Annotated in this window: 43 protein-coding genes (1 of these 43 only partly in view); 26 read left to right on the top strand and 17 right to left on the bottom strand. The window is 55.7% G+C overall.

All coding sequences use genetic code 11. From position 1 onward, the window contains the following. Positions 1–315: alpha/beta fold hydrolase (locus VNX88_18065; GenBank protein HWY70578.1), on the bottom strand; the 315-nt coding region annotated here is incomplete at its 3' end. Positions 316–454: 139 nt separating this feature from the next. Between VNX88_18065 and VNX88_18060 the strand changes: the two genes are divergently transcribed. From VNX88_18060 to VNX88_18040, 5 genes are all read left to right on the top strand, one after another. Further along, a complete protein-coding gene (locus VNX88_18060; protein ID HWY70577.1) occupies positions 455–1,393 on the top strand; it encodes a LysR substrate-binding domain-containing protein in 939 nt (312 codons plus the stop codon). Positions 1,394–1,514: 121 nt separating this feature from the next. After that, positions 1,515–2,444, top strand: coding sequence for an NADP-dependent oxidoreductase (locus VNX88_18055; GenBank protein HWY70576.1), 930 nt, complete (start codon positions 1,515–1,517; stop codon positions 2,442–2,444). Positions 2,445–2,552: 108 nt separating this feature from the next. Next, complete coding sequence (locus VNX88_18050; GenBank protein HWY70575.1) at positions 2,553–4,130, top strand: tannase/feruloyl esterase family alpha/beta hydrolase; 1,578 nt, start codon at positions 2,553–2,555, stop codon at positions 4,128–4,130. Between the two features lie 115 nt (positions 4,131–4,245). Then, positions 4,246–4,623 (top strand): transposase, encoded by a 378-nt coding sequence (locus VNX88_18045; GenBank protein HWY70574.1) that lies wholly within the window; start codon positions 4,246–4,248, stop codon positions 4,621–4,623. Positions 4,624–6,051: 1,428 nt separating this feature from the next. Next, complete coding sequence (locus VNX88_18040; protein ID HWY70573.1) at positions 6,052–6,771, top strand: SDR family NAD(P)-dependent oxidoreductase; 720 nt, start codon at positions 6,052–6,054, stop codon at positions 6,769–6,771. 44 nt (positions 6,772–6,815) lie between these two features. Here the strand turns inward: VNX88_18040 and VNX88_18035 are convergent, their stop codons facing one another. Both VNX88_18035 and VNX88_18030 read right to left on the bottom strand, forming a co-directional pair. Continuing rightward, a complete protein-coding gene (locus tag VNX88_18035; GenBank protein ID HWY70572.1) occupies positions 6,816–8,831 on the bottom strand; it encodes a glycosyltransferase family 39 protein in 2,016 nt (671 codons plus the stop codon). A gap of 244 nt (positions 8,832–9,075) precedes the next feature. Then, entirely contained in the window at positions 9,076–10,113 is a 1,038-nt protein-coding gene (locus VNX88_18030; GenBank protein ID HWY70571.1) for an alcohol dehydrogenase, read from the bottom strand. Positions 10,114–10,367: 254 nt separating this feature from the next. On the opposite strand from VNX88_18030, the gene VNX88_18025 reads away from it, so the two are divergent. From VNX88_18025 to VNX88_18015, 3 genes are all read left to right on the top strand, one after another. Continuing rightward, on the top strand, positions 10,368–11,180 hold the full coding sequence (locus tag VNX88_18025; protein HWY70570.1) for a hypothetical protein: 813 nt from the start codon (positions 10,368–10,370) through the stop codon (positions 11,178–11,180). Positions 11,181–11,345: 165 nt separating this feature from the next. Then, the gene (locus VNX88_18020; GenBank protein HWY70569.1) at positions 11,346–11,615 is read left to right on the top strand and encodes a hypothetical protein; all 270 of its coding nucleotides are present in this window, start codon (positions 11,346–11,348) and stop codon (positions 11,613–11,615) included. Positions 11,616–11,902: 287 nt separating this feature from the next. Next, complete coding sequence (locus VNX88_18015) at positions 11,903–12,307, top strand: VOC family protein (protein HWY70568.1); 405 nt, start codon at positions 11,903–11,905, stop codon at positions 12,305–12,307. Positions 12,308–12,557: 250 nt separating this feature from the next. Here the strand turns inward: VNX88_18015 and VNX88_18010 are convergent, their stop codons facing one another. Further along, positions 12,558–13,079, bottom strand: coding sequence for a hypothetical protein (locus tag VNX88_18010; protein ID HWY70567.1), 522 nt, complete (start codon positions 13,077–13,079; stop codon positions 12,558–12,560). A gap of 207 nt (positions 13,080–13,286) precedes the next feature. Between VNX88_18010 and VNX88_18005 the strand changes: the two genes are divergently transcribed. From VNX88_18005 to VNX88_17990, 4 genes are all read left to right on the top strand, one after another. Beyond that, entirely contained in the window at positions 13,287–13,928 is a 642-nt protein-coding gene (locus VNX88_18005) for a sigma-70 family RNA polymerase sigma factor (GenBank protein ID HWY70566.1), read from the top strand. Next, on the top strand, positions 13,925–14,566 hold the full coding sequence (locus tag VNX88_18000; GenBank protein HWY70565.1) for a hypothetical protein: 642 nt from the start codon (positions 13,925–13,927) through the stop codon (positions 14,564–14,566). The genes VNX88_18005 and VNX88_18000 overlap by 4 nt, the downstream gene beginning before the upstream one ends. A gap of 45 nt (positions 14,567–14,611) precedes the next feature. Next, the gene (locus VNX88_17995; protein HWY70564.1) at positions 14,612–15,559 is read left to right on the top strand and encodes a hypothetical protein; all 948 of its coding nucleotides are present in this window, start codon (positions 14,612–14,614) and stop codon (positions 15,557–15,559) included. A 349-nt stretch (positions 15,560–15,908) separates the two neighbouring features. Next, positions 15,909–16,172 carry a hypothetical protein gene (locus tag VNX88_17990; protein HWY70563.1) on the top strand — a complete coding sequence of 88 codons (264 nt, stop codon included), beginning with the start codon at positions 15,909–15,911 and terminating at the stop codon, positions 16,170–16,172. Positions 16,173–16,324: 152 nt separating this feature from the next. Here the strand turns inward: VNX88_17990 and VNX88_17985 are convergent, their stop codons facing one another. The 3 genes from VNX88_17985 to VNX88_17975 form a co-directional block, all read right to left on the bottom strand. Next, on the bottom strand, positions 16,325–17,083 hold the full coding sequence (locus VNX88_17985) for a hypothetical protein (GenBank protein HWY70562.1): 759 nt from the start codon (positions 17,081–17,083) through the stop codon (positions 16,325–16,327). A gap of 780 nt (positions 17,084–17,863) precedes the next feature. Next, positions 17,864–19,192 carry an ankyrin repeat domain-containing protein gene (locus tag VNX88_17980; protein HWY70561.1) on the bottom strand — a complete coding sequence of 443 codons (1,329 nt, stop codon included), beginning with the start codon at positions 19,190–19,192 and terminating at the stop codon, positions 17,864–17,866. 656 nt (positions 19,193–19,848) lie between these two features. Further along, the gene (locus VNX88_17975; GenBank protein HWY70560.1) at positions 19,849–21,096 is read right to left on the bottom strand and encodes a GGDEF domain-containing protein; all 1,248 of its coding nucleotides are present in this window, start codon (positions 21,094–21,096) and stop codon (positions 19,849–19,851) included. 262 nt (positions 21,097–21,358) lie between these two features. On the opposite strand from VNX88_17975, the gene VNX88_17970 reads away from it, so the two are divergent. From VNX88_17970 to VNX88_17960, 3 genes are all read left to right on the top strand, one after another. After that, positions 21,359–21,742 (top strand): DoxX family protein, encoded by a 384-nt coding sequence (locus tag VNX88_17970; GenBank protein ID HWY70559.1) that lies wholly within the window; start codon positions 21,359–21,361, stop codon positions 21,740–21,742. A 104-nt stretch (positions 21,743–21,846) separates the two neighbouring features. Continuing rightward, positions 21,847–23,355, top strand: a complete 1,509-nt coding sequence (locus tag VNX88_17965; protein HWY70558.1) for a sodium:solute symporter — start codon at positions 21,847–21,849, stop codon at positions 23,353–23,355. A gap of 4 nt (positions 23,356–23,359) precedes the next feature. After that, complete coding sequence (locus tag VNX88_17960) at positions 23,360–24,760, top strand: amino acid permease (GenBank protein ID HWY70557.1); 1,401 nt, start codon at positions 23,360–23,362, stop codon at positions 24,758–24,760. Here the strand turns inward: VNX88_17960 and VNX88_17955 are convergent. Genes VNX88_17955 through VNX88_17945 form a run of 3 tightly spaced genes read right to left on the bottom strand, consistent with a single transcriptional unit; the run spans position 24,729 to position 27,173 of the window. Beyond that, a complete protein-coding gene (locus VNX88_17955) occupies positions 24,729–25,088 on the bottom strand; it encodes a sulfite exporter TauE/SafE family protein (protein HWY70556.1) in 360 nt (119 codons plus the stop codon). The genes VNX88_17960 and VNX88_17955 overlap by 32 nt on opposite strands. 31 nt (positions 25,089–25,119) lie before the next feature. Continuing rightward, entirely contained in the window at positions 25,120–25,455 is a 336-nt protein-coding gene (locus VNX88_17950) for a PilZ domain-containing protein (protein HWY70555.1), read from the bottom strand. A gap of 8 nt (positions 25,456–25,463) precedes the next feature. Beyond that, on the bottom strand, positions 25,464–27,173 hold the full coding sequence (locus tag VNX88_17945; protein ID HWY70554.1) for a hypothetical protein: 1,710 nt from the start codon (positions 27,171–27,173) through the stop codon (positions 25,464–25,466). A gap of 670 nt (positions 27,174–27,843) precedes the next feature. Here VNX88_17945 and smc point away from each other — a divergent pair. Beyond that, positions 27,844–31,773, top strand: coding sequence for a chromosome segregation protein SMC (gene smc / locus VNX88_17940; protein ID HWY70553.1), 3,930 nt, complete (start codon positions 27,844–27,846; stop codon positions 31,771–31,773). A gap of 210 nt (positions 31,774–31,983) precedes the next feature. Here smc and VNX88_17935 read toward each other — a convergent pair whose 3' ends face one another. Further along, positions 31,984–32,658 (bottom strand): hypothetical protein, encoded by a 675-nt coding sequence (locus VNX88_17935; protein ID HWY70552.1) that lies wholly within the window; start codon positions 32,656–32,658, stop codon positions 31,984–31,986. Positions 32,659–33,229: 571 nt separating this feature from the next. Between VNX88_17935 and VNX88_17930 the strand changes: the two genes are divergently transcribed. Together VNX88_17930 and VNX88_17925 are read left to right on the top strand one after the other, a co-directional pair. Further along, positions 33,230–33,586: a PadR family transcriptional regulator gene (locus tag VNX88_17930; GenBank protein HWY70551.1), complete on the top strand. Its 357-nt coding sequence runs from the start codon at positions 33,230–33,232 to the stop codon at positions 33,584–33,586. A gap of 1 nt (position 33,587) precedes the next feature. Further along, positions 33,588–36,206, top strand: coding sequence for an ABC transporter permease (locus VNX88_17925; protein HWY70550.1), 2,619 nt, complete (start codon positions 33,588–33,590; stop codon positions 36,204–36,206). A gap of 411 nt (positions 36,207–36,617) precedes the next feature. On the opposite strand, the gene VNX88_17920 is transcribed toward VNX88_17925, so the two are convergent. Then, positions 36,618–37,238, bottom strand: a complete 621-nt coding sequence (locus VNX88_17920; GenBank protein HWY70549.1) for a hypothetical protein — start codon at positions 37,236–37,238, stop codon at positions 36,618–36,620. Positions 37,239–37,570: 332 nt separating this feature from the next. Here VNX88_17920 and VNX88_17915 point away from each other — a divergent pair, with 332 nt between their 5' ends. Beyond that, positions 37,571–38,350: a pentapeptide repeat-containing protein gene (locus VNX88_17915; protein HWY70548.1), complete on the top strand. Its 780-nt coding sequence runs from the start codon at positions 37,571–37,573 to the stop codon at positions 38,348–38,350. A 119-nt stretch (positions 38,351–38,469) separates the two neighbouring features. Beyond that, entirely contained in the window at positions 38,470–39,183 is a 714-nt protein-coding gene (locus tag VNX88_17910; protein ID HWY70547.1) for a response regulator transcription factor, read from the top strand. A 26-nt stretch (positions 39,184–39,209) separates the two neighbouring features. Here the strand turns inward: VNX88_17910 and VNX88_17905 are convergent, their stop codons facing one another. Further along, complete coding sequence (locus VNX88_17905; protein HWY70546.1) at positions 39,210–39,545, bottom strand: hypothetical protein; 336 nt, start codon at positions 39,543–39,545, stop codon at positions 39,210–39,212. A 682-nt stretch (positions 39,546–40,227) separates the two neighbouring features. Between VNX88_17905 and VNX88_17900 the strand changes: the two genes are divergently transcribed. Continuing rightward, positions 40,228–41,643, top strand: a complete 1,416-nt coding sequence (locus VNX88_17900) for a CHASE3 domain-containing protein (GenBank protein HWY70545.1) — start codon at positions 40,228–40,230, stop codon at positions 41,641–41,643. Continuing rightward, positions 41,618–41,992, top strand: a complete 375-nt coding sequence (locus tag VNX88_17895) for a response regulator (protein ID HWY70544.1) — start codon at positions 41,618–41,620, stop codon at positions 41,990–41,992. The genes VNX88_17900 and VNX88_17895 overlap by 26 nt, the downstream gene beginning before the upstream one ends. A 348-nt stretch (positions 41,993–42,340) precedes the next feature. Here the strand turns inward: VNX88_17895 and VNX88_17890 are convergent, their stop codons facing one another. Beyond that, positions 42,341–44,062 (bottom strand): CRTAC1 family protein, encoded by a 1,722-nt coding sequence (locus tag VNX88_17890; GenBank protein HWY70543.1) that lies wholly within the window; start codon positions 44,060–44,062, stop codon positions 42,341–42,343. 60 nt (positions 44,063–44,122) lie between these two features. On the opposite strand from VNX88_17890, the gene VNX88_17885 reads away from it, so the two are divergent. Beyond that, positions 44,123–45,880 carry a CRTAC1 family protein gene (locus VNX88_17885; protein HWY70542.1) on the top strand — a complete coding sequence of 586 codons (1,758 nt, stop codon included), beginning with the start codon at positions 44,123–44,125 and terminating at the stop codon, positions 45,878–45,880. A gap of 14 nt (positions 45,881–45,894) precedes the next feature. Here VNX88_17885 and VNX88_17880 read toward each other — a convergent pair whose 3' ends face one another. The 3 genes from VNX88_17880 to VNX88_17870 all read right to left on the bottom strand — a co-directional run bounded on the left by VNX88_17880 (position 45,895) and on the right by VNX88_17870 (position 53,169). After that, positions 45,895–47,289 carry a tetratricopeptide repeat protein gene (locus VNX88_17880; GenBank protein ID HWY70541.1) on the bottom strand — a complete coding sequence of 465 codons (1,395 nt, stop codon included), beginning with the start codon at positions 47,287–47,289 and terminating at the stop codon, positions 45,895–45,897. Beyond that, positions 47,270–49,492, bottom strand: a complete 2,223-nt coding sequence (locus VNX88_17875; protein ID HWY70540.1) for a tetratricopeptide repeat protein — start codon at positions 49,490–49,492, stop codon at positions 47,270–47,272. The genes VNX88_17880 and VNX88_17875 overlap by 20 nt, the downstream gene beginning before the upstream one ends. Before the next feature lie 155 nt (positions 49,493–49,647). After that, positions 49,648–53,169, bottom strand: a complete 3,522-nt coding sequence (locus VNX88_17870) for a carboxypeptidase regulatory-like domain-containing protein (GenBank protein HWY70539.1) — start codon at positions 53,167–53,169, stop codon at positions 49,648–49,650. 242 nt (positions 53,170–53,411) lie between these two features. On the opposite strand from VNX88_17870, the gene VNX88_17865 reads away from it, so the two are divergent. The 3 genes from VNX88_17865 to VNX88_17855 all read left to right on the top strand — a co-directional run. Beyond that, on the top strand, positions 53,412–54,527 hold the full coding sequence (locus tag VNX88_17865; protein HWY70538.1) for a LacI family DNA-binding transcriptional regulator: 1,116 nt from the start codon (positions 53,412–53,414) through the stop codon (positions 54,525–54,527). Positions 54,528–54,816: 289 nt separating this feature from the next. Beyond that, a complete protein-coding gene (locus VNX88_17860; protein HWY70537.1) occupies positions 54,817–55,380 on the top strand; it encodes a hypothetical protein in 564 nt (187 codons plus the stop codon). 97 nt (positions 55,381–55,477) lie between these two features. Then, positions 55,478–56,382 carry the 5' portion of a TolC family protein gene (locus VNX88_17855; protein HWY70536.1) on the top strand. The gene runs 379 nt beyond the window's last position, so the window shows 905 of its 1,284 coding nt (coding positions 1–905); the start codon lies at positions 55,478–55,480; its stop codon lies beyond the right edge, outside the window.

The following is a 56,382-nucleotide window of genomic DNA, read 5'->3' as shown; positions in this document are numbered from 1 at the left end:
CTCTTGCAGACTTTGTGTTGTCTCGTCGGCATCCGGGGCAAACGCCGCGACGTAGACAAGCGCTGCAACTCGTGGGTCAGTTCCGGCCGCCGTGATGACCGAGCCACCGTAGGAATGACCGACTAAGATCGCGGGGCTGCTTACACGGCCCAAGGTTCTCTTCACGCAATCTACATCGCCGGCGTGTGAATCGAGTCCGTGCTGAGAAGCGATCACTTCAAATCCTTCCTTCTGGAGAGTCGGGATCAGTTTGCCGAAGCATGAGCCGTCAGCCCATAGACCGTGAACAAAAACAATGCTGGGTTTGCGTTGCAAGAAGATAGAAACCTCCTGAGTTTAATTGGGACAACAACTAACGTTATCCGCCGTTCTATACGATGGGCCCGACTCGCACTGGTTAACAAATACTTTGTGTGATAGAGATATGCCTTGAAAGCATGGGTGGAGTTTTTCAATGGAACTTCGTCATTTGCGCTATTTCATTGCAGTCGCCGAGGAGGGCAGCCTCACGAATGCCGCCGGCCGGCGCCTGCACACCGCCCAGCCATCGCTAAGCCGACAGATTCGCGATCTCGAATTGGAGATCGGGGTAAAGCTGTTGGAGCGCAAGGCCCGTGGCATTGCGCTCAATGCGGCCGGGCGGGTATTTCTCGATCATGCACGGCTGGCGTTGATGCAGATCGAAGTGGCCTGCGAAGCTGCACGTAGTACAGAACGGCCCGAGAAGCCAGGGTTTGTCATTGGCTTTTTGCTGGGACAGGAAGCGATCTGGCTGTCAGAGTCGCTGCGCATTTTGCGCGAGGAGGCGCCCGACGTCGAGATTACGCTCATGACGAAGTCTTCACCTGAGCTCGCGGATGGGCTGATGCAAGGCAAGATCGACGTGGCCCTGCTGCGACGCGAAGCGCACACCGCAGGCCTGGCTTTTAAGTTCCTGACTAAGGAGCCTTTGATTGCGATACTGCCTACTCGCCACCGCCTAGCCCGGCACAGGGCAGTGCGGCCGCAGGATCTCGCACGCGAGAGTTTCATCAGCACAGCGCGAGTCGCGCCCGTCCTCCGAACCGTGATCGATGACTATGCGGCGAAGGAAGGAATCACACTGAAGCAGAACTACGACGCCGAAACTTTATCCGGTGGAATGTCGTTGGTGGCATCCACCGGCGGTTTCACCCTGCTTCCACTCTATGTGCGAAATGCTCTGATCCCGTCGGTCGTCGCTCGTCCCTTGCGCGGCGAGGTCCCGACCATCGGCCTGATGATGGGCTATAACAAGTCGAACACTTCTCCGCTGCTCAAACGTTTTCTGCTTCGCGCTGATGAACTAGTCAACTGTGTTTCTCAGGGAGGGGCTTACTCCCACAGCTTGGACGACCAAAAGGGGACGGCCTGATCCGCCCTATTTTTTGAGCGCTCAAAACGAATGACGCAGTTCAGGCTATTCCGTATTTTCCCAGGTCGATCTTGGGGCGCCCCTGCACCTGGCTGGACTTAACGTTTGAACGAGGTGTTTTATGAAGGCGATGCAAGTAAACAGTGCAAAGCAGGGGCCGGTGCTCGTCCCTGCGGAACTGCCGACACCAGAACCTGCCGCAGGAGAGATATTGGTTCAGGTTCATGCTGCTGGTGTGACTCCGAGCGAACTGCTTTGGTATCCCACGACTCATACGGAATCAGGAACAGCGCGCGCGGACGCGGTGCCGGGGCATGAATTCTCGGGAGTCGTCGCAGCTCGTGGCAAAGATGTGCGGGAGTTCGAAATCGGAGACGAGGTTTATGGCATGAACGACTGGTTCGCTCCTGGAGCCACTGCCGAGTTCTGCATTACTCTGCCCCAGAACATCGCGCGGAAGCCTTCCACCTTGACTCACGAAGCTGCCGCTTCTGTGCCTATAGGAGCCTTGACGGCATGGCAAGGACTGATAGATCGCGCAAGGATACAGCCGGGGGAGCGTGTATTAGTGCATGGAGGCGCAGGCGCAGTGGGTCTGTACGCCGTGCAATTGGCACACCGCCATGGCGCTCATGTGATCGCTACCGTCTCCGCTCATGACGTTGATTTCGTTAAGCGCCTTGGAGCGGACGAGGCCATCGACTACAAGGCTTCCCGTTTTGAAAACGAGGTTCGCGATGTGGATGTAGTCTTCGACGCCGTTGGCGGCGACGCACTGGAGCGGTCATGGGGTGTCCTGAGGCCCGGTGGACGCATGATCACGATTGCGGCAGACAGCGAGTCTACGGCCGACCAGCGAGTGAAGAACGCTTTCTTCATCGTTGAACCGAATCAACGGCAGCTGGTTGAGATCGCGAGGCAACTTGAGGCTGGACATCTCGAAGCATTCGTCAAAGCAGCCGTTCCATGGGATGAGGCTTCGCCCGCGTACAGTGGAGGCCTCAAGGATAGAAGCGCATACGGGAAGATCGTCATCTCCATTGCCGCCTAACCTCGGTTTGATTTGTCCACGCCACACTTTGTCGGATTTCGTGGACGCCATGGCCGGCCTGGATGTAGCGTTGCTCAGCTCGGCCCGCGCTGCGGCATAATGCCATGCATGCAAAAACCGACAGCGGTACTGTGGCTGGTTCTGTTATCAGCTGCGGCGTATCCGGAAGCACCTTCTTGCGAGAAACTTGCTGCGCTGAAACTGCCGCAGGCGAACGTCGCTTCTGCGGAGGTGGTAGCTGCCGGCGCCTTTCCTGTTCCGGCTAACCTGCCTCCGTACCTCGCCGGAGCTGAGTCTCTTTTCAAGTCGCTTCCGGCATTTTGCCGGGTGAAGGCAGAGGCGCATCCCAGCGCCGATTCAAATATCAAAGTCGAAATCTGGATGCCGGTCAGCGGATGGAGCGGAAAGTTTCAGGGACAAGGAAACGGCGGCTTCGCCGGACAGATGGACTATCGCGGCATGGCGACGGCGCTCAGCCGCGGATATGCGACCGCCGCCACTGACACTGGACACTCCGGAAATGCGACCGACGCGACCTGGGCGCTCGGACATCCGGAGAAGATCGTGGACTTCGGTTATCGCGGAATCCACGAAATGACTCGGCTCGCCAAGACTACGATCAAAGCGTTCTACCGCAGCGATCCGAAGTATTCCTATTTTGCGAGCTGCTCGAACGGCGGCCGGCAGGCTTTGATGGAAGCGCAACGTTTCCCCGAAGACTATGACGGAATCCTCGCTGGGGCTCCGGCAAATTACTGGACGCATCTTCTGGTCAGCGGGCTGTGGAACGCGCAGGCGACTACGCAGGATCCGGCCAGTTACATACCTTCATCGAAACTGCCCGCAATTGCCTCTGCTGTGAACCAGGCCTGCGACCGGCAGGATGGAGTGGCCGATGGAATCTTGAACGATCCGCGGCAGTGCCATTTTGATCCTGCGGTGCTGACTTGCACAGAGAGTGAGAGCAACAAGTGTCTGACCGCCGCGCAGGTTACTGCGCTGAAGAAGCTCTACCAGGGCCCGCACGACAATAATGGCCAGATCTTTCCCGGATTCCCGCCGGGAGCCGAAGAAGGCGAGGGCGGATGGTCAACGTGGATCACCGGTTCCGCTCCGGGACGCGCTTTGCTCTTCTTCTTCGCCAATGGCTATTTCTCGAACATGATCTATAACAAAGCCGATTGGGACTATAAGACCGCGGATCTTAGTCAGGCCACCAAGGCGTCCGACGAGCAGGGCGCCAAGAATCTGAATGCCACCGATCCTGATCTCGAACGGTTGAAGAACCGACGCGGCAAGCTGATCATCTACCACGGCTGGAACGATCCCGCGATCTCTGCAATCAACTCTATCGATTACTACAATCAGGTCGTCAAGAAGATGGGAGCACAGAACGCAGACTCATTCCTGCGCTTATACATGGTGCCGGGAATGCAGCACTGCGGCGGCGGCCCGCGAGCATCCTTGTTCAGCGCCCGCGATGTTCAGCTCGCGCTCGAAGATTGGGTGGAGAAGGGCGTCGCTCCGTCCAGGGTGGTTGCGACGACCAACTCTGCCGCCCCGGCTTCCACCAATGATGCGCGTATGACGCGGCCACTATGTCCGTATCCGCAAGCCGCGAAGTACAAAGGCACTGGCGATCCAAAACGGGCAGAGAGTTTCGACTGCGCTGCCGGAGCGAACTGAAGGCCTGGTGGGTGCCGATAGCCGCCATCTGGCCGGTTTCAGGGAAGGGCATCGGCTTTAGCCGTGCCGTTGGGAAGTAGTAAAGTATTTCGGCTTTAGCCGCTGAGGTGAGCCGATGAGCAAACCGAACCGCCTGGAGTCTGTTGTTGGCGAGCAAACATATTTCATCACGTCCGCCACAGACGGTAGAGAACGTTACTTTATCTATCCGAAGTACACGGAATTATTCATCGACTCGCTTTACCGCTATCGGGAGCAGAACAACTATCACCTCCACGCTTTTGTGGTTATGCCCGAACATTTCCATCTGTTGATTACTCCTGCAGGCATCACCATTGAGAAGGCACTGCAGTTCATCAAAGGGGGATATTCATTTCGGGCTAAGAAGGAGTTGAACCGGAACTTCGATATCTGGCAGCGCGGTTTCACGGACAGGCGAGTTCGTATTGGGGAATATGAAGGGTTCAAAACCTATATCGAGGAAAATCGGTAGTATCCTAAAGCTGCGTTGATGCCGTTGCAAGCGGTTGCCGGATACATCGCAGTTTGCGCGTGACTCCCGCGATGGAAGCTGGTATTACCGATCACATATGGAGTCTTAGGGAGTTGTTGGCATGATGGTGTTTGAGGCGCTCGGGTGGATTGCCATAGTGGTCAGTCCGATTGCCGTGTTCTTCGTGGCGCGGTGGCTCAAGAACGGATCAAAACGTTCATCAACGCAGCTTTAGGACACTACCGGAAAATCCGGTCAAAGCTGGGTTGGCGAAACGAGCGGAGGATTATCCGTATGGGTCCGCATCCGGCAAATACGAACTCGATGCTCCACCCGCTCGGCTGCTTACCTCAGCGGCTAAAGCCGGCTGCGGAAAAATGCTGTGGAATTTCGAAGGATTGTCATCCTGAGCCTGTTTTGGCGAAGGATCTCCCGCGATATTTCAGACTTGATTGCGGCAGACATGGCTCTTTCACAAAAATGCGGGTTTTCGGCCAAAATGCCGCGCAACTGCAAATACGTTCGACGCATTCCGGGAGATCCTTCGCCCAAAGAAGGGGCTCAGGATGACAATCTTGGGGACGTCAGTCGACTCCACGTCATCCACAGCATTTGTTCGCAGCCTGTAAAGCCGGATCTTCTTAATTCTTCATGACGGCACGGCTGAAGCCGATGCCCTTCCCTGGACGGGTGGCCGGCTGATCGGCGCTCATGTCATCCGCGCGCTCGCGAGCGGAGCGGCCATTCCTCAGCACCGAACGTAGTTCGGTGATACCACGAATCGAGATTGCGAGTCAACGAAAATTTCATTTTGGAACTCACGCCGCTGGGGTAGAGTGCTCGTCCGCAATCATCGGACGCTGGCGCGAGCAACGGATTGCAAATTTCATAATTCACTGCTTATTCACTGTTATTCACTGTTCTTTGCCGGAAGTAAAAATCGCAAATTTCGATAATCTCTGACGCCGCAGGAGGTTGCGCGGAACTGTCCGTTGCTCGCCGGCGTTTTCAGAAAAAAGTCACTGTTAGATTCGCTGATAAATTCGCTGTTCCGTGAACACCAGTGAATTAAGACTGGTTCCAGCTGAGTCCGTTGCTCTCCGCATGCACGTCGTTAGGGGTAGTTTGGAATTGGCGTAGAAAAAGAATGGGGCACCGGGCAGTTATGCCGGCAGGCGGATCATGCATGGTATTTCGTAATTAATTCAGTCAATGCGGCGTCCGACTCTTTTTTCCGACCAAGCGCGTAGTACGCCATCGGATACAGAGCCGGGTGGCACCCCCCTTTTCGGATCAGACGTTTGTTGTCTGGGTTGGCGGGAATCAAACCGCGGGTGCCATAATGGAAAGCAAGCAACCGAAGTCAGGACGAAAGGGTGCGCTCCCCGTCCGTGGGAACGGGGCCGCAAGAATGGTCTGAGGCATTCAATGAACGCAAGATTCTCCGGCAAACTGGCGTTGGTCACGGGCGGCACTGGCGCATTGGGACGCGCCGTGAGTGTGGGGTTTCTGAAGGAAGGAGCCAAGGTCGTGGTCACCTACCGCGGGCAGGAAGAATTCGACGATCTAAAGCGCATTGCGGGCTCCGATGCTTTATCCCTTCAAGGCCAGCGAGTGGACGTTACGGACGAAATTGCCACGAATCGCTTAGTTCAAGGAGTTGTTGCAGAACACGGCCGTCTGGACGTCGTCGTTAATACCGTGGGAGCTTACGCCGGGGGTGTGAAGTTGTGGGAAATGGACTCAAGGGTCTTCGATCAAATGCTGGCAGCCAATTTACGCTCGGGCTACGTCGTCTCCCGCGCAGTTGTGCCAGTAATGCTCGCACAGAAATACGGAGTAATCATAAACATCGCATCGAAAGCTGCTTTCGATCATGCGGCCGGTAATGCCGCCTACGCCGCTTCAAAGGCTGCCGCGGTGGCCATGATGGATTCATTGGCAGAAGATCTTAGGGGTACCGGCGTGCGGGTCAATTCGATATTACCCAGCATCATTGATACGGAAGCAAACCGGAAAGCAATGCGCAACGCTGACTATGCGCGATGGCCGAAGCCGGAAGACATCGCACGCGTGATCCTCTTCCTGGCCAGCGATGACGCCAAAGTAATCCACGGTGCAGCGGTGCCCGTGTATGGAAACAGCTGAAGGGTTCGAACACAAGCCCGATCGAATCTCTGTATCGGACCAGTTTACCGATCGATCCCGTTTCGGGCCTCAGCGATCTCCGCTGGATACCATGCTGCGCCGGTTTGTTCCGCTTGTTTTAACGCAACGGCATAGGCGTTCTTCGCTTCGTCATGTCTGCCCAGGCGTTCCAGAGCGTGCGCTTGCTTCAAACGTGCGCGCACACTGGTTGGAGTGAGCGTGAGTGCCGCTTCGGCATCGTGCAGCGCTGCAGAAGCGTCTCGCTGGAGTTCACTATTTGCTTTGATCGCGTAGCTCACGGCCTGCACTGGGCGAAGATCAAATGTGCCGCGATAGACGAGCATTGCTCCTCCGATGTTGTCGGACGGTTTGACGCTATGAAATACCTTGTAAGGCTGCAATTCGCCCGGCTCCCATTCCACTCCCGCATAGCTCAGTCCGCTAATGATGAACAGTCCGGTTGCCTCAGCCGGAGGCATGGGCAGCAAGTCTCCGGGATTCCCGGGGAGCACTTTGCAGGGCACTCCGTAGTAGTTGAGGTCGGCCGCGCCGTCATACGCGATCCAGCAGTCCGTGATGTTGCGCTGTTTCAGCCATAACGCCGTCTGATACAGCGCTTGTCCCCAGTCATTGTTGGAATCGGTCAGATACTTATACGTATTCCGTGAGCCGCCCAGGAACTCGTCCGAATAGGGAAAGTAATCCGGATAGGCAAATACTGCGGAGGCCATGTGCGCAGCGACAAGGACTCCGGGCAGTAGAGCCAAAGATTTTCTCTTGGCGTTCCGCACGAAATATGTGACGCCGCCGGCGATGAATATCGCCAGCAACGGTACCGTGGGAAGCACATGCCGGTAGCCAATATCCAACCCAGAGGTCATGGCTATGCTGTACCAGATCGCTACCGGCAACAGGAGAAACACGCACGCGCGGCGACGCTCCGGGCGAGTCCATCCTCCAGCTACGACGGACAGCACAAGTAGTGCGAGGAAGGCGGGAGTGCTCTTGATGAGAAATGTGACGGGAAAGTAATACCAGACGCCGTGTGGCAGCAGCCGTCCAAGAATCCACGGCGGCAGCCCAGGATGGGAAACATTCAAAACATCCACCAACCCGTAGAGATACGCCAGAGGCAGCAAGTGCCAGCGCGCGGCAAATGGGATCAGCTGGTCCGGCATGACGCCGGTCGTGCCCTCCGACTGTACGCGCGTGAGAAAGTCGGCGAAGCTGACAGTCATAGCGACTCCGTGCGGGCGGGGCCAGAAGCGGAATCCGTACGTTGCCCAAAGAAGACCAACGGCAATCAGAAGAATGAGCGCGAGCCCACCGAATGTTCGCAGATAGCGTTGCGCGCCCCGGCCACGTTCATCGCTACGCATCCATGCATCGGCTGCAGTCAGCGCAATTGCAATAGGAATGACGATCACGCCTGAATGCTTGGCGCAGAGAGTGAGGCCAACCCCCAACCCGGCAAGTACCAGGTTTAGCGGCGTTCTGTTTCGCAGATACCTGTCGAGCAGGAATACTGCCAGAACCAAACCGGCGCTCACGCCCATGTCAGTCGTCACCAGATCCGCATGAGCGATCAGGGTCGGTTCGGCGGCACAGAGCAGCAGGGCGATGATGCCCGCCCAATATCCGAAGAGGTGTCGGGCGTAGAAGAAGACAGCCATCATCAAAACCACTGCGAAGATGAGTGTCGCGGCTCGCCCTTTGAACAAAAGCTGTTGTGCGTCGAGGCCCTGCTTGTAGAGGTAGGCGACGCCCAACTCGTATCCGTGGCCCTTCGATGTCTCTTCTTGTCCGCAGATGCCGGCGCTCGGAGCGGGTGTTCGCGTCATTCGCAACGCGAGTCCCGCTACCATCTTCACTAGTGTCGGATGCTCCGAATTGATGCCGAAGTCGCCACACTCTATGTAGCGATATCCGGCCGCGAGGTGGAAGCCTTCGTCGAATGTCTGCGACATTTGCAGGTGTGAGCGCAAGACCACAACTAGAAAAGTGGCAACCAGCGCGATCGGCAGGAGCATGCGCCACCAGCGGCGCGAGTGGGAGTCCAATCGTTGTCTCTCCTAGTCTTGTAGACGGGAGCGATATTGTAAGTTGATCTTTTGAATTCTCACTTCTGAAGCACTTCTTCCCTGCTCGAAGTATGCCCACTAGGCATCACGGCGACGACAACACCCACAGGAAGAACATTATTCCGGCGTGAACTGATTGAGGTCGTTGATGCCAAGCGACCTCTTAAGTCGGTGCCCGACACGAATCGAAACTCGGCAATTTTCCCCCGCCGCTCGCCAGACCTTACATCGTGAGGACGACGCGGAACTGTGCCTTGCCGCTGATCATTCGCGCGTAACCTTCAGCTGCCCTGTCAAGTGGATACGTTTCAATCATGGGACGCACACCAGTCAGTTCGGCGAACCTCAATGTGTCCTCGGAATCGGTTGGTGTTCCTGAGGCCCAACCTTGAATACTTCGAACTGCGCTGATGAGCTGCACCGGTGTGACCTCAATGGGATCGAATGCCGCACCGATCACCATGAGTTTTCCATGCGGCCCGAGGCCATCGATCAACTCGGACATCGCTTTCGAGCTTGGGGCTGTTGCAAGAATTACCTGTGCGCCGCCCAGCTTTTGCAGTTCCTGCGCTGCGTTCGCTGCTTTGCTGTCGATATAGACGCTGGCTCCGAGCTTCTTTGCGAGCGCTTCGTTTTCTGCCCCGCGTCCAATAGCCGCGACCTTATAGCCGAATTTGTTCGCGAATTGAATTCCGAGGTGACCCAGACCGCCGATACCCTGTATCGCGACAAGGTCGCCCGGGGAGGCGCCGCTGTGGCGCAGAGAATTGAAGGTGGTAACTCCGGCGCAAAGCAATGGAGCTGCTTCGGCGTCGGTCAGGCTGTCCGGTATGGCTACCAGTGCCTCGACGGGAGCCGCCATGTATTCCTGATATCCACCGTCAAAGCTGATGCCGGGAACTTGCAGATTCCGGCAACTGCCAAAGTCTCCGCGGCGGCACGAGATACATGTGCCGTCCTGGCCGCCGTGCCAACCTACGCCGACACGCTGTCCCCTCTTCCACTCCGAAACACCGTCGCCCAGTTCATCGATAATGCCGGCGACTTCGTGTCCGGGAACGCGAGGATACTGAATGCCGGGCCACTGCCCTTCCTTCGTGAAGGCGTCACTGTGGCAGACACCGCAGGCCTTCACCTTGATGCGCACTTGTCCGGTGCCCGGCTCAGGAATCTCGTGCTGGACGAGTTCGAAATCTGCTCCCGGTTTGGGAACCCGGGCAACCTTCATGGGTGCGGTTGCGACTCTTGGCTTTGTTGCCATAAATCCTCCTAGCAATTCTTGACGAGGGTTGGAAGTACTTATTGCTGAGGGCGAGGGTGATTGGGTTTGAGAGTTTGCGCAAAAGAGTGCCCAGTTATTCAAACACATCTCACATGAAAAAGGCACGAAGGCGGAAAGCCAACTGCACCCACCCGCTACCGCAGACGGTTCTGCCATTGCGTGCCCACTTACAATGTAGGAGCACTTGCGCCAAAACAGATAACGTAGACAAAGAATTTGAGGAGAGGCAAATAATGAAGTTCAAACTGAGTTGTGGATTGGCGTTAGCATTGTGCGTCGCCTCGGTGGCGTGGGCTGATTCTTTGGAGTTAAGGAATGGCAGCCTGATTAAGGGCAAGTTCGTGGGCGGCACCGATAGTTATGTCAGCTTCCAGGTCGGGTCGTCGATTCAGAAATACAACATTGCCGACATTGTTTCGCTCAAGTTCGATTCCGAGCCCGCAGGGAACGACAGCCTGAAGCGGCGGAGTTCGCTCTCAGGCGAAAGGGAGACTGCTCGCCCGGTGACATCCAGGCCACCGGCATACGTGACCATCCCGGCGGGAACGCGCGTTTCTGTGCGGATGATTGATGGCGTTGATTCCACGCAGAATCACCCGGGGGATCGCTTCCAGGCTTCCCTACAGGAGCCGCTGACGGCTGACGGTAACGTGGTTGTCCCAAAAGGGGCCGACGTTTACGGGCGATTGACGGAGTCGAAGGAGTCGGGGAAGTTCAGCGGGAAATCGCAACTGCTATTGGAGCTGACGGGCATCGTCGTGAATGGTCAGACTGTCCCCGTGGTGACGGGAGAATATGAACTGACCGGAAAGTCGCGCGGGGCAAGCACTGCGAAGAGAACAGTCGGCGGAGCGGCGGTGGGATCGATCATCGGCGCGATTGCGGGCGGGGGCAAAGGAGCGGCGATTGGCGCGGGTGTCGGCGGAGCGGCTGGCGCAGGATCGGAAGTCATTACCAAGGGAGACCAGGTCAAGATCCCCAGCGAAACCCTGCTCGATTTCACGCTGCAGCAGGAGCTGTCGCTCCCGAGTGCCGCAGGCAGTTAAGTCCACCCAAGGCTACGCCGCTGGGCTACCTGAATGTCGCCTTCGGCGCTAAAAAGTTTGATCGCGTCTCCAAAGAGGCAGCTTCGGACGAGTCTCGGACCTTTCGCGCGGGATTTCTCTAATTCCTATATATACCTGGCGCATCTGAATAGGCGGAGGCAACAAATGGCACAAAGAAATAAGCGCAACCCCGATGAGTTGGGCCCCGACTCGGCAGGCCAGTCGGGCGATATTCAGCAGATACCGAATGTCGCTGACGCGGATTCCGAGAGTGTGGAAGAGTTGGTTGAAGAGGGAAACGCCTTCGAGGCCAATGCGGTTCTCGGCGTGGAAAACGCCGAGGATGCCGATGCTTCAGAGGTGACCACACGTCAGGTACCCGAAGACGATGTTCCGGCGGAGTACCTGACCGATGAAGACGAACACGTCGCGTAACAGCCTTACAGAAGGGTGGTAGGTTCGATTCCCACCACCCCTACCAACCATCTTCCTGATGGACGGACGCTTAACAGGAATACACGGGGCAATTTCCTCAAACCCCGTTTCTGGCTAGTGGTCGGCACTTGTCCGGTAACCCGCCTTATCGGGATTTACATTAGCAAGAGAGGGCAGAGGGCCAGCGTCATGACTGCGGCTCAAGACGCTTGGCTAAAGTCGGAATCTATGCGAGGCTCTTTTCCGCGATTGATGTTGACAAAAACACTTAGCGGGGAGACTCACTCATGAAACGCGTGACAGGCATTGGCGGAATCTTTTTTCAGTCGGAGAGCCCAGCGCATTTGTATGACTGGCATGAGAAGCACCTTGGCATTAAGCGCGAGCCGCACGGACAGGGCGCTACATTTGAGTGGCGCGAGTTGCAGGCGCCGGAAGGAAGTGAGCCGGGTGCAAAGGGGGCGACGGCTTGGTCGATCTTTCCGCGAAGCACGAAGTATTTTGGGGCGAGCAAAGCTAGCTTCATGGTGAACTATCGTGTGGATCATCTGGACGGGTTGCTGGATGAGTTGAAGAAGGCGGGAGTTGAGATTGATCCGCATCGCGAGAACGCCGATTACGGACGGTTTGCGTGGATCATGGATCCCGATGGAAACCGAATTGAATTATGGGAACCGCCGAAGGAGAAATGAAGCAGCGCTACGAGGTTGACTTTCCGCCTCGCTCACCTGCTCTCCCTTTAGCTAAGAAGTTAAGCTGCCGCGATGCGACTCGGTCGCTAACATAATGCCCTCGAAAAGATGTGACGACCGGCACGGGCAGAATTTGTGCGAGCACTCATTGCGAGTGCCCGTTGTCGTCTTGTGCGCAAATTGTCGGTGTCACTCGTTGTCGTCGAGCAGATTCAGTGGCTCCATACACCCGTGTCAAGCTAGGTGACAGCTAGGCCTGCGGGAGCCGTGGGAACGGAACATTGGCGCTGTACTTCTTTTCCAAGACTTCCTTGCCTTGTTCCCTTCCGAATCTTGCATACGTATCCCTTTGCACTAGCCCGTAGATCTCGCGGTAAGCCGCATCGAATACCTTTCGCCTCTTCAAGGCATCAACCCCCTGCTTACTGTCTGCATGGCTGATTACATCCTGGTAAGCGCTCTTGACAGACTCGAACACGGACCCAGAAAGGTTGATGTCTCGCCCTCCTGCGAAACCTCCAAGTGTCGCCGCATTCTTGATGAAATGGTCGTAGAGGAACCGGATAAGTTCAATTCCCCACTTATTTTCCGCATGCCGTTCGTCAACATTGCTGCTCAAGCCGATCACGCCGGGTGGGCAGAAACCGAGCGAAGGATTCACCTTCCTCACAAACTCCAGAAAAACGATGTTCTCGTCGTTGAACTCTTTTTTTGCATACTCCATCAAAGCTTTGGCTTCGTTTGCGGAGTTTAGACATTCTTCCAGTGTCATTCCTACGCTCCCCCTTGGCGCGTTTGTCGGCCTATCAGGCAGCCGAGTCCTTGTGCATGGCTGGGTCCCGGATTATGGGGCCCGATTCTACCACCTGGCATTGCCGGGAGTCCTCAACGTTGACCTGCAGCATGTTGCTTCCAAGACAACCGGCCAACATCTTCGTCTAACTTTTGGAACTTTCTCTCGCTGAGAAGCGAATACGTGATGAACAAACGCTCTACGATCCAGAGCATCGACCGCGCCGTGGACAAAAGTGAGATTCAAAACCCGCTGTTGGGTCGGGCTGTTCGCGGCGATAAAGAGGCATTTGCGCAGCTTTATGATGAACTTTCCGGGCCGCTCTATCGTTTTGCGTTTCACATGCTCGGCGAGCGGGCGCAGGCTGAGGACATCGTGCACGAAGCTTTCCTCACACTGCTGAATCGCGCCAAGGACTTTGATGAAGCGCGGGGGAATCTCTTGAACTTCGCCCTGGGGATCACACGGAAGCTGGTGCTGCGTCATCTGCGCTGGAAGTTGCGATGGTTCACGTCTCAGCCGGAAGACCTGGACAAAGTCGCCACTGATGCAGAAGCGAGCGCACAGGAGAAGCTGGAGCGAGCCGAGACACTGGCGGCAGTGCGGAAAGCAGTGACGAGTCTGCCGCTGAAGTATCGCGAAGTAATAACGCTCTGCGAGCTATGCGAGATGACATATGAAGCCACAGCCGCGCAGATCGGCTGTTCAGTAGGAACGGTGCGCTCGCGATTGCATCGCGCTCATGCATTACTCGCCGACAAACTGAAGCAGCGATTTCGCCCCGAAGAAAAAGAGAGTCCGCAGTTGAGTGAGGTGGTGGCGCCATGACATCTTCGAATTGGCGAGCAGGAAGTAACGAGCGGACTCGCGGGGTACAGGAAGCGGCAGCAAAAGTTTTGGATCCCCAGGCGACTTTGAGATTGTCCGCGGCGGAAGCTGAACCTTCTTCGCAGCTACGGGCTCGCGTCCTTACCAGCTTTGAAGAACGCATAGAGCGTAAGAGCTCTCTCTGGACGTGGCTGGTACCGGCGACTGCAGCGGCAATGGTCGCGGTGGTGCTGATTGCGCTCGGCTATTGGCGATTGCGAGTACCGCGGCCTCCGACACCGCTGCCGACGGCTGCGAACAGGATTGTGGATGTTCGTCCGGTCGCTCCGTCACCTCAGACGCAAGTTGCGTATCCGCGCAGAGACACAGTTACTCGATCGCGAAAGCAAAGTCGTCCGCCTCAAAGGCTCGAGACCCAACGGACCGCTGCAAACAGTGACTTTCCCGTCGCCCAATTCGATAGCCTGCTGTACTGCGACCCTCTTAGCTGTGGCGATCCGATGCAAGTGATTCGCCTGGAAATGCCGGCAGCAAGCGTGGGACGAGCGTATCGACCGCTGGCCCGAAATGGTTTCGTGAACGCCGAAGTGATTGTCGGAACAGATGGTCTGACGCGCGCCGTTCGATTCACGAAGTAGTCGAAGCTAGTCAATGGATTGTGACCACAATATTAAGGAGCTGCAATGAAACAAAGAATCCTCTTCACCGTTGTTGCATTCATCGTTTTAACCTTCGCGCTTAGCTCGGTAGCTTGGTCGCAACAAGGGGGTGAGCCGCCGAAGACGTTCACACGAACTTTTACTGCTCGAGTGGGAGGTCCAGGAATCGCCATGGAACAAGGCTTCGGCGTGGCCGGAGTCAAAGTACTGGACACCATGACCGACGAGGTCGTAAAGGGCGCTCCGTTCAGCGGCACGATGCGGACAGAATCAACACGCACCTTTGCCGACGGCAACAGGATTCATCAAGAGAGCAGCTCGAAGATGTGGCGCGACAAAGACGGACGCGTACGAACTGAGGCGGAGATCGTGCTGCCTCCTGGTCTCGCGCAGGACGCGCCTACTCTGATCACGATCAGCGATCCTGTTGCCAAAGTACGCTATGTGCTCGAGCCCGAAAGGAAGATCGCGCGAAAGCTTCCCTTTGCTCCTGAATTTCAAGTGCGCCATGTTTCCGGTCCCGTCACAGCCGCTGCCGGCCCTGGCGTGATGAATATTGCTGTCGCACCGCCACCAGATGCTGCCGGCGCTCCCGAACAGCGCCGCAACGTCTACTTCTATTCCAAAGGGAAGCGGATGAATAATGAAGATGCCAAATCGGAAAATCTCGGCGAGCGCGATTTTGACGGAGTGCGCGCGACGGGAACGCGGCTGACAACAACTATTCCTGCGGGGGAGATTAATAACGATCGTCCTATCGAGATTGTGAGCGAGACTTGGTACGCGAAGGGTCTGAAAACCACCGTGATGACAAAGCACTCGGATCCGTGGGCCGGCGATTTCACCAGCCGTTTGACCGAGATAAGTACAAATGACCCTGATCCAGGACTGTTCGCTGTTCCGGCCGGGTACAACGTAGTCGAGGACAAGCTTGTAGACGAGATGCTAGCTGCTCCTGCTGCACCAAAATAGTCCAGGAGCGTTTGGTTAGTGATGGTGGGCCGCTGCCTGGTCGCTCAGTCCAGTGCGCGGTTCACCATTTCCTGCGCTTCGCTCACGATCCTGTTAGCGTGTGTGGGTCACGATCCCCTCCACCGGCACTTCTTAAAAAGGATGCGAGCATACGATGGACAGCTGTCAACACTCCTCGACAACTTCAATCCCTGGAAATCTGCCTCTGATTCCCCGCAGCGAGTTTCTCCCCGAGTTTCCCCTTAGGTTCACTCGTGACGAACTGTGATAGATTCGCTTTGCCGCCACTTCCAGTTAGGAAGCGAAGATTCGCTGCGACTCTTTCGTCACTCTAATGGAGGTGTTTTGCATGAATGTGGAAGTGCAACAGCCTGAGTATCCTTATTTTGTGAAGATCGAAACCTCGACAGGCCAGTCCGCGAATGTTCCCATCGCATTCCTGACGCGGCAGCAAGTAGAAAATTTCCTGCAATTTGACTTCAAGCGACTGGTGGAAGAAGCGGGAATCAAAGGTGCTCGCATTCATGTGGAACGAGCCACCACCGCTGACTACAATAAAGTTCTCGGCGAAATCACTGCGTGCCTACGGACTGCTAAGGAGAAAGTCGCATAACCTTAGCAGCACTGTTATGGTCGCGCATTTTGGGCCACACGGGGAGCAGCCTGGACTACGCAATTCTCTCTACAAGCTGAAATCAAGTCGCGCAGTTCAGGCAGTCCTCCGCTGGTGTCTTGGTCCGGGTTTAGCTTTCCCGGATCGCGCTCTTAATCGTCGTCTTTCCCGTTGTCGTCATCCCTCCCTTTTCCGTTGTCGTCATCTCTCCCATTTCCGTTCTGGCCTCTGCCTACCAAGGTGCCATTGATGTCGATGTTGTCGAGAACGGCGAGTCCGAAGTTGTCCGGACCGGCGTCCTGACCTTCGTCAAAAATGATGCTAATGCTCTTCACCTGCGCACCAGGAGCGATCGGGGGAAACGCCGTGGCTGGATCCCAGCGCAGCCTGAGCCATCCATTCCCTACTTTCTGGTGCACCGGGGGAGGAGAGGCGCACCCGATAAAGTGCGTCACATTGTCCTGCGTAGTTACGTTGAATCGGGGCGCGCCGGCGCCGCAATGGGATCCTCGAGTATCGCTGAAATCGACGGGCTTTCGGATGTCATAACCGATTTCTGTGAGTGTTATGCGTTCCACCCCGGTAATCACCGCACCACCGGCGGCAACGTTCGGCGTGGGACCGGTCTTCGCCAACAACAAGCCCTCGACTTTCTTGTCCCGATCGTCGCCGGTCGCGCACGCGGGATCCGTGTAGGTGCTGTCGGGCTTATTGCCACCGGTAGTTGAAACTCCCGCGGAGGTTGGGCATCCGATGCCTGGCAGCCACTTCGCAGCTACAAGGTGTGTGCCTGCGGGATCGAATACAAACGGAATGACGCGAATTTTGCGTGAATGGTCCTCGCTGAACGTGTACTTGGCAGACGCGACGCAGCAGAAACATGTCAGCGTCAGAATCGCAGCTCTCTTCATAGAAGACTTCTCCTTCTGCGGTCGTGTGGTCGTCAACGGAAGTCGGCACTTCAAATAAAGGCGGCCATTCCACACTCTTACAGCGGCCTGTGAAACATTCGCAGTGTCGAAGACTCAACGCTCACTCAGCTGTGCTGAGTTGGGAAATAGGAATGGGACTACCAGACGCAGAATGCGACCTGGCGGAATTAATGTAAAAACAAAACTGAAAGTATGTCAATACGGAACGGGCTAATTCCCTTTTTGGTTAGGTTGTCCGTTTTGTCCCGCTAGTGCCGGTATCGAATCCACCCTGAGGAGCGCAGGCCTTCCCAAGGGCTCCTCGCATTTCCTGGTCATATTGGGAATTAAGCGGCCAATCAGGCTGTGGCCCTTAACCAGATCGAATCGCACGTGGGGCGCGTTACAATGAAGCTTCTTTTCGGCGAGCGAAAAGCGAGCCTTATCTCTGGTATGAGGAACCTATGACAGCGCTGCAGGAATTCAGATGTGAGATCTGTGGGACAGAGACCAGCCATCCTATTCATTGGTTTGTGATTCAGTGCGGAAACGCGAACCTCACGGTTCTTCAATGGAACACCGAAGCTGCGAACGGCGACGGAGCGCGCCATTTCTGCGGAGAAGCCCACGCCCAGATCTACATCAGCCGGTGGTTTAAAGCTGCCTGTTCACCTCCGAAGCCGGACTTCACGAGATCTTCGGCAGCACGGTAGACGTCGGAAAGCCTGCCAACTCTTGCTCAGGTTTTGTTCAACTTGTTCGCTCAGCGGCGTGGCTTGGTCATGCTGTTGCTCCGTAACGACGAAATACCTCTGCAACACGCGCTTTCTCCTCGACTGAACGGTTCCTTACTCGCTTGATCCATGCCAGCCAGCGACCTCGGATGGCTGCCCCAGCGGCGAGGAGTGCGTCAAAAACTGGAACGAAGTCAGCCTCAGGCGCGCCGTGCTCGAACCCGTAGCCAGCGTGTTCGAGCACGGTCCCACCCCATGCATTGATCTCCTCCAGCGGAGCCCCACGATGGAGAAGTAGTCTAACGATGCTGAGGTGTCCGCCGCCGGCCGCCCAATGCAGTGCGGTTGCGCCGCTGTCAGCGCGGTCCTGCAGGTCCGCGCGATGCTCCAGTAGAAAGGCAACGACGCTTTCGCGGCCGTACATGCAGCCCCATAGAAAGCCTTTCTGCAACTGCTTTTTCGTTGCCGGCGCCTTGAGACTGCCATCGGAATGGAAGAGGGTCTCCACCAGATCGATTCGTCCGAGACCTGCGGCACTTTCCAGGTCGAGTTGTGCGCCGCGTGCAGCGAGAAATTCTGCCGCTCGCGGCCGTCCATTCGCGAAGCAGGCAATCAGCGCCGACTGCGCGTTACCCGCGAGATTGGGTTTGTCGATCACTGCGCCGTAGTCCAGCAGGATCTGCAATAGCGGTTCCTGCACGCGAGCGACTTCAGGATGGACACTTGTGGCCGCCAGGCCCAACGTCGTGCATCCGCCGCGGTAAACGTCCGCCTCAGCGTCCACTTCCGCTCCAGACTTCAGCAGATGCTCCGCGATCTCCACGATGTTCTTCGGCGTCTTCTGCCGGTATCCCTCGACACCGTTTGCCGATGTGTAATGGAGAAGGGTGGCGCGATGTTCGCGTGTGGAGCGCTCTAGTACCAACTTGGGATTTTCGCGGAGCAGTCGCCTGAGCGTCTGCACGTCGCCGCAGACGATTGCGTCCGCGGCCGCCTCGAATTGCGCGACCGACGAGTTCTTGCCCGCGAGTTGCTCGATATGTTTGGCCAGTTTGGGCCAACTCATAAATCCGTGCGAACGGGCAATCACAAACTGCGCATCGGTCAGGGCGCACTTGCGCTCCTCCGAAAGCAGCTTCCGCGTGGCGAATTCCGACACTTGTTCGATCCAGCTTCGATTTTCCACGGGAAGGCCTGGAGTGATTTCCAGGCGGCTCAGGCGGACAAGATGGCCGATCCACTCCGACACCCACTCGTGCAGAGCAGCAGAATTTCCGGTCTTGCAGACTTTTACGAGTTCTTTGGCGAGCTTCTTATATTGTTCAAGATTGGGTCGCGAGGGAAGAGGAAGCGCCGCTTGCGGATTGGGAAACATACGAATCTCCTTTCATCGCATGCCTGGAGTCCGCACGAGTCAGGCTGAAAGAAGGTTCGTACCTTCAGTTGTATTTAAGTGGGTGGGCACTGCCCTTTCCGCGGACTGGATGCGCCCCTCGCGCTGACGCCAGCCTAGTTCGTTCCACTAACCGCAGTCAATCGCAGTCCTGGCAATGATCAACTCTACAGAAAGTCCAAGATCTTTTTCGCGAAGCAACGCTGCTTGAATCACCCGGATTCGCCTTGCGGTGCCTCAAAAGGTCGATCCACCGCCCCAGTTCTGTGCTTCGTCGGCCTTGAAAGTGCCCCAAAACTGACGCTTCACCGCCCCAAGTCTCCTGCCCGGATTTTCGAAAATGCTCCTGTCTTGATGTGTTTCCTCTCACCGAGCAGGAAACTGCGCCGTATCTTCTATTTATTCAGGAGCCTATGAACGTCGTGTCTCTTCGCGAAATGTAAATTTTGCGATTAGGGGCATTTTAAGGCGTCTGGAAATTCGGGTGGGGGGATATTCCGGGCCACTATTCTGGGTTGCTCCCATTTTGGGAGCGGCAGCCGCTGGCGCGACCTATGGAGCTTTCTCTGGCGCGTCGGAACCGGCAGGCGCCCGAGCTGCGGCTGCTCGTTAGGCACATCTGCGGGCAGGACGGCGAGCTAGCCGCTGACCACAGTGCAGTTGCGTCCGCTGTTTTTCGCGCGATAAAGGGCCTTGTCGGCTGCCTGTAGTACTTCGTCGGCCGGACGCCCCTCGCCATCGGACGATGCGGCTCCGATACTTACGGTCACCCTCACGCGCTTTTTGGCGTGAAGACGTGGCACTTGCCTCTTTTTCGCTTTCTTGCGTCGTTCACGCCTCTCGGCATCGCGAACCTTGAACGGCGTCGCCTCGATTTTCTTTCGCAGAGTTTCGAGACTCAAGTACGCCTCGTCGACTGACTTGTTGGCGAAGATCACAGCAAACTCTTCTCCGCCGTAGCGGAATGCCTTGCCGCCGCCGGTAACATCCGCCAGGCGCGAGGCGATCATTTGTAGCACCTGGTCACCTGTCTCGTGCCCGTATGTATCGTTGAATTGCTTAAAATGGTCTACATCGACCATCGCCACCGCGTAAGCGTCGCCAACTTTCAGCAACGCCTGATTGAGTGCGCGACGGCTGGGAAGCTGCGTTAGCTCGTCGTGGTAGGCCATCGTATATGAAGTCTCGAGCACCGCGATGCCAAGGATCAGACCTCCGCTAGCGAAGTAAACCGACGAGAGATGACTCGCGCCGCCGGCATTCAGCGCGATGAATGCCGTCACTAGCGCCCAGAAGAGTCCGCTTTCAACCGGCCTGCGGCGGTCGAGCAGATACACCAGCATCACGATGCCCGCCAGTATGAAGGCAAGCAGTGCCGGTTGTGAGAGATGACTCCACTCCGAATAACCCTTGGGAATGATTTCTCCTTGCATCAAACCGGCGGCTCGCACCTGCAAGGGATGAATCAGAACGATCAGTCCAACAAAAACGACTTGTGCTGCGATGAATGCGACTCTGCGCCGGCCGGGGGACGAGATGATTCCACGATCGCGCATGAACGAGAAGGCGAGCAAGTTCAGCGGAAGCAACAGCGCGATCGCGTCGAAAATTGTTTGGTATATTCCTGCGGACGAAAGACGTGGCACCAGCCACAACAGAGCGCGATCCGATAAGGCGACAACCAGTAGAGCAAAAAATAATCGGCTGCAATTGAACACCGCGCTGAGCAGCAGGCCAACGCCGAAAATGATGTAGGGGTAATAATGCCAAAAGGAGGCCGCCATTCCCTGCGGCATCCGCGACTCCATTGCGAGGGCAGAGACCAGCAACACTAATCCCCCAGGGACAATAAGGCGATAAACAGCGCGCAACACCTTTGCGCCCAAGCGACCTCCTGTACCGGATAACTCGGATCAGTTTCAGGAAAGCAGAGTAAGGAAGGCGTCTGCGCGACACCTTCCGCCGCTCCATAGTAGTTTCCGATTCACTCGTGGGGTAGATGACCTTAGTCACTATCCATTTGAAGGCGGGATTCCCCGGCAAAATCCTTGTTGGTATGCGGCAGTTGCCGATACCGAGTACCGCGCATGACAGGTGTACGATGTTCGCGGCCGCGGCCCTTTACCACGTCCATCAGGAGCATTTTTGATGGTCTTCCCAGCCTTAACTCGATACAGCGATCTGGGCTTGCTCTTGCTCAGGCTCATGGTGAGCCTCGTTTTCTTCACCAGTGGATTGAATCACGTGAGAGATCCTGTCGCAAGAAGCAAGAGCATCAATATGAGCAAGAGTTTCACGATCTTCCTGGGCGCGGTCGAGATACTCGGCAGTCTTGGCGTCGCTTTCGGAGTGTTGATCCAGCCCGCGGCGATTGGCCTGATTCTCATCATGTTCGGAGCGATTCAGAAGAAGATCTTCGTGTGGCGTATTGAGTTTTGGGCCAATAACGGTTGGAACTACGAACTGATGCTGATCGTCATGTGTCTAGTCATCCTGTTCACAGGTGGCGGACGATACGTGCTTTGGGCGTGAGAATCGCCAGGATCCTCTATCCACAGGGCGCTGTCGTCGCAAGCACGAGCCACCTTCCCACACATCCCTAACTCCTGTATCGTCATGGAAACTTCATATTCCGCATGGGACTCAACCCTCTCGATCTCGCTCTGATCGCAATTTATCTGGTCGGCATCACGCTGTTTGGCATTCACTTTCGTTCTGCCGATCGTTCTCTCAAGAGCTATTTCCTTGCTGATCGCAACATTCCCTGGTGGGCGATCTCTCTATCGATAGTCTCGGCTGAAACCAGCACGCTGACAGTGATCAGCATTCCCGGATTGGCATACGACCGCGACTTCGGCTTCCTGCAAATCGTGCTTGGCTACCTCGTTGCGCGCATCCTGATTTGCATCATTTTCATACCCCAATACTTTCGCGGCGAGTTCTACACCGCATATCAACTCATCGACCGCCGCTTCGGACCGCGTCTACATCGCTTCACTGCAGGACTCTTCCTGGCAACGCGCGCGGCAGCGGAAGGCGTGCGCGTCTGGGCGATCTCCATCGTCGTGGGCATTGCGCTGACCAGTATCTTTGCCCATTTCGGAATCACGCCAGAGACTCGCGACATTCTTTCGGTGGCAATCATTACCCTGCTGACGCTTATCTATACGTTCGAAGGTGGGATGTCGGCGGTAGTGTGGACTGATGTTGTCCAGATGACGATCTACGTTGCCGGAACGGTGATCGGGTTCTTCACCATCCTGCACTTAGTGCCGGGAGGCTGGAACACGGTGGATCAGATCGCCGGCGCTGCCGGCAAGTTCCGCATTTTTGATTTCAGCTTCAGTCCATCGAACAGCTACAGCTTTTGGGCGGGCCTAATCGGCGGAACTTTCCTCACGACGTCCACTCACGGTACCGATCAATTGATGGTGCAACGCTTGCTTGCAGCCAAGAATGAGAGTCAGGCAAAGCTCGCGTTGTTGTCGAGTGGCGTATTTATTTTCATTCAATTCGGCCTTTTTCTTCTGGTGGGCGCTTCCCTGTTCGCGTTTTATAAGCTGTTTCCCCCGCTGGTTGCGTTCACGAGTTCCGATCGAATTTTTCCAACGTTCATCGTGAACCGAATGCCGCACGGGATATCAGGCATCCTGATTGCCGCGATTCTGGCTGCTGCGATGTCGAACTTGAGCGCTGCGTTGAATTCTCTCTCGTCGACAACCGTTGTGGACTTCTACATGCGTCTTCGTCCTGAAGCAACTGAGCAACGCCGTGTCTCTGTTTCCCGTTTTGCAACCGTACTATGGGGACTCGTGCTCTTTGGGCTGGCTCTGCTCTCCCGGCACGGAGGACGCGTGGTTGAGATCGGCTTGACGATCATCTCCGTGGCGTACGGCTCGCTGCTTGGAGTCTTCCTGCTGGGAATCCTGACTCGTCGGGCTACTGAAGGCGGCGCAATTGTTGGTATGGCCTGTGGCCTGGCGATCAATCTCTATCTCTGGCTGGGTGCAGATCATTTTGCAAGTTGGGCGGGCTTCCGCATCGCCTATACCTGGCTGGTAGCCATCGGAACCGTCGTGACCTTCGCCGTGGGATACGCAATCAGTACGCTGACATCGCCGTCGTTGGAGAGAGCGCGTGCTTAGCCCTGTGACAGCAAGAACAGAGTCTCGACAACTCCCGCGGGCACTAGGGCTGCGCCATGCAATTGCGATCGTGGTTGGCACCGTCATCGGCAGCGGCATCTTCCTGGTTCCTAAAGAAATGATGCAGGCAGTCGGGTCCGCGAAGCTGGTCTATCTTGCCTGGATTGTAGGCGGCGTTCTTTCGATTTTTGGCGCATTAACCTATGCGGAGCTCGGCGCGCTTAAACCGCAGGCGGGTGGTGAGTATGTTTACGTTCGCGATGGATACGGACCGGTAGCCGGCTTTCTCTACGCGTGGACGTGGTTCGTGATCGCAAAGCCTGCCTCGATTGCCACGATTACGACCGGCTTAATGCGGATTCTGGGCACCTTCAGCGCTTTTCACTTTCTGACAGAAAACGCCATCTCCTCACCTTTTGCAATCACCTGGGCACAGATTGGAGCGATGGTCGTAACCATCGTCATTTCGGGACTCAACTACATTGGCGTTCGACGAGCCGGAGACTTTCAATACATTTTCACCTGGCTCAAGGTGCTGATGATCGCCGCGATCGTCGGCATCGCGTTCAGCTTCCGCGGCGGCACCTTCTCTAACTTCTCGACAACATACCCAGGAGCCACCGGTGGCATCAGCGGCTTCATGGTCGCGCTAGTTGCGGCGTTATGGGCCTACGACGGCTGGAACGATCTCAACATGGTGAGCGAAGAGATCGAACGGCCTGAGCGCAATATTCCCCTCGGCCTGATCGTTGGCGTGTTGCTGGTTGCGGCGTTGTATATGGCCACCAACGCAGCCGTGCAGTATGTGCTGCCGGCAGCGCAGGTTGCTGGTTCGGAGCGTCCCGCATCTGACGCCACGCGGCTAGCGATCGGTGCGGTCGGCGCGGCCGTTGTTTCAGCCGGAATGGCTCTTTCGATGGTCGTTGGTCTAAATGGAACTGTAATGAGCGGAGGGAGAGTGCCGTTTGCAGTTGCTCGTGACGGCTATTTTTTCCGCGCGTTGGCAGAAGTACATCCCAGATATTTCACGCCGGGTAACGCACTTGTAGTACAGGCCGCCCTTGCCTGCGTTCTCCTGCTCGTGATCTCGCGCTTTCAGCAGCTCTTTTCGATTGCTATTTTCGCTGAGTGGCTCTTCTACATGATTGCCGCAAGTACGATCTTCATCTTCCGCAAGCGCATGCCAGACGTACTGCGTCCATATCGCGCCTGGGGATATCCGGTGGTGCCCGCGATTTTTATCGCGGCCGCAGCTTTCCTTCTCTATTCGACGTTCACGGAGAACTTAAAGAGATCGCTCCTGGGAAGCGCAGTGATCCTGATGGGAATTCCGGTATTCCTTTACTTCCGTTCTCAATCGCGAAGCGCCGGGATTACTTCTGAAAGAACATCTTCGCCGCAGTAACTGCAAGCAAGATAGCGAACATTTTTCTCAGGACGTTCTGTGGTATCTGCTGAGCCCAGGAGCCACCGAAGTAAGCGCCGAAGATGAATCCCAGCGCAATCAGTATCGCCATCCTTACATCGACGTTGCCGGCCTTGTAGTACTCGATGAACGCCAGGATGCCGATTGGCGCCAACAATACACCGATGGAAGTGCCCTGCGCACGACGCTGACTCATGTGAAAACCATAGACCAAAGCGGGAATAATGATGATGCCCCCGCCGATCCCAACGAGACCAGACAAAATCCCCGTCGCAAAACCAAGTAAGAGCGAGATGAAGATTGTCACGCCGCGACCTCTCGATCAGATTGTTGAGCTGCTACTTCTTGCCTGCGGAATAGTACTTGCCGATGATCACGCCGATTTCGACTGCGGAATCTGGGCCGAGATCTTCGAACGCGAAGCCAATGCCCTTGTCTTCGGTATATCGAACTTCGCAACTCAGGTTGCGCTCAATGCCCTCGCTCGGATCGACAATGCGGAGCAACACCATCTCTCCGGCACGATAGCTTTTGGGGTCGCACTCGCAGAAGAGCCCGCCTTGCCCGATTACTCGAAGGGCACCTAAACGTTTTCCGTTGGCGTCCTCGACGTATGCGCCCGATTTCTGTGGCAGTGAAACGCGCTCGTACTTCCGCTTTTCGATGTTGTGCATGGATCTCCTTATTGAACCTTTTCAGGAAAAGGCTGTACGGGATCTACATCTACTGGCACACTGCGCAATTGCGCGAGACTCGATCTGAGTTCACTCGGCATTACCTCATATTTCTGGAACCAGGCGGCGGCGCGATTACGATCGCCGGTCGCTTCCTGCTCCAGCAATTCTTTGGCGAGCGAGGCGATAGCATCCGGCATCTTCGCGTAATCGATGTGATAGCGTCCTGACGTATCGCGAGTAATGGCCTTCTGCTCGCTTAAATAATTGAATTCCATCATTTCTGCGCGACCGTGGGCCTCGCCTGTGCCGAAGCGCACAGTGCGGAAAATACCGGCGACGTAGGAGGCGTAGTACTCCTGTTCGCGCTCCTTAGGTAAGACGCCTTTGTCTATCAGGAATTTCAGACTGTGCATTCCAACCACGTCGGCCTTTGCTTCTTCCAGCCCGGCAAATAAATCGCCCAGAGCCTCGCGAATATCTTTTCGGCCCGTAGAAGTCCGCGAATATGCTGGCCCAAGACCATGGCAGATCTCATGCATCACCGTCGATGCCATATAACCGTCAGCGCTCGCCTGCGCCGCTTGCTGTGGATCCATGATGTCCTTGCCGAGCGGCAGGATAACGTAGTTAACACGCGCATCCATGTAGTTCTTGAAGAAGATTTTCTTTGTGCCCTTCTGCTCGTGAATGCGCGGATCGTTGGGAAGATTGTCCGCAACCGCCTGATAGCCGTGCCGCAAATCTCCTCCGCGAAACGGCGTGTCGAGGACTTCCATCGGCGTGGGCTGCCCCGCCTTCGACGGACGATCTTCTGGCGCGAGCGGCAATGCGTCCTGGATCTCCGGCACATGCTCCTGATACGTCGCGAGCTTCACACTCTCCGCTTCATTGCGGATCATCACCGCCGCGCCGTACGACGTCTTCACGCCGAGCACACCATCGATATAGGTTTCGTACGGCGCCATGATCACGTCGAATTTCGGATTCTGCAGATCGACCCAGGCCAGGTCGCTCTTGTAATAGTCGTCCGACAAAAGAGCGTCGGCGCGGAGTCGAAGGAAATCGGCAAACGCTTTGTCGTCCGAAAGATCGGCAGCTTCACGCAGAGCCTTTGCCGCGGGAATCAGAAACTGGCGATATGCGACGTGATATGGAATCGCCTCAAGTCGGTCCCCATTTCGGCGAATCACTGTGTACGGACTGTAGAGCTCATCCTTTTGGTCAGGATGAGCTGCGACATACTTCTCTAGTTCCTCGCGTGTCAGTCCTTCCGGATACAAGCCGCGCCCAGGTGACATCGGCTGCGTTCCGATGAACGGCTTGTTCTCGTTCGTCAGGTCGAAACGGCCACCATTGATGATGAGAAAGCGTCGCAGTTCGGAGTCTCGTGCAGTCTGCGATTTCTCCAGGCGCTTATAAAGCTCCAGGCCCTCTGGATCATTCTGACGCCAGAAAATGTCATCGAGATATTGCGATGCATCGACCAACTTGCCGACCATCTGTAGCTCGCGAGGCGGCAGCTTGGATTTGTCGAACGGAATCACTACTCGCTTGTATTTCGCGAGTCGCTCTGCGAGGTCTGGAACAACATAGGGAGGTTTGGCAAATTTAGACGTGCCGTGATGAGCTACCGAGCCGGTTTTCTTTTGAGTGGACTGTGCAATGAGTAAGGAAGAAATCAGCAACGCTGCTGAAAGGGATCTCAAGATGGACACGGGCGATTTTAACAGGCGCGTTCCCAAAGGTTTTTGCGAAGCTCGCGTTTATACATTCACTGTCATCCTGAGCCCCTGCTTTGGGCGAAGGACCTCCCGCAATGCGTCGGATGCCAACGTCCTGTCACGGCTTTTCTGGCCAAGAAAGCTGGTGTTCATGGTGGGGAAAGCGAAAGAACCACTTCTTCGCCAAAGAGCCGGGACGCAGCATTCCAGTTCGACGCATTGCGGGAGGTCCTTCGCCCAAAACAGGGGCTCAGGATGACAGTTCAAAAAGGCGGAAAGTGCACGGAAAGGAGGCTCACTTGAAAATTAAGAGGAAACAAGTGGCCCATTTCCTGCTAAGATTTCCACAGCTCTCGACGATCCCGCCACTTTCTAAAGATGGCGATCAGTTTACTCATCTGCTGCAACACAGGTGCGATATCCTGTGTTCCTGACACAATATCCACAATATATTGGGTCGCTGTATTGACGGCGAAGATACCCAATCGTAAAGTGAGCACGTCGCAACTGAGTGATGCTGCTGTCTTTGGCCGCAGTGTCTGCAGGTGGAACCATTTGAGTAAACGCCTTCCCCTCATCTCGGAATTGCCGTTTTTGATGGCTCGCTTGAACCACCGCATTTCCATCGTTGAGATTCCTTCTTTCCTCGCCAAAGGAGAGTGCCGTGCTTAAGCTGAAAAAGCTTCAGATCCTCGGTTTCAAATCGTTCTGCGACCGTACCGAACTCAAGTTTCACGGCGACGGTATTGCCGCCATCGTGGGCCCCAACGGCTGTGGGAAGTCGAACGTCTCAGACGCCATCTCCTGGGTGCTGGGCGAACAATCAGCACGCAGTTTGCGTGGCGCGCGAATGGAAGACGTGATCTTCGCCGGAACGCGCGACCGCAAGCCCACCGGCATGGCTGAAGTGTCACTCACGCTGATCGATCCCGACGTGTATGAGGGCAATTCCAGCGGAGCTCCCGAAATTGATATCCAGGACGAACTGTCTGCCGAAGATTGGGATGAAGCCAGCGTTCGTTCGTCTGCGGCAGAAGACGCAGCTCGAGCGGAAGAGGAAACCCGGCCAGGACAGTTCATTGATGCCGAAGGCAACATCGTGGCGGAGCCTGCGGACGATCAACCCACTGAAGTGAGTGCTGATGCTGAGTCGCCCGAGAGTCCCACAGTGGAGCATCCCGAATCGGGAAATCAGGTTCCGGGATCCACAACGCCTGAACCTGAAGTGGTGCTGAAGATTCGCCGCCGAAAGTTCAAGACTCAATTCCGAGCTGGCGAGATTGTCGTCACACGGCGTCTCTTCCGCTCCGGTGAGAGCGAGTACTTGCTGAACGGAAAGCTATGCCGGCTGCGCGACATTCAAGACATCTTCATGGGCACAGGACTTGGCCCTGAGTCCTACGCCATCATCGAACAGGGGCGCATCGGACAAATCCTGTCGAGCAAGCCTCATGATCGCCGCGCCATCCTCGAAGAGGCAGCGGGAATTACGAAGTTCAAGACGAAGAAGCGTCTCGCCGAGCTTCGGCTGGAGCAGTCGCGCCAAAATCTTTCGCGCATCAATGACATCTTCGACGAGGTCACGAGGCAAATGAACTCGCTCAAGCGCCAGGCGGCAAAGGCCGAGCGCTATGGCAGGCTGCGCGATGAGATGCGAGAGAAGTTGCGGATCGTGCTTGCCAGCAAGCTGGCTCAGATGACTCGCGAAAACGCTTCGCTGGAGGAACAGATTCGGGCTCTCACCGAAGAACTGAACAATCGCACGGCGTCGTTGGGTGAGATGGAGACAGCGCACACCGCTGCAGTAGAACGCGGATACGCAATCGATGGCGAGATACGCACTGTGCGCGAACGCCTCGGAGCTATCGAGGTTGAAGCTGGTCGCGTGAGCTCGCGGCGCTACAACAACCAGGAGCGGTGCGCGGATCTGGCGGCACAGAGCGTATCAAATCAGGCTGAACTGGAGCGCATTCAGGTCCGTTTCGAAGACCTGGCAGCTGAGGAAGTTGATAACCGGGCGGTGCTCGAGTCCGCCGCGGCGGACGTCGAGCTCGCGGAACAACAGCATCGATTCGAGCAGGAGCAGGTGGCCGAAGCTGGACGGCAGCTCTTTGATCTTGAGCAACAGCAGGAACTGCGACGCAAATCGGCATATGAAGTGATGTCGGCGGTGACCCGGGTCCGTAGCGAAATTTCACAGACCGAAGAGCATCTAGCGTCGCTTGCCGCGCAACGAGAACGGATCGCGTCCGACGCAGAAGCGACTACCGCCGAAGCGGAATCACTCGGAGGCCGGCGCGGCCAGGTGACGATGGAGTTCGAGTCCATCACGGACACGGTGAACGCATTATCGGCTCGCATCGCGGAAGTCCGGACTGCGCTTGAAGAAAAGCGAGCGATGGAATTGGAGTGCAAGCGCCACGTCGATGGACTTCGCGGGGAACTTGCGACCGCCATGGGCAAGAAAGCGTCGATCGAGGCTTTGCTCAGGGACCACGGCTATTCAACCGAGTCGGTCAAGCGATTGCTGAAGGCAAACGCTCTCGAAGGTGGATTAGCTCCTGCTGGAATCCTTGCCGACTTTCTCGAAGTCGATGACCAATACGAAGGCGTAATCGACGACTTTTTCCGCGATGAGTTGAACTACATCGTAGTGAAGTCGTGGAACGCAGCCGAGGAAGGCATGCGCCTGCTCAAGGGCGACGCCGATGGCCGCGCAACTTTCCTGGTCCATCCGAATGACTCTCAGGCAAAGTTTTCGTTTCTAGTGGATGAGAACGCACAGCGTACTCCGGCGGGCGATTCCATAGTGCCGCTCACGCGCTGCATTCGCGTCCTGAACGGATTTGGCAAGTCGCTGGAAGTAATCTTGCCGAAGCTTCGTGACGGTTACATCACGCCCGACTCGTCGGTCGCCCGCGAATTGGCGCTTGAGAACCCGGACGCATTCTTCCTCTCGCCCTCCGGCGAAACCTTCCACAACGTCACGGTCACAGGTGGCAAGCAGCGCACTGAGGGCCCTCTGTCTCTGAAACGTGAGCTCCGCGATATCAGCCGCACCGTGCAAGCGCTCGAAGGCGCATTGCGCAACGAAGAACTACGAGTACAGATGCTCGCGAGAGAGGTTGCTGAACTCGCGGCCTTGCTCGAACGGCTCCAGGATGAACGACGCGAAGCCGAGAAGGATGCTCATAGCTCCGGCGTCGCCCTCAAGCAGATGGAGGCTGAGCTTTCACGAACAGAACAGCGCCTGCACCAGTTCCGCCTCGAAATGGATCGAATCCAGCAGCAGCAATCGGGGAAGGAAGAGTTGCTTGCGTTTAAACGCGAGGAACTGGAGCGGCACGAAGTCAACCAGTGTGAACTGCAGTTGGAGTTGAACAACGCACAGCAAGCGCTCGCCGAAAATCGTGCGACGCGTGACACTGCCCTGCAACGCGCGGCCGAGGCCAAGGCCCGCCTCGCCGGATTGGAAGAGCGCCGTCGAGCAGCCGCCACTGCTTTGGAGCGAATCAATCGCATGGTTGCAGAAGTGCGGTCGAGGATTGAGACTCTGGAATCGCAGATTGCAGGTGCCGCAGCGGAGAAGCACGAGCGCGAGCAGGAGAACGTCCGCTTGGCGGAAGTCCTGATCTCGCTGCACGCAGAGCGCGAAAGCGGCGAGTTGAAAGCCGCCGAACTGCAGCGAGCTGGAGAACAAACGCGTCTGCTCGCCACCGAGCTCGATGCGTCTCTACGCACTGCGCGCCAGGAACTCGATGCGCTCCGCGATCGGCGCAGCGAGCTCTCGACAACGCTCGCCAGACTTCAGTCTGACATGCAGCATTTGGCTCAGACCTGCCTGCAAGAGCTGTCGCTTACAAGCGACGTTCTGCTCGCTGACACCTCCATCGCAATGGTCGAAGGCGAAGCTCTCGCGCAGGAAGAGGAACTCTATCGTGAGATGCGAACGAGGCTAGACAACATGGGCCCGGTAAACATGATGGCTCTGGAGGAATACAAAGAGACTGCCCAGCGTCACGAGTTCCTGGAAGTCCAGCGCAAAGACTTGCTGGACTCAATCGAGAACACGCAAAACACGATTCGTGAAATCGACGAGTTCTCAAAGCAGAAGTTCGACGAGGCCTTCGCCAAGATCAACGAGAACTTCCAGGTCACCTTCCGCAAGCTCTTCGGCGGCGGGCATGGATTCATGAAGCTCACCGACGAAGAGAACTCCGCGGAGAGCGGTATCGACATCGTTGCTTCACCGCCGGGAAAGAAACTTCAGAATGTATTGCTGCTTTCCGGCGGCGAGAAGGCTCTGACTGCTCTGTCGCTACTCGTTGGCATCTTCCAATATCAGCCGAGCCCATTCTGCATCCTCGACGAAGTCGATGCGCCGCTCGACGAATCGAATGTTGGACGTTTCACCGAATTGGTAAGGGAAATGAGCGATCGTACGCAATTTATCGTGATTACTCACCACAAGCGCACGATCAGCTCGTCACCTGTGTTGTATGGCGTCACCATGCAGGAACCGGGGGTATCGAAGATTGTCTCGGTGAGGTTCGGTGAGGAGCAAGCAAAGGTGCAGATGGCTGCTACGGCTTAGAGCCGCGGATACACGACGTCCCTTCTAACACTGTCATCCTGAGGCCTGGTTTGGCCGAAGGATCTCCGCGATGCGTCGAACTTACACGCGGTGAATTGGTTTTTTGGGGCGAGAATTCTCGTGTAAGAGCCGCGAAACAGCATTCAAATCCATTCGTTCCAGAGATCCTTCGGCCAAGACCGGGCCTCAGGATGACAGTCTTAACTGAACCTATTTTGAACCCTGCAACTTCTTGATTTGCAGCATCACGTTTCTCGCCTCGGTCTTCATCAGTCCCTTAGCCGTTCCTTCGGTGTCGTTCTGGCGGAAATTTACATCACCGTCGAATAACGGTGTTGCACCGTCCGGCTGGAAGACCTTTACTTGGGCATTCAATTCGACGCGCCCCTGTCCACTGCCGCCCACAGCACCGAGACCACCACGATTGAAAACACTGCCGAGCTTCTGTCCAACGCTTGCAGTCTTCAAACCATTGATGGTCGTAAACACGACATAGTCACAAGCTTGCAGCTTGGCTTGCTCGAGGGCACCTTCACGGTCGTGAGGATCCGTTGAGATAGCGACTCCTTGTGCGCCGAGGAAATTCAGGTCGTTGACTAGCTCCTGCTGCAACCCGTCAGTCGATAGCGAACTCTCAACGGTGCTCGCAATCTGCGCTACGCCGATGCGAATTGCGCGCTTCTTCGCCGGACCTGGATTCGCAGTCTGGCCAGCCTTGGAGTCGTCAGACGCTTGCGCATTCGACGTAGACGGTGCGGCGGACTTCTCACCCTGTGCAGCGCCGATTATGGTATTCGCATTGAAGTTCTTCGTTGACCTTAAATCGGCAACACCGTTGCTGGAGACTAAGAACAATAGTAAGAATGCAACCAAACTCCGACTCATGATGGGCCCTTTTCCTTCGGTCTAATAATTGGACGCGTCCACACGAGTTGCGACCAACTCTAATCGCACCAAGTGCGTGACATCAGCTCTGAATTCTTGAAGCTCAAGTCTAGGAAGCAGTTGTAGCAGTGTCAAACGACGGTGGGGTTAGGCTATACGCGCGGGAAAACTGCTACATCGTGCTCCTTGAAGCACAACAAGAAGCTTGGAAAGAAGAAACGCAAAACAAACCAGCCGGAGGTGTGAAAAAACCTGCGTTCAAAATGGGTTAGGATATAGGCCGCCAAAGCTGCACGGCCTGCAGATGGTTGTCATTCTGATGCCATTCCCGCATACTTTGTACCTCGGGACATTCGGATGACCATGTCTAGCCGGATATTCCTCCGCAATCGGCATAGAAACCCAAAGGGAACCTCAGTCGCGTTCCTTGCTGTTCTCAGCCCTAAGTAGCTGGTGTGGTCGTTGAGTGGACGTCTGAATGTCCCTTCCATCAACAGATCTTCAAGTCACGGCTTGACTGCTGATGGTCGAGTGTCTACCATTCTGTGTAATTGATGGTCGAATGTCTTCTATGGCCAAACAGACACCGGAACGCGCGAACCTTCTGCAAGGCACCCTTGACATGCTGATCTTGCGAACTCTTCTCTATGGTCCTGCTCACGGCCACCAGATCGGCAAGCATATTCAGCGGACCACGAATGATTTTCTCCAGATGCAGCACGGCTCGCTTTACCCCGCGCTGCACCGGCTGGAGCGAAGGGGATGGATCACCTCGAAATGGGAGATGGCTCCAGATCGGAATCGGGAATTCAAGTACTACCGGCTTACCGATAAGGGAAGAAAACAGCTTGTCGTCGAAGAATCTCAATGGAAGCAGATGGCCGAAGCTGTGGCGCGGGTGATGTGGCCCGCAGCTGAGGAGAGCTGAGATGAAATGGTGGCAGATCGGGAAACTCGATGCCGATTTGGAACGGGAACTCCAATCGGACCTTCAACTGGAAGAAGAAGAGCAGCGGGAACACGGCATTGCTCCAGAAGAGGCCCGCTATGCCGCCCTGCGCGCCTTCGGCAATCCCAGTGTGATTAGCGAGCAAACTCGCGAGGTCTGGAGTTGGGACAGGCTCGAGACTCTTCTCCGCGATCTAAGAATCAGCATCCGCACGCTCGCGCGGCAGCCGGGATTTTCAGCGGTGGCGATGCTGGTAATCGCCGTTGGCATGGGCGCGACGATCTCGCTGTTCACCGTCGTCTGGTCGGTTCTCCTGAAACCTCTGCCGTTCGACCACCCGGAGCAACTTGTTCGGCTCTACGAAAGTAGCGAAAAGTTTCCGGCGAACGTCGTCGCCCCCGGCGCCTACGGCGAATGGAAACGGGAGAGCCGATCGTTCTCCAATCTCGCGCTTTATACACCCTGGCCGCAGTACAACCTCTCCGAAGGACGTGCGCTGCCCGAACAGGTCCGTGCAACGGTCTGTTCCTGGGATCTTTTCGCCACGCTCGGTGTCCAGCCCAGCATCGGACGCTCCTTCACGCCGGAGGACGATCAGCCTTCCGCCAACGGTACCGTCATTCTCAGTTGGTCTGTTTGGAAACGCCGCTTCGGCGGGGAGTCTTCCGTGATCGGCCGCAAAATCAATCTGGATGCCAAACCTTACACCGTGATTGGCGTGATGCCGCGTTGGTTCGCTTTTCCCGAGCAGAAGGTGCAGGTCTTCCTTCCTGTGTACCACGAGAGAACGCCCGCGCAGATGGCCCAGGTCGACAACCACGGGTTCATCGTCATTGGAAGGCTGAAGCCCGGCGTCACTCGTGAGCAGGCCACACAGGAAGTCTCGACGATCGTGCGCCGCATCCATGACGCCCATCTCGACCTTCCGTTCATGAGCACCGGCGCGGGGATGCGGCCACTCATCGATTACCTGGTGCGCAACGTGAAGCCCGCGCTGTATATGCTCCTGGCCGCTACCGGTTGCATGCTGCTGATCGCGTGCCTCAACGTGGCCAACCTGCTGACGGCCCGCTCCGCGGCACGAGCGCGCGAAATTGCCATCCGGAAAGCGCTCGGTGGCAGTCGCATCCGGCTACTTCGTGAGCAGCTCATTGAAACGTTCGTACTTTTCTCCGTCGGAGGAGCAGCAGGCCTCGCTCTCGCCTACGCAGCTCTCCGATGGTTCGTCATCACGCGAACCGATATGGTGCGCGCGGAGTCGATCGGCATTGATGCCGTCGTGGTCGCAACCGTCGCGGGACTCGTATTGATTTGCGCTCTGCTCGCCGGACTCATCCCGGTGCTGGCAAGCCGTTCCGGGAACCTGGTCGCGGCGCTGCAAGAGTCTTCGCGCAGTTCCACCTCGGGCTCTTCGCGTACGGGTGTGCGCAAAGTGCTCGTGGGCGCCGAAGTTGCGTTCACCGTGGTTCTGCTCGTCAGCGCCAGCTTGCTGCTCAAGAGCTACATGCGGCTGCGGTCGAATGACCTGGGCTGCGCGACCGACAACATTCTCACCATGCATTTCATTCTTCCGAAAGTGCAGTACAGCAACCCGGCACAGCGGGTGGCATTCTTCGACGATCTGCTCGCGCGCGTGCGGGCGTTGCCGGGAGTGGACGCGGCCGGCCTGGTCCGCGCGGTTCCCGGCGAAGGATACTTCGGCGACGGTAGCGTGACCATCGCCGAGCATCCGCCCTTGCCGCAGGGGCAGACGCTACTAGCGATCGTTCGCTGGGCTGATCCCAGCTATTTCGCGGCGATAAAAGTCCCGTTCCTGCGCGGGCGCACCTTCGGTTCCGATCAGCGTCTCGATGGCGCCAACGAAGCCATCATCAGCGCTGAGTTCGCGCGGCAGTATTTTCCAAATGAGGACGCGATCGGCAAGCACCTGATCGGCTTCGGCCGGGGGAGTTACGAGATCGGGAGTTACGAGATCGTCGGTGTCGTGGGCGACACCCGATACGAACTGGCCGAGCAACCGGAACCGATGATGTATTTCCCGATCGATGCCGGCATAGAAAGCGGCGCCGCCCTCGTTGTCCGCGCCGCACGCGATCCCGAGAGCCTCGCACTTCCCATTCAGAAGCTCATTCAGCAGATGGATCGCGAACTCGCCGTTTCGGACGTGCTCACGATGAATCAGATCGTCAACAAATCATCCCTCGACGCAAATTTCGAAGCGACGTTGCTGGCGGCCTTCGCGGGCATATCGCTGTTGCTGGCTGCCGTGGGTCTGTTCGGCGTGCTCGCATACTTGGCGACGCAGCGCCGCACGGAGATCGGTATCCGGCTGGCACTCGGGGCGCAAAGAGAACATGTCCTGCATCTGATGCTGCTCGATGGTCTCGCTCCCGCCTTGGGCGGGACTGCCGCAGGCTCGCTCCTCGCCATCGCCGCAGCGCAACTGATCCGCTCCAGCTTGTTTGCCACCAAACCGCTCGACCCTGCCGTGTTCGCCAGTGTCATCGGACTCCTGCTCGGGGTTGCGACCACGGCGTGCCTGCTACCGGCGTGGCGCGCCTCGCGCGTACAACCAGCGACGGTTCTACGCAGCGAGTGATGTCGCGGGGGGCCGACAAGCAAATGGGACGGCGTGACGTTGCGCTATCGCTCGCGACTCCTGAGAACGCTTCGTACGTCGTTAGCGAGTGACGAGCAATACGGAAGTGATCGAGGCTTTGATGTGCTTATAGCCGAAATGGCCGCGATTCATGGAAGTGCTAAAGAACGGAATTGGCGCTTATACATTTCGAAAGCACCTGGACGCTGAACGCAGAAGCCATCGCGCGCTCGCCGATGCGCGGGTGCGCGGGCGGGCGGAGTGTGTACATATGCGCATCACATACACATACTCCCGTCAAACGCCGGTGGGGTCAGAAGATAGCGGCTGCCAAAGTTGCACCCGCTGGAGAAACGAGGAATGCGGATCGCGGCCAGCACGCAATAATTCCTTTTTCGGAGCGTAATGTCCTCAAGGCTTTTTCTTTTGCTGCGTTGCCTTCTCAGTTTCGCTGATCGCTTTTCGAAGTTGCTCGAGCGCTGGAATCTTAGGCGGATGAAGGGCGTCTTTTGCGGTGTATCGCCAGATGGGAGCGCTATCTAAGGGGTAGTCATCACTGCCGAGATACAACTCCAATGTATCCTCCGAGGCGCCGACTTCGGTTCCGAGGCGCGGTCCGGTAGTCTGCTCTCCCCTGGTAACGGGATCCGGACGACCGTGCTGTCCACCGATGCGCGTCCCACCTTCACCGCCTGGCTGGAGGATCACAGGCCGATTATCGATCGAGCCGCCGCTGATGGTTGGAGTTGCACTCCGTCCAGTTCCCTTACGAACTGAAAGCACCAGGTCCGCGGTATGCGGCTCCATTGCGAGACGGAAGCGTCCCCACTGTATCAACGCTTTCTCGACATCTTCTCTGGCGGTGCGATTGGCGGCTGGATCCGTCAATGGTTCGCCCGCGTCCGGATTGATGACGACGAGGATCGTCTGAGCCTGCAGCACTTGAGCAGGCAAGGTCTTGGGCTTGTCCTTAGAGCCTGCGAATGGACTCGATACAACAACGAGTGAAAGCAGCATCAAAGTCCGCGACATGAATATTGCCCCTCGGCTCATTCGAGGCCATTATAGGCTCCGGATGTGGGCTTTGCTCTCTTGTGAAGTTCGGAGCCGCACCGTCAAACGACGGTGACTATTGCGCCGCTGATTCGTCTAAATTCATACCGAAGGGAACCCTGAAGGGTGCGGCCGGCGGCTTTGCTTTGCAGTGTTGACGATGCGCGACGACATTGCCGGCGATCCGCTGGCCGCTTCTGCTTGCAACATTTTTCTCTTCACCGCATCACAATCCTCAAATTTCGGAATTAGCGATTCCATCCGGCAGTTCTACAATCGTTAGCCCAACCGCTGTTTCAAGAGGAAACCTCATGATCGTTTTTCGCGAGGCCCGTAAGCGGCCGCTTCCTTGGCGTGAACGCAGGCAACAAATCCCAGCGTGGAGCACACCCTTCTTTGCTCTCGAATGGGTTTGGGAATGGGTAGCGTTTGCGTTGAGCCGGTGGACCTTTGTCGAGGTATTGGAATACTTCGGCACCCTTTCCGTTCTCGTTGCCGTGATCTTTTATTTTTATGAATCCGGAGACCGCGTGAAGCAGCGACACTACCAAGCCTGGCAGGTCATTAATACAGCGCAAGGTAAGGGTGGAAGCGGAGGTCGCATCGAAGCGCTGCAGGAGCTGAATCGGGATCGCGTACCGCTTGTGGGCGTGGATGTCTCCGGAGCATTTCTACAGGCAATTCGCCTCAAGAATGCCCGCCTGCTGCGATCGGATTTCAGCGCCGCGGATGTCCGCAACAGTGATTTCGATGCCGCCAACCTGCAGGATTCAAACCTGCGTTCTGCCAATTTCCGGCAGAGCAATTTTCAGGATGCCTCTCTCGCCGGAGCCGAAATGGAAGATGGTGACTTTGAAGGAGCAGACTTCAGCAGAGCCGACTTGACGGGCGCCGTGTTCGATAATGCCGATCTTCGTTTGGCCTCCCTCAAAGATTCCCAGTGGAACGAGATTCGCTCCATCAAGGGAGCCAACGTGTTTGGTGTGCACGATGCTCCGGCTGGTTTTGTGGAATGGGCGACCAAGCATGGAGCTGTGCAGATGCAATCCGATGAGCAGTGGGAGAATTGGCGCGAAGCTCGGAAGCAGTAGTTCATCACGAGATCCTGTGATGTTGTCACTTGTGAGACACTCCCGTTCTGGTACTCGCCCACACTGCAGGCTTGCTTTGTGGATCTCAAATCGGGTAAAACGAGAACACTCTATCCGCCATGAGCCCTGTTCCTAAGGCGAACCATTCGCAGGGAAAGACTACTCCAGGAAAGAAGTTTTTCGTTCTGCTGGCTGATGACGATCCAATTGTCTGCGAAGTTGTCCGCGCGAAGCTCTCCGCGAGCCAGGAGTTCCAGGTGGTTGGGGAAGCGCATGACGGTAAGCGGGCGATCGAGCAGGTCGAGAAGCTGCATCCCGACGTACTGCTGCTCGACCTTCTTATGCCCAATCTGCCAGGAATTGAAGCGTTGAAGGAACTCTCTGCCAGGCACGCCACGGCACACACGATTGTCTTCAGCGCATCGGTTGGCCCCGAACAGATTGTGCAAGCGTTGCAGCTCGGTGCTCGTGGCATCTTGAGTAAGAAGAGCATTGCTCAACTCGAGCCTGCAATGCGCTCAGTGCTCAACGGCAACTACTGGGTCGAGGGGCGCGAAGAGGGGGATGTCGGCAAAATCCTGGCGGATCTTTCTGCGTCCATGAGAGCAGGCGCACAGCCGCGAAACTATGGTCTTACTCAACGAGAGATCGAAGTGATAGGACTAGTCACAGAAGGCTGCAGCAATCGGGAAATCGCTTCGCGACTGAACATCACGGAAGACACGGTGAAGCGGCATCTCACGAACATCTTCGACAAGATCGGAATGTCGACCCGTCTGGAGCTGGCTCTCTTCGCTCTAAAGAACAACCTTGCAGCTCCCAATCGCGCCTGACTGGCTCCGCTGCCGATTTACCTAACTCAGACGGCAACCAACAGCAGCTCCTCTTCAGAGAAGGTCATGGGCGTATCAGAAAAGGAAGACCATTCCGCTTCGACGTTTGAAATGAGGAAATCAGTTCGCGAGACCCCGAGCCAGGGAGCGGAGCGACCTTGAATGGAATCGTGCCCGAGAGCTTCGACGGGAGGCAGCGCTTGCTCGGCCGGAAATTCGCACCGTTCGGGGTCAAACCCGTGCTTGCGCATGACATGGTCCACCAGAAGAACGTAGAGATCGATTAGCGTTGGCAGGGATCGCAGTTTGTGCGAGAGATTCGTAGTAGATACTTCTTGTTCGGTTGAAATTGAAACTAACATGCTAAACGAGTACGAAGGCGAAAACCCAACTGGATGGGAAATGACTCTACGACTTCAGTGGGATTTAACCGCCATACCCGCCTTCCTAATCTGACATCACGCATGGCGGTGCCCCTGCCAACTCGGAACACGAGGCTAGCCATTATCCTTTTGGTGTTGGGTTGGCTAGCGCTATGCGCGCTTGCTCCCTGGCGGCAGGTTCACCCTTCCGATAATTCTCTCGTGCACGCCCTCTCGAGGGCTCCGCTCTGGACTAGCCACTATCAGGCCCTTCCGGGAGCCCAGGTTAATGTCGCAGAGTTTCTTCTTGAGGGCTGTCTGGTGCTCTCCGCAGCTTTGTTGTTGCGGGCCTATGGAGCTCGTCCAAATCCCAAGCCGTACTAGAATCCGGCCATGGAGGCTTCGCAGTTCAGCCGATACGAATATGGAACTAGCTGCGGAAAAATGTCGCCAGAGCCATGGAACTTCCCTGATAATTCCCTGTTAGTTTCTTGAATCGTTTGAAAAACGACACTAAGTGGTGTTTCGTGTGTAGCTTAGGGAGAAATCCACAGAAATCCCTGTTAATTCCCTGCGTTGCAGGAAAATTTGCAAGTTTTGGGCAGAATTCTATGACTTTGAAGTGAAATTCGAAAAACGCCCTGTTTTTCTCGCTGTTCTTTGCCACGGCTCGCGGATTTTGATGAAACTGACTGTCGAAAGAACCGTTCTTGCCGGATTTGTCATCGTGCTTGCGCTCCTCGGCACGGTCGGAATCGTCTCTCAGCGAACGATCATTGGCCTGATTGAAGACAGCAAGTGGGTTACGCATACTCACGTTGTGCTCGAGCTGTTGCAGCAGGTTTCGTTCCGTATGTCCCAAGCTGAAGCGGCCATCCGGGGCTACGTAATTACTGGCGACACCACCTTCGAGGCTCAGTACGAAGGTATCCGGAAGCAGGTTCCAGACCTGATTTCTGAGCTGCGCACGCAAACGTTGGACAATCCTGGCGAACAGAGCAATATCAGCTCGCTGGAGACGCTCCTCGAGAAACGTTTCGCCACGATGGACGAAGGCATCCGCGTTCGCAAGTCGGGCGGCCTGCAGGCAATTCTGGCTCTCGGCAGTACCGGCCCCGGGAGGAAGCTGAGCGCTGAAATCTCAGCCCTGACAGCCCAAATGCGAGGCGATGAGGATCGCCTTCTTGTCGACCGCAACATGCGTGCGCAGGCGAGCGCTCGCCGAGCATTTCTGGTTGTATTGTCGGCGCTCGTGGTCGCCATGTTCGCAGTCATCGGTTCGGTTGTTCTGGTCTTCCGAGATCTCACACGGCGGCAACAGATCGAGCGCATGAAGTCCGAGTTCGTTTCGGTAGTGAGCCATGAACTTAGAACTCCCCTTACATCCATTCATGGGTCGCTTGCCCTTCTCGCCTCAGGTTTATTGGGGAGGGTTGATGCAAAGGGAACGCGGATGTTGGAAATCGCAGTCAGCAATACCGACCGCCTGATCCGCTTGTTGAATGACATTCTCGATATAGAAAAGCTCGATTCGGGAAAGATGGACATACGTCAGATGCAGTGCAGTGCTCGAGAACTCATCGAACACGCAATCGATGTGATGCGCCCGATGGCGCAGAATCAGCACATCACTCTTTCGGCCAAGAAGTCAGAGCTGTTCATCTATGCCGATCGAGATCAATGCATCCAATGCCTGACCAATCTCCTGAGTAATGCAATTAAGTTTTCCGAACCGGGCGGAATGGTCAAGGTAGCGGCGAAGTCTATCGGCACGCATGCGCAATTTGAAGTTTCTGATCAAGGAAGAGGCATTCCGGAAAACAAGAAAAACTCAATCTTTGAGCGATTTCACCAGGTTGATACTTCAGACTCCCGGAAGCGAGGCGGCACTGGATTAGGACTGGCTATCTCTCGCAGCATAGTGGAGCAACACGGCGGCAAAATATGGGTAGAGAGTCAACTGGGAATCGGCAGCACATTCTTTTTCACTGTTCCGCTCGCTCAAACGCACAACCCCAATCCGACTCTTTACGCTGAGTCCACTGAGACGGTCAGGTCAGAACGGGAATCCAATGCGGAAACACATCCTGCTGATTGATGACGAAGACGACATTCGCGAAGTAACCGCTGTGAGTCTGGAGACAGTGGCCGGCTGGCAAGTCTCTTCCGCAGCTTCGGGTTCCGCCGGACTTGAATTGGCGAAGAAGGCTCTTCCGGATGCGATTCTCCTGGACGTGATGATGCCGGAGCAGGATGGACCGGCCACGCTGCGACTGCTGCGCAGCGACGAAGTCACAGCACAAATACCGGTAATCTTCCTCACAGCGAAGGCCCAATCGATCGAACAAGAGCACCTCCAGGCGATTGGCGCCGCGGGAACGCTGGCGAAACCATTCAATCCACTTACCCTCGCCGATCAGATAAGCGGAATCCTCAACTGGCGATAGCAAACACTAACGAGATGACATCAGCCGACAAGTTAAGTAAACAAATAGACGACTTGTGGCAAAAGCATCTGCCGCTGGTGCAATCCCGAATTGAGACTATTCGACTCGCAGTTGATGCCATACACTACAATCGCCTAACTCAAGGCACCCGAATAGCGGCCAAAGATGCAGCGCACAAACTCGCGGGCTCGCTTGGAACTTTCGGCTTAGAGTATGCGTCGGCTGATGCGTTGGAGATTGAGCGGCTACTCACGGACGATGTTTGTATTGGTGAAAACCCCACTCTCCTTGACCAGCACTTGGCACGCATCAAGCAAGCCATCTATGACCGAGGAAACGACCCCCGCCCTACGGCGCGCGCTTGATAGTAGTTGGACGCACCTGTTGGGGATCGACGAGTCCTTTGCCTTCGAGAATGGCATAGAACTTATCCGGCGCAAGATTCCTCAAGGTATCAATCGTTCCCGACGGCCAGCGAATTTCGACTGAATCAATTTTCGTCGCCGAACCAAGACCGAAATGGATTCTCAGATCATTTTGCGAGAGATAGCTTCCGCCGCTACGCACCTCGTCGATCTGCGTCAGACTACCGGCAATAATCCTGATCCTTGCTCCGAGCGCGGCTCGGTTACTCTTGTTCCCCGAAAGTTGGAAGGTGATCCAATGATTCCCGGAGCTTCCTTCGTTATGCAGAACCATTGGCTTGCCATCGATGTTCTCGACCACCACGTCAATTCTTCCGTCGTTGTCCAGATCGCCAAACGCAGCCCCTCGGCTGGTCTCTGCGCGGGTTACCGCGCTGCCCACGAGACTGCTCACGTCGCGAAATGTGCCGTCACCTTGATTCAAAAAGACGAGCTTGCGTTCTTTGTACTTGGCTCCAGCGGCTAATGCGTCTACTTGGGGATAGACATGACCGTTTACGACAAACAAGTCCGGCCACCCGTCGTTGTCGAAGTCAATGCAGCCAGTACCCCATCCCAGATAAGGAACTGTTGCGGCGCCGATACCCGATGCATATGAGGCCTCTGTAAACGTCATTGCACCATCGTTCCGATACAGAGTGTTGCTTTGATCCTCGAAATCAGTGACGTAAATCGAAAATCGGCCACTGTGATTGAAGTCACACGCAGCAACTCCCATTCCTGCCATCTCGCCGCCATCACGGCTCACTGCTGTTCCGGAGATGAAGCTGACATCAGTGAAATGCCCATTGCCATCGTTACGATAGAGATAATTGGGCGTTGAATCGTCGGCAATGAATAGATCGGGACGTCCGTCATCGTTAAAATCACTCCAAAGCACGCCGAGGCCATAGTAGCCGCTCGCATCATCTACGCCAGCAGACTTTGACACGTCCGTAAACGTCCCATCGCCATTGTTGTGATAGAGGCTGTCGCCGACTCCTTTCATCCCTCTGGGGCCACACTGAACCGGAATACCGCGGTAATGGCACGTAGCGCCAACACCAAATTTCGGCAGATTCTTGAAATCGAACTCGACGTAGCGTGAGACCATCAGATCCGCGAAGCCATCGCCGTCATAATCAGCGAACGCTGCCCCGGTGCTCCATCGTCGATCGGTAAGATGGGCTTGTCGAGTCACATCCGTAAATGTTCCGTTCCCATTGTTGCGATACAGAACCAGTCCTTCTTCGCACGTAATAAGGATGTCCGGCCAGCCATCATTGTTATAGTCGGCCACGGCTCCTCCCATCGCCCAACACGGATAGCCGACTCCCGCCTGTTCGGTAACGTCGGTAAATGTGCCATCGCGATTATTGTGATAGAGAGCGTTCCGCGCCTTTTCGCCACGGAGGGCTCCTTCAACCGTCGGAGAATTTGTGAAGTAAATGTCGAGCCATCCGTCCTGGTCATAGTCGAGTAACAGAACTCCGCCGCTCATCGACTCGATCAAGTATTTTTTTTCTGGCGAGACAACGTGTTCGAATTGAATCTTCGCGGCTGAAGTAACATCAACTAATTGAAAACCAGGAGGCCTTTGTGAGCTGTTGCGTACCGTTTGCGCTGTCAACCCATCGGGCACGCCGACCAGTAGCAGCGCCAACAAGGAACCTGAGAAATTGAGCCTGTAAACCCTAACCAAATACCTATAAAATGCGTAAATCTCATGGACAAAATCTGTTCTTTTGGTCTGGGCGTTCTGCTGTCTCTTGCCTGCGCCGCTCAAGTTCGTGTTACTCCGCCTCCGACGCCAAGATTTGAAGACATAACGAAACAGGCTGGCCTGACCGTACCTCATCTCTCGTCTCCAGAAAAGCGGTACATCTTGGAGTCAATGAGCGGTGGCGTGGGATTCATCGATTGCGATAATGATGGAAAATTAGACATCATCAGCGTAAATGGATCGTCAGTAGATCGCTATAGAAAAGGTGGCGATCCCATGATTACCCTCTATCACCAAGAATCCGATCTCAAATTCAAGGACATTACTGTTCAGGCGGGTCTCACCCATAAAGGTTGGGGCATGGGAGTCGCTGTGGCGGATTTCGACAACGACGGCTGGCAGGACATTTACATCACAGGGTACGGTGGCAATGCTCTGTATCGCAACCTGGGCAACTGCAAATTTGTGGATGTCACTGATAAAGCTGGCGTCGGCGTGGGCGGATTTAGCACTGGAGCGTCGTGGGCGGATTTCGACCGAGACGGTTTTGTCGATCTTTTTGTCCCCCGGTATGTGTTCATCGACATAAATAAACTTCCGGAGTTTGGCAGCAACGACAAGACCTGCCGATTTCGCGGAGTCCAGGTCCAGTGCGGCCCATGGGGCTTGCCAGGTGAATCCGATTTCCTGTTCCGGAATCGTGGAGACGGTACATTCGAAGACGTCTCGAAGAAGGCTGGAGTAGACGATCCCAATCACTACTTCGGGATGCAAGGAGTCTGGGCGGACTATGACAACGATGGTTGGCCCGATCTCTATGTAGCTAATGACGCCGGACCAAACTACCTGTATCACAACCGGCATGACGGCACATTTGAGGAAATGGGATTAATCACGGGCGCGGCTCTAAGCGGAGACGGTCAGGAGCAGGGTTCGATGGGTGTCGACTTTGGCGACATCGACCACGACGGAAAGCTCGACATCTTTGTGACGAACTTCACGGAGGAGCCAGACACCCTTTATCGCAATCTTGGCACCCAAGGCTTCGCAGACATTAGCTGGAATGCCGGTGTAGCGCAGCCAACGTATCCATATGTAGGTTGGGGAACCGCATTTTTCGATATGGACAACGACGGGTGGGACGATATCTTCGTGGCTAACGGTCACGTCTATCCACAAATGGATCAAGTCAAGGGAGGCGTTCCCTACCGTCAACCTCTGCAGCTATTTCGCAACAAGCGAGACAAGAGTTTTCAGGACGTGACTGCTCTCTCGGGTCTGGATAAGCTGTCACCGCAATCGCGTCGTGGCGCTGCCTTTGGCGACATAAATAACGATGGCAAGGTGGATGTTCTGCTTATGAATGTTGGCGAACCGCCAACCTTGCTGCTTAACCGGACCGAGAGTTCCAATCACGCAGTGCTCTTTAAATTGGTGGGAACTAAGAGCAACAAAGCCGCGATTGGAGCCAGAGTAAGCGTGACTGCAGGTGATCTCACGCAATTCAAAGAAGTACGAGCAGGTGCCAGCTATCTCTCCCAAAATGACCTGCGACTGCACTTTGGACTGGGATCACAAACGAGCATGAATAGCATCGAGATAGCATGGCCAAGCAGCAACAAGGAGAAGTTCAGCGATTTGCCCGCCGACATGATTTACACGATCGTGGAAGGCACAGGAATCGCTGACAGAACTCCGCTCGCGGGACAGGCCGTCGGCATTTCGCCTTCAGCGGCTAGGAAAACTGCCTCCATAAAATAAGCTGGGGCGTTTTTCTACATCGGCTTCGACTGATCTCTTGGTGTCAGCTCGTTATCTCGAGCCTGTTTAAGCTGGCGAAAGCGCGTCATATGCTGCTGTGCCTCCTGTTGCTTTCCCATTCTGGTAAACAGGAGTGAGAGTTGATACTCCGTCTCCGGTTCGGATGCATCAGCCTTCTGGGAGCGTCGTAACGCGGCCTCGGCTTTTTCAAACTGGCCTTCTTCAAGGTAAAGGGTTCCAATTCCCAACAGTGCCTTGGGATTCTCCGGCTGCTTTTGCAGTACGGTTTCGAAGTGTTGAATGCCCTCAGAAGTTTTGCCTTCCTTGCGAGACAGCATTCCTAATTCGTAATGGGCTTCAAGCAAGTGGGGATCAAGCTCTAAACAATGCTCAAGCCACTTGCGCGCATCAACATACTTTCCCTCAGCGAGGTACGCGATCCCTAAACCAAGCGCCGCCTTGCTGTCCTGCGGACGTCTTGCTGTGTAATCCTCGAGCAGCTGGGCGGCTGAATCGTATTTCTTTCCCTGCAGCATTACCGCGGCGATTAAATACTTGTCGTCCAGTCCCGTGCTCTTCTCTTGAAGCTCATTCGCAAATTGCAAAGCCAGACGACCCTGCCTCGCTTCCATATCCTCGACGATCAAGCTTCGGAGGACTGGCAAGGAATCGGGATCGATCGAGTGCGCCCGCTGCAACGCAGCCAAGGACTGTTCACGTTTATTCTGGGCAGTGTAGACTTGCGATAGCGCCAGCAGCGTTGGGACCGAATTGGGATTGCGGGAGAGTGCACGATTCAGGGTGCCAAGGATCTGCGTCTGGGCGATTAGAGCTGCTGCCTCTGAGCCGTGGCCCAAAGCTGTAAGACAGGAAGCCTTCGGCGGAATGACTTCGGAGGGAAGCTCCGCTGCGGGAATCGCCCCGATTAGTGACAGTGCTTCGCTGCACTTGCGCTGCCCCATGTAGAGACGGGCTAGTTCCATCTTGACATGAGCATCCTGTGGAACGAGAACCAGGGCTTCCAGGTATTGATCAGCTGCTTCGGCATCTTTGTCCTCGAGGACGAGAACACTCGCCAAATGCTTGCTGGCCTCAATCGACTTTGGATTGAGCTGAATGGAGCGACGAAAAAGTGCTTCTGCTTCGGCATATCGCTTCTGCTTCTCCCTGATAGTTCCAAGAAGTGTCAGAGCCGATTCTTCGTTGGGATTCGAGGAGAGAGCGTCCCAAACGATCTTTTCCGCCGCACTGGTGTCTCCACGTTTTAGTTCCGCACGTGCCGTTGAAAGCGGCGAGTTTGCCTCAAGAGTTTTCTTTTGAGGATCGGCGCCCAAGTACATCGCCGACAAAAACACAACCAACGCGGCTAGAAATAGTCGTCCACCAACGTTAGTTCGATTCCGGAACATCTCGGCCACGGTTGCGGTTCTTGAGAGTCTGGTAGAGCTTTAATTCGCGCTGTGCGTCGTCATTTCGCGAGTCGCGACGGTACGCCATTGCGAGTTGATAGTGAATATAGTCGCTGTCGGGAGTTAATTTGGTTCCGGCTTCAAGATTCGAGATTGCCTCTTTGACATCTCCCTTCTCCAGCAGCAACTTTCCTAATTCGTAGTATGCATCCGCGTATTTCGGATCCTGCTCGATCACCTGCCGCAAGAGCGTGAAAGCTTCAGTCTTCTCCTGCCGTTGGATCAATGCATACGCCAAGTGGTACTTGCTGGCGACGTCAGTCGGATTGAGCTTCAGCGCCGCGCGCAATTCCCGTTCTGCTTCGGCGCTCTCGCCTTGATGGATCAACACGAGCCCAGCAAGAAAGTGTGGACGCGCCTGGTTGGCATCGATCGCCAGCGACTTGCGGTATTCCTCCAGCGCCGCACTGTATTCCTTTTGTTCTGAAAACGCCTCACCAAGGAAAGTGTGGATGTCGGCGTTGTTTGGATTCTTGCTGCTTAGATCTTTGAGACGCCGAACGCCTTCCGTATAGTCACCTGTCTTGACTAGGGACGTGGCATACGCGTATCCCAATCCGGGATCGTTGTCGACTTCCTCTGGAATCGCATTCAGGGTCGCTGTGGCTTTGCGGAAATCCTGGACCATGAAAGCGCTGAGCCCAAGCGCGGCTCTGGCGCGAACGTCCCCAGGTTGTTTCTTGAGACTTCGCTCCAAGGGCGCGATCGCCTGATCGTACTGAGTGGCGTAAAAGGCAGCCATGCCTATGTTGCGATCTAGTGTGTCGAGCAGCGGATTCCAGTCAGCGGCTTTGCGAAAATATTCCAAAGCAAGCGGAAACGACTTTTGACTCGCGGAAATTACTCCGAGATTGTTATACGAATCCGCAACCGCCAGTCGTATTTCATTGATGTAATCATCAGCCTGTTTGCGTGCCTCAGGCGTGACGACGATCGTTTCGAGAGTGGTAACCTCGTTTTTCTCGGACAGGTTTGCGAGTTCAGGAAGTTTTTGATTTTGCGTTTCGTGCGGACGCATTGCGCGATCGCGCAGCTCCTTCGAGATGGCCAGCTCCTTCGCCCCTTCATCCTTGCGCCCGCTTCGCAACTGTATCCGGCCAAGCAGATAATGCGCACGATTAATCTGGTATTCGTTTCGAGAGAGATCGGTTGTGACGGCAATTGCTTTGCGCAAAACTGCTTCGGCCTCTGAATCGCGCTCCTTGTCTGTGTATAGCTGCCCGAGCGAGATGAGAGGGTCGGGATTCTGCGGATCAATCTCCGTGGCCCGCAGAAGCTCTTTTTCCGCTTCTGCGAATCGTTGCTGCCGGAGTGCGATGTATCCGAGCAAATAGTGAGTCCGCTCGTCATTCGGACTTAGCTTTGCTTCAGCCTCGAGCTCCGGTACCGCTGTCTTGAATCCGGACTCACCATCTCGTCCTAGATAGGCGAGCGCCAAAAAATAATGAGCCTGGGGCAGCTTCGCATTTTTTGCGATCGCCTTCTTGAACTCATCGATGGAGTAGTTGAGAGCCTCCCATTCGCCGTTGCCGTACGCGCGGCCGAGCCGCATGTGAATTTCCGCGCTGTCCCCCAGCCCGGAAACCATCTCCTCGAAGAGCATGCGGGCATGGGGAAGATCATTCAGCTTGATGTAGGTCAGCCCTAGAAGGTAGCCGACGTCGAAACTGGGTGCCGCCACAACGGCGACTTCCAGCTCCTTGCGAGCAGCGTCGTACTCCTGCTTGCTGAATAGAATCTGCCCAAGAACCACCCGAGCTGCTGTGTTCTTCGGATGTCGTGCAATTACTTGCTCCACTAAAGGCTGTGCGCCTGCGAAATCTTTCTGTTGGAGACGGAGAGAGGCATAATCGAGCTGGACACTGTCGTCCTCGGGAGCTAACCGCGCCGCTTCGTCAAAAAGACTAGTCGCCTGCTCGAATTGAGCAACATGCGCCTGCGCATTCGCGGCGCCACGCAGCGCGCTGGCCAGAAAACTCTTGTATTCCGCAGCGGCCTTCTCCTGATCACCAGCGAGCTGAAAGGTTCGGGCAGCGTCATAGTGCTGTCGAGGATCTACTTTGGTTTGCGCTTTCTGTGACTGTGCCTCGTTGCAGTTAGGAAGAAAACAGAGGAGCAGCGCGAGACGGAACCCTGAGGCCATGCAAAGCCTCGGTCTAATTCTGAAGATATCGCGCACTACGAGCGAAGATGACCGCATGTTTACTGCAGGATACTCGAAGATCAGTGCGATCGATTCGAGAAAACAAATATGGGGCTTGATGCTGGATCAAGCCCCATTTTCTTCTGAGGAGCAGCTCAGAAAATCAACTTCAACCCGTACTGAATTTCACGCGGACCCCTGTCCTTCGTCACCTGCCCGAAGGTTGGATTACGCGTATTAGCTGCATCCCACACTACCGTATTGATCGGCCTGTTGAAACACGCACTCGCGGGGTTCTTGATGCTGTTCAGATCGGTTGCACTTGTGCTTGTCGTCGTGCATCCGCGCACGCTGTTCGAGAGCGTCGCATTTATGTTCGCCGTATCCTGGTAGTTGCCCAGGAACTGAGCCTTATTGAAGAGGTTGAAGAACTCCATGCGGAACTGCATGTTGAACCGCTCGTTGAGCTTGAAGTTCTTGTAGACCGAGAAATCGGTGTTGGCGATTCCAGGCGATGAGCACTCGCCGACGGAGGCGTTGGCAGCGCCGGTTCCACCAAACGTACCTATCTGATATCCAACCATCGTCCATCGATTCGGATTCAACCATTGGAACTCGGGAGAACCCGAAGGAGCGCGACAAGGCTGGCCCGGTACCACCAAGGGACGAATGTTGTCCTGATTGGCACCTGCTCCACTTATACCGCCTGGAGCAGTATCGACAGCGCGGGCGTTGAATATCGACAATGACGAACCGCTGGTGTACTGCAGAATGGTCGCGAGTTCCCAGCCACCGAGAGTAGTCTTGACGAACGAATTGTAGTCGTTCAGTAGTGGAGCGTTGTAGACGATATTTGACGTAAATACATGCGGCCGATTGATCTGACTCGGCCCGTAGTTCAGGCGAGGATTGGCGGGATCCTGCAACAAGCTTGCCCGATTGTTGTTCCCGCTATTGGTTATGTCTGTATCACTAAGCGATTTGGACCAGGTGTAGGCAAACTGCGCGTCGACAGATTTCACTTTCGCGCGATAAAGGGCCTGGAGTGCATGGTAATTGGAATCGCCACCCCAGAATGCGTCAGTGATGAAGCCGAAATTCGACGCACCGAACTGCCTAACGCTGTTGCTGTTGTTGAGCGCATAGTTCAGACGTTGTGAAGCAGGCACAGGGTTCGCATCCGTGTACTGCAACATGTGAACTCCCCGATTGCCGACGTAGGCAAGTTCCATCTTGCTGCCGCGTGAGAACTGATGTTCAGCCGTCAAGTTCCATTGCCACGTGTTGGGCAGAATGTCGCTTGTGTCCTGCGCGAAGCCTGGAGACCCTGCAGATTTGAGCGCTCCGGGCGCCGGAGCCACATCCAAGAATCGGCCCGGGCCGTAATCTGCAGTCAGCGAAAATGGCGGGTTCGTTGCCATTTGCAGTGTATTGTTGAGACGTTCGCGCTGGAAGAACTGTCCGACGCCTGCGCGAATCGCAGTCTTTCCGGTACCCCAAGGATCCCATGCAAAGCCGAACCGAGGCGCAATCGCGTGGTTGTTATTGTCCTTCAGTGCACGGTTTACACCAGCAGCTCCGCCTTTGAATCCTGCAGCCTGGCAGAAATTAGTGCCGGGAGGCAGCAGTAGTCCGTTGCACGCATCGTTGCCCAAAGCTGGGTTAAAAGCACTTGGACTAAAAGTGGCGATCCTGTCTGGGCCGCTGTACGGCATACGCAGGAAGGACCAACGGAAGCCGTATTCCACGGTTAGGTTGGGACGCATTTTCCAGGTATCGCCAAAGTAGGGTTCGACATCGTGCCAGCGAATCTGCGAGAAGGGATTCGTCTGGCTCTCGCTGCCGCCCCACTGCACCTGATTCCACAGCATGTTGAAAGCGCCATTTCCTGTGTTATTGGTGGCTGCACCCCAGTAAAAGGCGTTTTCCTGGGATTCATTCATCACCATCTCGTTCTTCTGGTTGTTGCTTACGAGGAACCCGACTTTAAAGGTGTGATTTCTCCATACTTTAGAGAGGTCGTCCTTCGCGATATAGAGTTGCTCGTTGTTATGCCAAGGTCCCTGCATCCACAAGTTGCTGCCCGTGGCGCAGTCTGGACCGCAACCGCCCCAGAATCCCGGATAACCGATCTTGTTTCCGTTGAACTTCTGAGAGAGTGGATAGAACGTCGGCGAGGCTGCAATGATCTGGTCGTTCAACCCAGGATTGGTTCCAGATTGACTCACCGTGATGCGGTTGGCGGCATAGGAAACCTGGAAATCATTGACAGCGCTGTTTCCAAAGAGTTTCGTCAGTTTGACTGTAGCTTGATAGCCTGGCTGCTTCCAACCACCTTCGATCGATGGAAATTGATCGTCTCCCCAGAAGCCAAGCGTGCCGGGGAAAGGCTGCTCCCAGTGGTCCTGTGTAAACCGGCCAAACAGCATCCAGGTCTTACCGAGATTGTAGTCACCGCGAATATTCTCTTCTCTCCAGTAAATGGGCGCGGTTATTGACGTTGCCCAGTTTTGGCAGTTCACCGGATTGGCTTGGTTAGGGTCGGGGAACATCTTCAGATAGGTCTTGCCCGCATTGGAGAGTCCGCCTGTGGGCACCTGCGAGATGTTCGTGAATGTGGTCCCGCCGATTGCCGGAGCGGGGTCGCAGGGGTTCCCGTTATTGTCTTTGTCCGTGCGCCGATTGCTGAAATCCCCAGCTTTTTCCGCCGCCGTGGGGACATCACCTGTTCTTGCCTTGCCGCGAAGTTCGCGGTTCCACTCCTGTGACCAGAAGAAGAACAGTTTGTCCTTCTTGATGGGGCCACCAACGTTGTAGCCGAAGTCATTACGGCGCAGCTTGTCTTTGGGAATGTTATTCAGGCTATTGAACCAATCGGTCGCATTCAAGGCATCGTTTCGACCGAAGTAGTAGGCGGCACCGTGAAAATTGTTTGATCCGCCACGGGTCACAATGTTGACGACTGCGCCCATCGCCTGGCCGTATTCAGGACCATAGCTGTTGCGCAGCATCTTGAATTCCTGGATCGAATCAATCGACGGGTATACGAGGATCGTGCGGTTCGAGCCGATGTCGTTGTTGTTCACGCCGTCGACCATGAAGATGTTTCCCGTGGTGCTGTTTCCGTTCACCGAGAAATCGACGCCCGCTTCCAAGCCCTTGTGCTTGGAGTCGAAGTTGGCCTGAGGCGATACGCCCGGCATCAACTGGGTCAGCTGAACAAAGCTGCGTCCGTTCAACGGCAGCTCGCGGACTTGCGTTCCCTCAACCACGTTCCCGACTGCACCAGTGGATGTTTCCACCTGCACCGCGCTTGCTTCCACCGTCACCACTTCGGTGGTGCCGCCGGGCTGAAGCGTGAGGTTAAGGGTGGCGTTGCTGGAGACGTGCAACTCGACGTTCTTGGCAACTACTTCCTTGAAGTTCGGCGCACTCGCCGTCACGTCGTACACGCCGGCTGTGAGATCCGTGATTGTGAAGTCGCCCTGCCCAGTCGTAGTCGCAGTTCGCACCGCACCTGTGGCCACGTGGCGCGCCGTGACGGTAACGTTCGGCATCATCGCCCCGCTGGAATCTTTGACTGTTCCCAGAATTGTGCCGGTGTATTTTTGCGCGAATGCTAAGCAGCTCGCGAACAGGAGAGAGAACAACAACAGACCGCTGAGTTTGTGCTTCATTGCTTCCCCCATCGAAGATCGACGAATAGCTCTTACCTGCACTGACCTTGGTTTTTTATCCTTTGGGCCTGTGATTTTTTTAGGTTGTGATCTGACAAATCGATTTAGTAGAGCTTTATTGGACGGTAATTAAGCTGCATAACCGGATTTGTTGTCAAGAATTTTTTTTATTTCGCGAATTTTTGGGCAAGTAGCTGTACTCTGAGTTGCAACTTCCAGGAACGAAACTTCGTAAGAGTCTTATGGCTAAATCGAAAGACGGCGGGAAAACCCCTTCGAAAACAAACGGGAAGAGACCTGTTCGTATTCCCAGCCTTAAGGAGTTGGCGGAGCACCTAAATCTTTCTCCGGCAACGGTTTCGCTGGTGATGAACCGCACGAAGGCTGCATCTGCCATTCCGGAGGAAACGCAGCGTCGGATCTTTCAAGCGGCGAAGGAACTCAACTACCGCCCGAACTTCTATGCGCGTTCCTTGCGCATGCAGCGATCGTTCACCATTGGCATCCTCCACCCCGATCTTTCTGATTACGTTGCTCTTTTGACCAGCGGAATCGAGGACTATCTGATGGGGGAGGGTTATTTCTACTTCGCCGCTGGACACCGCAATAATCCCGAGCTTATCGAGGAGTATCCCCTCATCATGCTCGACCGTGCGGTCGAGGGCATCATCGCCATCGATACTCCGATCATGCACTCGCTTCCTTTACCGGTTGTCATCGTGGCCGGGCATCGCAACATCGAGGGCGTCACTAACGTAATCATTGACCACAGACGCGCAGCAGAGCTCGCGCTCGGCCACCTTATCCGCATGGGCCATCGCGAGATTGCTTTTATGAAGGGCCCCCGAGTGAGTTCTGACAGCGAAGTTCGGTGGCAGAGCATTTGCGAGGTCGCCAGGAGCCTCAACCTGGAAATGAAGCCGTCCTTGTGCGTGGAGATGGAATTCAGCACTCCGTTTCCCGATATGGGATACCCCGTCGTGCAGAAACTACTGGCCAGCGGTGAGCGTTTCACCGCATTGTTCGCGTTTAATGACGTTTCCGCCATCGGCGCGATTCGGGCGCTCCGCGACGCTGGACTGGAAGTTCCCGGGAGCGTAGCGGTCGTCGGCTTCGACGACATTCCGAGCGCCGCTTACAACACGCCGAGCTTGACAACCATTCGCCAGCCTCTGCGTCGCATGGGCGAGATCGCCGCCCGCACCCTGCTGGATCGTCTTCGCCGCAAAGGCGCTGCTCCCAAGGAAGTCGCGGTGGAGCCGGAGTTGGTCATTCGCGAATCCACCACCACGCGCTTGCGCCCGTCGGCGCCGTTGCAACAGGAAAGGATAGAGGCTTCTGCAGCCAGCAGCGACTGATGCTCCCATATCGGGACACTCACTAGCGTTGTTAGAAATATAGCTGGGCGAAAATCTTAGTAAATCGATTCACTAGCCAGCTTGGTTGAGATTATTCTTCGCTAAGACTATTGGCTTCTTGATAGTTGCCCCTTGAGTCTTCTCTTGTACGTCAGCATACCGAAGGTCATGACCCTTTGCGACTTTCCCCCGGAACTTCCTCCGATCTAAGGTGTTAGTGACTGGCAGAGGCTGGGCAGCAGATGCCGCCGGACGCTTCGGTAACAACAACCGGGCCGGGAGGAAAATTGTGAGACTGTTTCGCACCTTATTAGTAAGTGCCGCACTACTCAGCAGTTCGGCACTGACGTTTGGGCAGGACTATCACAGCTGGGGCTATCAGGATCGCGACGATCGCAGGATCTATCAACGAGGTTACGAAGAGGGCCGGTCGGACGCGCAAAATCGCCGACGCTTTAATCCTGATTCAAATCGCTATCGCGAATCGGATGATCGTCGAGCATACCGCCAGGGCTATGAAGCCGGTTATAACGCTGGACGGCACGGCAATGCTGGCTGGGGCCGGGATCATGATCGGGATAATGACCGAAATGAGCACAACGGTGGGTACGGCAATGGCGGCTACGGCAACGGTGGTTATGGCAACGGATCAAGTATCGCTCGACAGAACGGCTATCGAGATGGAGTGAACGACGGCCGTAAGGATCGCGCTACCGGGCACAGCTTCCGTCCCACTCAAGGCGACAATTACAAAGGCGCCCCGGGATACAGCTCCAGTATGGGAGATAGACAGCAATATAAGGATGCCTACCGTCAGTCCTACCAACAGGGTTATCAGCAAGGCTATCGATAGACTGATTTCTGCATTGCAACAAGGCCCGGCGCAATAGTGCCGGGCTTTTTGCTGTGTTCGCGAATCCGGTCCCAAGGACCAAGGTAGAATTTCTGCCATGTTCGCGAATATTCGTGTTTCTCTGCTCATCTGCGCTTCCCTGCTGTTCAACATCGCCTCCTTAGCGGAACCCGTTCCGTTCAAGCGCGCCATTGAGTTAGCGATCCACAACAGCACCACAACGACTGCCGCATCTGCCGATGTGAACCGTCTGCAAGCTCTCTATCTGGAGGCCCGTGACCAATACATACCGCAGGTGTACTTCGGTTCCGGACTCGCATACTCGTTCGGCTTCCCGCTTGGCGAACCCTCAATCTTCAAGGTCAGTTCCACAAGCCTCCTGCTCAACTTCGCGCAGCGCGAGTTCATCAAAGCCGCGCGCAGCGACATACGCGCCGCAACCGCCAATAAGGACGAGAAAAAAGGCCAGGTGATTCTTGAGACGGCGCTCTCTTATTCAGAACTCGACAAGAATCAGGCATCGATCAGCATCCTCCAACAACAGGAGCAAGCTGCCGTCAAATTCGAGAGTATCGAGCAACAACGAATCGATGCAGGAGTTGACCCGGCGATCGAACTCACGCGCGCGAAGTTGAACACCGCCCGCATTAGGCTCAAAATCGCACAACTCTTGGCCGGCGCCGATACACTTCGGCTGCGCTTATCACAACTTACTGGATTGCCGGCAAAGGAATTCGAGACCGTCACCGAATCGATTCCTCGCCTGCCCGAAGTCTCACAGGAAGACGACCTCGCTACACGCGCAATCGCTTTCAGTCCAACCGTGAAAGGTGCTCAAGAACTTGCTGCCGCAAAGCTGTTCCAGGCGCGCGGAGAGCATAAGCAACTTTATCCCGCCGTAGATCTCGTAGGACAATACGCGCTCTTTGCCAAGTACAACAACTACGACCAGTACTACAAGACGTTCAAACACAACAATGGGGCCCTCGGAGTGGAGATCCG

This window comes from Terriglobales bacterium, assembly GCA_035567895.1.
Taxonomy (GTDB): Bacteria; Acidobacteriota; Terriglobia; order Terriglobales; family Acidobacteriaceae; genus Gp1-AA112.
This window is presented reverse-complemented; position numbering and strand designations above follow the sequence as displayed.

Coding starts and splice junctions, on each gene's coding strand:
- VNX88_17990 (HWY70563.1), top strand. CDS start 15,909: ATGAATGTGGAAGTGCAACAGCCTGAGTATCCTTATTTTGTGAAGATC.
- VNX88_18000 (HWY70565.1), top strand. CDS start 13,925: ATGACATCTTCGAATTGGCGAGCAGGAAGTAACGAGCGGACTCGCGGG.
- VNX88_17900 (HWY70545.1), top strand. CDS start 40,228: ATGAAACTGACTGTCGAAAGAACCGTTCTTGCCGGATTTGTCATCGTG.
- VNX88_18050 (HWY70575.1), top strand. CDS start 2,553: ATGCAAAAACCGACAGCGGTACTGTGGCTGGTTCTGTTATCAGCTGCG.
- VNX88_17910 (HWY70547.1), top strand. CDS start 38,470: ATGAGCCCTGTTCCTAAGGCGAACCATTCGCAGGGAAAGACTACTCCA.
- VNX88_17915 (HWY70548.1), top strand. CDS start 37,571: ATGATCGTTTTTCGCGAGGCCCGTAAGCGGCCGCTTCCTTGGCGTGAA.
- VNX88_17880 (HWY70541.1), bottom strand. CDS start 47,289: ATGTTCCGGAATCGAACTAACGTTGGTGGACGACTATTTCTAGCCGCG.
- VNX88_17935 (HWY70552.1), bottom strand. CDS start 32,658: ATGAGTCGGAGTTTGGTTGCATTCTTACTATTGTTCTTAGTCTCCAGC.
- VNX88_17950 (HWY70555.1), bottom strand. CDS start 25,455: ATGCACAACATCGAAAAGCGGAAGTACGAGCGCGTTTCACTGCCACAG.
- VNX88_17985 (HWY70562.1), bottom strand. CDS start 17,083: ATGAAGAGAGCTGCGATTCTGACGCTGACATGTTTCTGCTGCGTCGCG.
- VNX88_18045 (HWY70574.1), top strand. CDS start 4,246: ATGAGCAAACCGAACCGCCTGGAGTCTGTTGTTGGCGAGCAAACATAT.
- VNX88_18020 (HWY70569.1), top strand. CDS start 11,346: ATGGCACAAAGAAATAAGCGCAACCCCGATGAGTTGGGCCCCGACTCG.
- VNX88_17980 (HWY70561.1), bottom strand. CDS start 19,192: ATGTTTCCCAATCCGCAAGCGGCGCTTCCTCTTCCCTCGCGACCCAAT.
- VNX88_18010 (HWY70567.1), bottom strand. CDS start 13,079: ATGACACTGGAAGAATGTCTAAACTCCGCAAACGAAGCCAAAGCTTTG.
- VNX88_18025 (HWY70570.1), top strand. CDS start 10,368: ATGAAGTTCAAACTGAGTTGTGGATTGGCGTTAGCATTGTGCGTCGCC.
- VNX88_17865 (HWY70538.1), top strand. CDS start 53,412: ATGGCTAAATCGAAAGACGGCGGGAAAACCCCTTCGAAAACAAACGGG.
- VNX88_17920 (HWY70549.1), bottom strand. CDS start 37,238: ATGTCGCGGACTTTGATGCTGCTTTCACTCGTTGTTGTATCGAGTCCA.
- VNX88_18030 (HWY70571.1), bottom strand. CDS start 10,113: ATGGCAACAAAGCCAAGAGTCGCAACCGCACCCATGAAGGTTGCCCGG.
- VNX88_17930 (HWY70551.1), top strand. CDS start 33,230: ATGGCCAAACAGACACCGGAACGCGCGAACCTTCTGCAAGGCACCCTT.
- VNX88_18005 (HWY70566.1), top strand. CDS start 13,287: ATGAACAAACGCTCTACGATCCAGAGCATCGACCGCGCCGTGGACAAA.
- VNX88_18015 (HWY70568.1), top strand. CDS start 11,903: ATGAAACGCGTGACAGGCATTGGCGGAATCTTTTTTCAGTCGGAGAGC.
- VNX88_17995 (HWY70564.1), top strand. CDS start 14,612: ATGAAACAAAGAATCCTCTTCACCGTTGTTGCATTCATCGTTTTAACC.
- VNX88_17895 (HWY70544.1), top strand. CDS start 41,618: ATGCGGAAACACATCCTGCTGATTGATGACGAAGACGACATTCGCGAA.
- VNX88_18060 (HWY70577.1), top strand. CDS start 455: ATGGAACTTCGTCATTTGCGCTATTTCATTGCAGTCGCCGAGGAGGGC.
- VNX88_17970 (HWY70559.1), top strand. CDS start 21,359: ATGGTCTTCCCAGCCTTAACTCGATACAGCGATCTGGGCTTGCTCTTG.
- VNX88_18055 (HWY70576.1), top strand. CDS start 1,515: ATGAAGGCGATGCAAGTAAACAGTGCAAAGCAGGGGCCGGTGCTCGTC.
- VNX88_17905 (HWY70546.1), bottom strand. CDS start 39,545: ATGTTAGTTTCAATTTCAACCGAACAAGAAGTATCTACTACGAATCTC.
- VNX88_17870 (HWY70539.1), bottom strand. CDS start 53,169: ATGAAGCACAAACTCAGCGGTCTGTTGTTGTTCTCTCTCCTGTTCGCG.
- VNX88_18040 (HWY70573.1), top strand. CDS start 6,052: ATGAACGCAAGATTCTCCGGCAAACTGGCGTTGGTCACGGGCGGCACT.
- VNX88_17965 (HWY70558.1), top strand. CDS start 21,847: ATGGGACTCAACCCTCTCGATCTCGCTCTGATCGCAATTTATCTGGTC.
- VNX88_17885 (HWY70542.1), top strand. CDS start 44,123: ATGGACAAAATCTGTTCTTTTGGTCTGGGCGTTCTGCTGTCTCTTGCC.
- VNX88_17925 (HWY70550.1), top strand. CDS start 33,588: ATGAAATGGTGGCAGATCGGGAAACTCGATGCCGATTTGGAACGGGAA.
- VNX88_17875 (HWY70540.1), bottom strand. CDS start 49,492: ATGGCCTCAGGGTTCCGTCTCGCGCTGCTCCTCTGTTTTCTTCCTAAC.